The 56,218-nt window shown below is 72.4% G+C and carries 55 protein-coding genes and 1 pseudogene (1 of these 56 cut by a window edge); 15 read left to right on the forward strand and 41 right to left on the reverse strand.

Going from position 1 to position 56,218, the window contains the following annotated elements:
• Positions 1-17: 17 nt before the first annotated feature.
• From G6553_RS08555 to G6553_RS08570, 4 genes are all read right to left on the reverse strand, one after another.
• Positions 18-521, reverse strand: a complete 504-nt coding sequence (locus G6553_RS08555) for a hypothetical protein (protein WP_166191062.1) — start codon at positions 519-521, stop codon at positions 18-20.
• Between the two features lie 194 nt (positions 522-715).
• A complete protein-coding gene (locus G6553_RS08560) occupies positions 716-1,669 on the reverse strand; it encodes an electron transfer flavoprotein subunit alpha/FixB family protein (RefSeq protein WP_166191064.1) in 954 nt (317 codons plus the stop codon).
• Between the two features lie 19 nt (positions 1,670-1,688).
• Positions 1,689-2,483, reverse strand: a complete 795-nt coding sequence (locus G6553_RS08565; protein ID WP_166191066.1) for an electron transfer flavoprotein subunit beta/FixA family protein — start codon at positions 2,481-2,483, stop codon at positions 1,689-1,691.
• Positions 2,484-2,610: 127 nt separating this feature from the next.
• On the reverse strand, positions 2,611-2,937 hold the full coding sequence (locus G6553_RS08570; RefSeq protein ID WP_166191068.1) for a hypothetical protein: 327 nt from the start codon (positions 2,935-2,937) through the stop codon (positions 2,611-2,613).
• Between the two features lie 92 nt (positions 2,938-3,029).
• Here G6553_RS08570 and glgX point away from each other — a divergent pair, with 92 nt between their 5' ends.
• A complete protein-coding gene (gene glgX / locus G6553_RS08575) occupies positions 3,030-5,183 on the forward strand; it encodes a glycogen debranching protein GlgX (RefSeq protein ID WP_166191070.1) in 2,154 nt (717 codons plus the stop codon).
• Between the two features lie 195 nt (positions 5,184-5,378).
• Here the strand turns inward: glgX and glgP are convergent, their stop codons facing one another.
• Positions 5,379-7,955, reverse strand: a complete 2,577-nt coding sequence (gene glgP / locus G6553_RS08580) for an alpha-glucan family phosphorylase (RefSeq protein WP_166191072.1) — start codon at positions 7,953-7,955, stop codon at positions 5,379-5,381.
• A 171-nt stretch (positions 7,956-8,126) separates the two neighbouring features.
• On the opposite strand from glgP, the gene G6553_RS08585 reads away from it, so the two are divergent.
• The 5 genes from G6553_RS08585 (at position 8,127) to G6553_RS20655 (ending at position 16,485) form a co-directional block, all read left to right on the forward strand.
• Positions 8,127-10,115: an alpha-1,4-glucan--maltose-1-phosphate maltosyltransferase gene (locus G6553_RS08585; protein ID WP_166191074.1), complete on the forward strand. Its 1,989-nt coding sequence runs from the start codon at positions 8,127-8,129 to the stop codon at positions 10,113-10,115.
• An 83-nt stretch (positions 10,116-10,198) separates the two neighbouring features.
• Positions 10,199-11,923, forward strand: a complete 1,725-nt coding sequence (gene treS / locus G6553_RS08590) for a maltose alpha-D-glucosyltransferase (protein ID WP_166191182.1) — start codon at positions 10,199-10,201, stop codon at positions 11,921-11,923.
• Complete coding sequence (locus G6553_RS08595) at positions 11,920-13,365, forward strand: phosphotransferase (RefSeq protein WP_347565597.1); 1,446 nt, start codon at positions 11,920-11,922, stop codon at positions 13,363-13,365. The genes treS and G6553_RS08595 overlap by 4 nt, the downstream gene beginning before the upstream one ends.
• The gene (glgB, locus tag G6553_RS08600; RefSeq protein WP_166191076.1) at positions 13,362-15,641 is read left to right on the forward strand and encodes a 1,4-alpha-glucan branching protein GlgB; all 2,280 of its coding nucleotides are present in this window, start codon (positions 13,362-13,364) and stop codon (positions 15,639-15,641) included. Before G6553_RS08595 ends, glgB begins: the two co-directional genes overlap by 4 nt.
• A gap of 289 nt (positions 15,642-15,930) precedes the next feature.
• The gene (locus tag G6553_RS20655) at positions 15,931-16,485 is read left to right on the forward strand and encodes an NUDIX hydrolase (protein WP_242680188.1); all 555 of its coding nucleotides are present in this window, start codon (positions 15,931-15,933) and stop codon (positions 16,483-16,485) included.
• A 21-nt stretch (positions 16,486-16,506) separates the two neighbouring features.
• Here G6553_RS20655 and G6553_RS20660 read toward each other — a convergent pair.
• Positions 16,507-17,454 (reverse strand): annotated as a pseudogene (locus G6553_RS20660) (EamA family transporter); the annotation flags it as partial.
• Between G6553_RS20660 and G6553_RS08610 the strand changes: the two are divergent.
• Positions 17,407-18,294, forward strand: coding sequence for a LysR family transcriptional regulator (locus G6553_RS08610; RefSeq protein WP_166191080.1), 888 nt, complete (start codon positions 17,407-17,409; stop codon positions 18,292-18,294). The pseudogene G6553_RS20660 and the gene G6553_RS08610 overlap by 48 nt on opposite strands.
• Positions 18,295-18,330: 36 nt before the next feature.
• Here G6553_RS08610 and G6553_RS08615 read toward each other — a convergent pair whose 3' ends face one another.
• The 6 genes from G6553_RS08615 to G6553_RS08640 form a co-directional block, all read right to left on the reverse strand.
• Entirely contained in the window at positions 18,331-19,302 is a 972-nt protein-coding gene (locus tag G6553_RS08615; RefSeq protein WP_166191082.1) for a tetratricopeptide repeat protein, read from the reverse strand.
• Between the two features lie 10 nt (positions 19,303-19,312).
• Complete coding sequence (locus G6553_RS08620) at positions 19,313-20,530, reverse strand: acetyl-CoA hydrolase/transferase C-terminal domain-containing protein (protein ID WP_166191084.1); 1,218 nt, start codon at positions 20,528-20,530, stop codon at positions 19,313-19,315.
• Between the two features lie 24 nt (positions 20,531-20,554).
• On the reverse strand, positions 20,555-21,076 hold the full coding sequence (locus tag G6553_RS08625) for a PH domain-containing protein (protein ID WP_166191086.1): 522 nt from the start codon (positions 21,074-21,076) through the stop codon (positions 20,555-20,557).
• Between the two features lie 4 nt (positions 21,077-21,080).
• Positions 21,081-21,242: a hypothetical protein gene (locus tag G6553_RS08630; RefSeq protein WP_166191088.1), complete on the reverse strand. Its 162-nt coding sequence runs from the start codon at positions 21,240-21,242 to the stop codon at positions 21,081-21,083.
• 126 nt (positions 21,243-21,368) lie between these two features.
• A complete protein-coding gene (meaB, locus tag G6553_RS08635) occupies positions 21,369-22,352 on the reverse strand; it encodes a methylmalonyl Co-A mutase-associated GTPase MeaB (RefSeq protein WP_166191090.1) in 984 nt (327 codons plus the stop codon).
• A complete protein-coding gene (locus G6553_RS08640) occupies positions 22,352-23,542 on the reverse strand; it encodes an acetyl-CoA C-acetyltransferase (protein WP_166191092.1) in 1,191 nt (396 codons plus the stop codon). The genes meaB and G6553_RS08640 overlap by 1 nt, the downstream gene beginning before the upstream one ends.
• A 168-nt stretch (positions 23,543-23,710) precedes the next feature.
• Here G6553_RS08640 and mce point away from each other — a divergent pair, with 168 nt between their 5' ends.
• The 3 genes from mce to G6553_RS08655 all read left to right on the forward strand — a co-directional run bounded on the left by mce (position 23,711) and on the right by G6553_RS08655 (position 27,068).
• Positions 23,711-24,184 carry a methylmalonyl-CoA epimerase gene (gene mce, locus G6553_RS08645; protein WP_166191094.1) on the forward strand — a complete coding sequence of 158 codons (474 nt, stop codon included), beginning with the start codon at positions 23,711-23,713 and terminating at the stop codon, positions 24,182-24,184.
• Positions 24,185-24,295: 111 nt separating this feature from the next.
• A complete protein-coding gene (gene ccrA / locus G6553_RS08650) occupies positions 24,296-25,636 on the forward strand; it encodes a crotonyl-CoA carboxylase/reductase (RefSeq protein ID WP_166191096.1) in 1,341 nt (446 codons plus the stop codon).
• Between the two features lie 181 nt (positions 25,637-25,817).
• Complete coding sequence (locus G6553_RS08655; protein ID WP_166191098.1) at positions 25,818-27,068, forward strand: hypothetical protein; 1,251 nt, start codon at positions 25,818-25,820, stop codon at positions 27,066-27,068.
• Between the two features lie 39 nt (positions 27,069-27,107).
• Here the strand turns inward: G6553_RS08655 and G6553_RS08660 are convergent, their stop codons facing one another.
• Positions 27,108-28,076, reverse strand: coding sequence for a DMT family transporter (locus G6553_RS08660; protein ID WP_166191100.1), 969 nt, complete (start codon positions 28,074-28,076; stop codon positions 27,108-27,110).
• 39 nt (positions 28,077-28,115) lie between these two features.
• Here G6553_RS08660 and G6553_RS08665 point away from each other — a divergent pair, with 39 nt between their 5' ends.
• Positions 28,116-28,655 (forward strand): CGNR zinc finger domain-containing protein, encoded by a 540-nt coding sequence (locus G6553_RS08665; protein WP_166191102.1) that lies wholly within the window; start codon positions 28,116-28,118, stop codon positions 28,653-28,655.
• Between the two features lie 4 nt (positions 28,656-28,659).
• On the opposite strand, the gene G6553_RS08670 is transcribed toward G6553_RS08665, so the two are convergent.
• The 4 genes from G6553_RS08670 to G6553_RS08685 all read right to left on the reverse strand — a co-directional run bounded on the left by G6553_RS08670 (position 28,660) and on the right by G6553_RS08685 (position 33,189).
• The gene (locus G6553_RS08670) at positions 28,660-29,439 is read right to left on the reverse strand and encodes an endo alpha-1,4 polygalactosaminidase (RefSeq protein ID WP_166191104.1); all 780 of its coding nucleotides are present in this window, start codon (positions 29,437-29,439) and stop codon (positions 28,660-28,662) included.
• A 10-nt stretch (positions 29,440-29,449) separates the two neighbouring features.
• Complete coding sequence (locus G6553_RS08675; protein ID WP_166191106.1) at positions 29,450-30,208, reverse strand: hypothetical protein; 759 nt, start codon at positions 30,206-30,208, stop codon at positions 29,450-29,452.
• A gap of 158 nt (positions 30,209-30,366) precedes the next feature.
• Positions 30,367-31,539, reverse strand: coding sequence for a 3-hydroxyacyl-CoA dehydrogenase NAD-binding domain-containing protein (locus tag G6553_RS08680; protein ID WP_166191108.1), 1,173 nt, complete (start codon positions 31,537-31,539; stop codon positions 30,367-30,369).
• A 102-nt stretch (positions 31,540-31,641) separates the two neighbouring features.
• A complete protein-coding gene (locus tag G6553_RS08685; RefSeq protein ID WP_166191110.1) occupies positions 31,642-33,189 on the reverse strand; it encodes an alanine/glycine:cation symporter family protein in 1,548 nt (515 codons plus the stop codon).
• Between the two features lie 67 nt (positions 33,190-33,256).
• Between G6553_RS08685 and nucS the strand changes: the two genes are divergently transcribed.
• Complete coding sequence (gene nucS, locus G6553_RS08690) at positions 33,257-33,934, forward strand: endonuclease NucS (protein ID WP_166191112.1); 678 nt, start codon at positions 33,257-33,259, stop codon at positions 33,932-33,934.
• Between the two features lie 14 nt (positions 33,935-33,948).
• Positions 33,949-34,515 (forward strand): DUF952 domain-containing protein, encoded by a 567-nt coding sequence (locus tag G6553_RS08695; protein ID WP_166191114.1) that lies wholly within the window; start codon positions 33,949-33,951, stop codon positions 34,513-34,515.
• Here G6553_RS08695 and G6553_RS08700 read toward each other — a convergent pair.
• From G6553_RS08700 to G6553_RS08715, 4 genes are all read right to left on the reverse strand, one after another.
• Positions 34,490-35,956, reverse strand: coding sequence for a PAS domain S-box protein (locus G6553_RS08700; protein ID WP_166191116.1), 1,467 nt, complete (start codon positions 35,954-35,956; stop codon positions 34,490-34,492). The two genes, G6553_RS08695 and G6553_RS08700, sit on opposite strands and share 26 nt — an antisense overlap.
• Positions 35,957-35,966: 10 nt before the next feature.
• Positions 35,967-36,944, reverse strand: coding sequence for an FAD-dependent oxidoreductase (locus tag G6553_RS08705; RefSeq protein WP_166191118.1), 978 nt, complete (start codon positions 36,942-36,944; stop codon positions 35,967-35,969).
• Positions 36,945-37,011: 67 nt separating this feature from the next.
• Entirely contained in the window at positions 37,012-37,536 is a 525-nt protein-coding gene (locus G6553_RS08710) for a ferritin (RefSeq protein ID WP_166191120.1), read from the reverse strand.
• Positions 37,536-37,796 (reverse strand): hypothetical protein, encoded by a 261-nt coding sequence (locus tag G6553_RS08715; protein ID WP_166191060.1) that lies wholly within the window; start codon positions 37,794-37,796, stop codon positions 37,536-37,538. Before G6553_RS08715 ends, G6553_RS08710 begins: the two co-directional genes overlap by 1 nt.
• A 95-nt stretch (positions 37,797-37,891) precedes the next feature.
• On the opposite strand from G6553_RS08715, the gene G6553_RS08720 reads away from it, so the two are divergent.
• Positions 37,892-38,710 (forward strand): DUF72 domain-containing protein, encoded by an 819-nt coding sequence (locus G6553_RS08720; protein ID WP_166191122.1) that lies wholly within the window; start codon positions 37,892-37,894, stop codon positions 38,708-38,710.
• Between the two features lie 277 nt (positions 38,711-38,987).
• Here G6553_RS08720 and G6553_RS08725 read toward each other — a convergent pair whose 3' ends face one another.
• The 3 genes from G6553_RS08725 to G6553_RS08735 form a co-directional block, all read right to left on the reverse strand.
• Positions 38,988-41,018 carry a protein meaA gene (locus tag G6553_RS08725; protein WP_166191124.1) on the reverse strand — a complete coding sequence of 677 codons (2,031 nt, stop codon included), beginning with the start codon at positions 41,016-41,018 and terminating at the stop codon, positions 38,988-38,990.
• Between the two features lie 94 nt (positions 41,019-41,112).
• Entirely contained in the window at positions 41,113-41,418 is a 306-nt protein-coding gene (locus G6553_RS08730) for an STAS domain-containing protein (protein WP_166191126.1), read from the reverse strand.
• A 141-nt stretch (positions 41,419-41,559) separates the two neighbouring features.
• Entirely contained in the window at positions 41,560-42,165 is a 606-nt protein-coding gene (locus G6553_RS08735) for a hypothetical protein (protein ID WP_166191128.1), read from the reverse strand.
• A 43-nt stretch (positions 42,166-42,208) separates the two neighbouring features.
• Here G6553_RS08735 and G6553_RS08740 point away from each other — a divergent pair, with 43 nt between their 5' ends.
• On the forward strand, positions 42,209-42,793 hold the full coding sequence (locus G6553_RS08740; RefSeq protein WP_166191130.1) for a cob(I)yrinic acid a,c-diamide adenosyltransferase: 585 nt from the start codon (positions 42,209-42,211) through the stop codon (positions 42,791-42,793).
• Here G6553_RS08740 and G6553_RS08745 read toward each other — a convergent pair.
• From G6553_RS08745 to prfA, 17 genes are all read right to left on the reverse strand, one after another.
• Positions 42,790-43,089: a SelT/SelW/SelH family protein gene (locus tag G6553_RS08745; RefSeq protein WP_166191132.1), complete on the reverse strand. Its 300-nt coding sequence runs from the start codon at positions 43,087-43,089 to the stop codon at positions 42,790-42,792. The genes G6553_RS08740 and G6553_RS08745 overlap by 4 nt on opposite strands.
• Positions 43,086-44,288: an MFS transporter gene (locus G6553_RS08750; protein WP_166191134.1), complete on the reverse strand. Its 1,203-nt coding sequence runs from the start codon at positions 44,286-44,288 to the stop codon at positions 43,086-43,088. Before G6553_RS08750 ends, G6553_RS08745 begins: the two co-directional genes overlap by 4 nt.
• Entirely contained in the window at positions 44,281-44,724 is a 444-nt protein-coding gene (locus G6553_RS08755) for a DUF2550 domain-containing protein (RefSeq protein ID WP_166191136.1), read from the reverse strand. Before G6553_RS08755 ends, G6553_RS08750 begins: the two co-directional genes overlap by 8 nt.
• Before the next feature lie 131 nt (positions 44,725-44,855).
• The gene (locus tag G6553_RS08760; RefSeq protein ID WP_166191138.1) at positions 44,856-45,248 is read right to left on the reverse strand and encodes a F0F1 ATP synthase subunit epsilon; all 393 of its coding nucleotides are present in this window, start codon (positions 45,246-45,248) and stop codon (positions 44,856-44,858) included.
• Between the two features lie 10 nt (positions 45,249-45,258).
• Positions 45,259-46,716, reverse strand: a complete 1,458-nt coding sequence (atpD, locus tag G6553_RS08765) for a F0F1 ATP synthase subunit beta (protein ID WP_166191140.1) — start codon at positions 46,714-46,716, stop codon at positions 45,259-45,261.
• A 5-nt stretch (positions 46,717-46,721) separates the two neighbouring features.
• The gene (locus G6553_RS08770; RefSeq protein ID WP_166191142.1) at positions 46,722-47,651 is read right to left on the reverse strand and encodes a F0F1 ATP synthase subunit gamma; all 930 of its coding nucleotides are present in this window, start codon (positions 47,649-47,651) and stop codon (positions 46,722-46,724) included.
• A 3-nt stretch (positions 47,652-47,654) separates the two neighbouring features.
• A complete protein-coding gene (gene atpA / locus G6553_RS08775) occupies positions 47,655-49,292 on the reverse strand; it encodes a F0F1 ATP synthase subunit alpha (protein WP_166191144.1) in 1,638 nt (545 codons plus the stop codon).
• Between the two features lie 48 nt (positions 49,293-49,340).
• A complete protein-coding gene (locus G6553_RS08780; RefSeq protein ID WP_166191146.1) occupies positions 49,341-50,159 on the reverse strand; it encodes a F0F1 ATP synthase subunit delta in 819 nt (272 codons plus the stop codon).
• A gap of 13 nt (positions 50,160-50,172) precedes the next feature.
• Positions 50,173-50,700 (reverse strand): F0F1 ATP synthase subunit B, encoded by a 528-nt coding sequence (locus G6553_RS08785; protein WP_229707170.1) that lies wholly within the window; start codon positions 50,698-50,700, stop codon positions 50,173-50,175.
• Between the two features lie 39 nt (positions 50,701-50,739).
• On the reverse strand, positions 50,740-50,958 hold the full coding sequence (locus tag G6553_RS08790) for an ATP synthase F0 subunit C (protein ID WP_166191150.1): 219 nt from the start codon (positions 50,956-50,958) through the stop codon (positions 50,740-50,742).
• An 84-nt stretch (positions 50,959-51,042) separates the two neighbouring features.
• The gene (gene atpB, locus G6553_RS08795) at positions 51,043-51,849 is read right to left on the reverse strand and encodes a F0F1 ATP synthase subunit A (RefSeq protein WP_347565598.1); all 807 of its coding nucleotides are present in this window, start codon (positions 51,847-51,849) and stop codon (positions 51,043-51,045) included.
• Positions 51,850-51,871: 22 nt separating this feature from the next.
• Positions 51,872-52,108, reverse strand: coding sequence for an AtpZ/AtpI family protein (locus G6553_RS08800; protein ID WP_166191152.1), 237 nt, complete (start codon positions 52,106-52,108; stop codon positions 51,872-51,874).
• Positions 52,109-52,137: 29 nt separating this feature from the next.
• Positions 52,138-52,611, reverse strand: coding sequence for a hypothetical protein (locus G6553_RS08805; RefSeq protein ID WP_166191154.1), 474 nt, complete (start codon positions 52,609-52,611; stop codon positions 52,138-52,140).
• 66 nt (positions 52,612-52,677) lie between these two features.
• The gene (locus tag G6553_RS08810; protein WP_166191156.1) at positions 52,678-53,835 is read right to left on the reverse strand and encodes an MraY family glycosyltransferase; all 1,158 of its coding nucleotides are present in this window, start codon (positions 53,833-53,835) and stop codon (positions 52,678-52,680) included.
• Positions 53,835-54,506, reverse strand: a complete 672-nt coding sequence (locus G6553_RS08815; protein ID WP_166191158.1) for an L-threonylcarbamoyladenylate synthase — start codon at positions 54,504-54,506, stop codon at positions 53,835-53,837. Before G6553_RS08815 ends, G6553_RS08810 begins: the two co-directional genes overlap by 1 nt.
• A 4-nt stretch (positions 54,507-54,510) precedes the next feature.
• The gene (prmC, locus tag G6553_RS08820; RefSeq protein WP_347565599.1) at positions 54,511-55,368 is read right to left on the reverse strand and encodes a peptide chain release factor N(5)-glutamine methyltransferase; all 858 of its coding nucleotides are present in this window, start codon (positions 55,366-55,368) and stop codon (positions 54,511-54,513) included.
• Positions 55,365-56,218 carry the 3' portion of a peptide chain release factor 1 gene (prfA, locus tag G6553_RS08825; protein ID WP_166191160.1) on the reverse strand. The gene runs 220 nt beyond the window's last position, so the window shows 854 of its 1,074 coding nt (coding positions 221-1,074); its start codon lies off the right edge, out of view; the stop codon is at positions 55,365-55,367. Before prfA ends, prmC begins: the two co-directional genes overlap by 4 nt.

Consider the following 56,218-nt stretch of genomic DNA (forward strand, 5'->3'; position numbering starts at 1 on the left):
GTGGGGACGTGCCGGCGTCACGCGAGCTCGTCCCAGACCGGGGCGACGGTCACCGCGGTCGGGGACAGCACGCTCGTGACGTGGACCTGCGTGCCCTGGTCGAGCGGCCGGTCGGCGCGGGCGTTGAACCGCAGCACGTGACCGCCGACGAGGATGTCGACGACGCCGAACCCCTGGTCGGGGATGCCCGTGACGACCCGGCCGTCGCGGCCCAGGGCGTCCTCGGCGCTCGGCGTCGCGTCGGTGCCGCCGCCGCGGACGAGCCGGGTGAGCGACGCCGCGAGCCACGCGAAGAGGGCACCCGCCACGAGGCCGACCGGCAGGGACAGCGCGCCCGGTGCCCCGAGCGCCTGGGCGGCGGCGCCGCCGAAGCCGGTCGCGGCGACGAACGCCCCGACGACGGCGGTCGAGAACGCGTCGCCGGCGAGCGCGTCGAGGGCTCCGTCGAGGACGTCGCCGAGCACCAGCGACAGCAGGAGCACGAGGACCCCGACGACACCGATGACGAGGTAAGCGGTCACGCGAGGACTCCTGCTGGACGAGACGCCCGAGGGACCGGGCTCGACCGCAGCCTCCCCACTCGCCGGCGTTCCAACCACCCGGCTGGACCGGCGACCCCCGCCGCACGTCGCGAGCGCGTACGACGACGAACGGCCCGCCCGAGCGGGTGCTCGGACGGGCCGTCGTACGCCGCGCGGGCGGCGATGGCTGGTGCTCAGCCCTTGCGCTTGTTGATCTCCTCGGTCGCGGCCGGGAGGACCGTGTGCAGGTCGCCCACGACGCCGAAGTCGACGAGCTCGAAGATCGGCGCCTCCTCGTCCTTGTTGACCGCGACGATCGTCTTTGAGGTCTGCATGCCGGCGCGGTGCTGGATCGCACCGGAGATGCCGTTGGCGACGTAGAGCTGCGGGGAGACGACCTTGCCGGTCTGGCCGACCTGGAAGGTGTGCGGCATCCAGCCCGAGTCGACCGCGGCACGCGAGGCGCCGACCGCCGCGCCGAGCGCGTCGGCGAGGCCCTCGACGGGCTCGAAGTTGCCGCCGGTGCCACGACCGCCGGAGACCACGATCGCGGCCTCGGTGAGCTCGGGGCGACCCGACGCCTTGCGCGGCTGCTGGGCCACGATCTGCGCCTTCTTGGCCGAGTCGGAGATCGTCGCGGCGAACTCCTCGACGGTGCCGGCGGCGCCGACCTCCTCCACCGGGGCGGAGTTCGGCTTCACCGTGATGAGCGGGACACCCTTGGTGACCTTGCCCTTGACGGTGTAGTTGCCGGCGAACGCGGCCTGCGTGACGACGCCACCCTCCTCGACGTCGACGGCGTCGGTGATGATCCCCGAGCCGGTCTTGATCGCGAGACGGGCGGCGACCTCCTTGCCCTCGTAGCCGGAGACGAACAGCACCGCGGCCGGGGAGGTCTTCTCCACCAGCTGGGCCAGCGCCTCGGCCTTGGGGGCGACCAGGTAGCCCTTGATCTCGGTGTCGTCGACGACGTACACCTTCTCGGCGCCGAGCTGGCCGAGCTTGGTCGCGGCCTCGGCGCCCTTGTCGGAGGAGCCGAAGAAGACAGCGGAGGCCTCGCCCAGGCGGCGGGCCAGGGTGAGCAGCTCGAAGGTCGGCTTGCGGATCGCGCCGTCGACGTGGTCGACGACGACCAGGACTTCAGACATCTCTACTACTCCTCGGTCCTCAGATGAACTTCTTCGACACGAGGAACTCGGTCAGCGCCGTGGCGCCCGAGCCGTCCTCGTCCTTGACGATCTCGCCGGCGGTGCGCGGCGGGCGGGCCGTGGTCTCGGTGACCTCGGTCCACGCCACGGACAGGCCGACCTCGCCCGCGTCGACGCCGATGTCGGAGAGCGACCAGGTCTCCAGCGGCTTCTTCTTCGCCGCCATGATCCCCTTGAACGACGGGTAGCGAGCCTCACCGGTCTGGTCGGTGACCGACATGACCAGCGGCATCGTCGCGCCGATGACCTCGGTCGCGGTGTCGGAGTCACGCTTGATCCGCACCTGGTCGCCCTGGGTCTCCACCACCGAGGCGAAGGTCACCTGGGGCAGGTCGAGGCGCTCGGCGAGCATCGCCGGCACGACGGAGCCCGAGGCGTCGGTCGAGGCCATGCCGCACATGACCAGGTCCACCTTGTTCTCGGCGCCGGCCTTCTCGATCGCCTTGGCCAGCACCAGCGACGTCGCGACGTAGTCGGAGCCCGCGATCGCCTCGTCGGTGACGAGGATGCCCTGGTCGGCGCCCATCTGCAGCGCCTTCCGGACAGCGTCGACAGCCTTCTCCGGACCCACGCACAGCGCGGTCACGGTCGTGCCCTCGTTCTTCTCCTTCAGCTGCAAGGCCTGCTCAACGGCGTACTCGTCGAGCTCCGACAGGAGCCCGTCGACGCCGACTCGGTCCACGGTGTTGTCCGACTCGAACTGCCGGTCGGCAGTGGAGTCGGGCACGTACTTCACACAGACAACAATGTTCATGGTGTCGGCCGGGACGGCCCCTCCTGTGCACTCGGATGTGCTCGTGAGGCTACCGCCGGGTCAACAAGCAGGAAACAGAGGCCGGCGGTGGACTACCTCACAGGCTCCAGCCCTGGCGCGCAGGCCCTCAGGGGCGTACGACGCGCTCGACGACCCGGCCCACCACGAGCCACGCCACCGCGCCGAGCCCCCAGTTGAACAGCGCGTTCTTCGTCTCGGCGTTGCCGCCGTCGAACTGCTTGATGCCGTTGTCGCGCGAGAAGATGCCGAGGTCGACGGCGTCCGCGACGTCCAGCACGAACGTCACCAGCCCGTTGTCGCGGTTGGCGTCCAGCGCGATGCACAGCGCACCGACCGCGAGGAAGATCGCGGCCAGCGCGAACAGCGTCCACAGCACCGTCGCCACCTGTGCCCGTGCTCGCGCTCCGCCGGTGAGGCCCTTCATCCGTGCCATGCCGCTCGCTCCTGAGGTGTCGGTCGCCGGCCGATGCCGCTTCCGGGGGGCATTGTGCCCCGGCGCGGAAGGCGGTCAGGGACAATGAGCCGGTGAGCCCGAGGATCTGGAGGAACGAAGGCGAGCGTGCCGCCGTCTGGCCGGGCCGTTCGTGGCCGTTGGGCGCCACCTGGTCGGAGGAGTCCACGAACTTCGCCGTGCACGCGCCGCGCGCAACCGCGGCCTGGCTGTGCCTGCTCGACGACGAGGGCGGTGAGACGCGGCACCGGCTGACCGAGCAGACCCTCGGCATCTGGCACGGCGCCATCCCCGGTGTCGCTCCCGGCACCCGCTACGGCTACCGCATCGAGGGCCCCTGGGACCCCGCCGCGGGTCTCCGGTTCAACCCGAACAAGCTGCTGCTCGACCCGTTCGCCCGCGCGGTCTCCGGCTCGCTGACCGTCGACCCGGCGATCTTCGGCTACGCCTTCGGCGACCCGACGGAGATCAGCCAGAGCGACTCCGCGGCGTACGTCCCGACCGGTGTGGTCGTCCACGACGAGTTCGACTGGGGCGACGACCAGCCGATGCGCCGGCGCTGGCGCGACACCGTGATCTACGAGCTGCACGTCAAGGGCATGACCGCCCTGCACGACCGCGTGCCCGAGCACCTGCGTGGGACGTACGCCGGCCTCGCGACGCCCGCGGTCGTCGACTACCTCAAGGACCTGGGCGTGACCGCGGTCGAGCTGCTGCCGGTGCACCAGTTCGTCTCCGAGCCGGCCCTGGCCGAGCGGGGGCTGACGAACTACTGGGGCTACAACACGCTCAACTACTTCTCCCCGCACAACGCCTACGCCGCCTCCGGCGACCGCGGCCAGCAGGTCACCGAGTTCAAGGCCATGGTCAAGGCCTTTCACGAGGCGGGGCTCGAGGTCATCCTCGACGTCGTCTACAACCACACCGCCGAGGCCGGCGCGCTCGGACCGACGCTGTCCTTCCGCGGCTTCGACGACTCGATCTACTACCGCGTCGCGGGCAGCGACGTGCCCGGCGAGCCCGCCCCCGACACCTACTGGGACGTCACCGGCTGCGGCAACACCGTCGACGCCGCGCAGCCGTACGCGCTGCGGATGATCCTCGACTCACTGCGCTACTGGGTCACCGAGATGCACGTCGACGGCTTCCGCTTCGACCTGATGTCCGCGCTGACCCGGGTCGACCGACGCGTCGACATGGGCTCCCACCTGCTCACCGCCATCGGCCAGGACCCGGTCCTGCGGCACGTCAAGCTCATCGCCGAGCCGTGGGACGCCTCGATGGACGGCTACCGGGTCGGGGAGTTCCCGCCGCCGTGGGTGGAGTGGAACGACCAGTACCGCGACGAGATACGCGACTTCTGGCGCAACCACTCCCCCGGCATCCGGCAGGTCGCGACCCGGCTCGCCGGCTCCAGCGACCTCTACGCCGACGACGGCCGGTCGCCGTACAACTCGATCAACTTCATCACCGCCCACGACGGCTTCACGCTGCGCGACCTGGTGACCTACGAGCACAAGCACAACGAGGCCAACGGCGAGCAGAACCGCGACGGCACCGACAACAACCGCTCCTGGAACCACGGCGTCGAGGGGGAGACCGACGACCCGGCCCTGATCGCGGTACGCCGCCGGCAGGCCGCCAACATGATGGCGACGCTCTGCCTGTCCAACGGCGTCCCGATGATCACCGCCGGCGACGAGCGGGGGCGCACCCAGCGGGGCAACAACAACGCCTACTGCCAGGACAACGAGATCTCCTGGATCGACTGGCGCCCCGACGACGCGTGGCTCGACGTCTACGAGGTCACCAAGATGGCGCTCCGGCTGCGCCGGGAGCACCCCGCGCTGCGCCAGCGGCACTGGTTCGAGGGCCGCCCGACGATCCTCGGCGGCCCGAAGGACCTGGCCTGGCTGCACCCCTCCGGCCGCGAGATGGAGCCCGACGACTGGCACGACCCCGACCTGCGCACCATCGGGATGTTCGTCTCCGGCGCGCCCCTGCGCTCCCCCGGCCCGCGCGGGGAGCAGCAGGTCGACAAGTCCTTCATGCTGTGGTTCAACGCCACGTGGCTGCCCCAGTCCATCGAGCTGCCGGAGAACGACTGGGTCCACGAGGGCGTCGTCGTCCTCTCCACCGACGCCAAGCTCCCCGTCGGCACCGAGGTCAAGGCCGGCGACCGCCTCGACCTCGGCCGCCGCACCGTCGTCGTCTTCCGCCAGTCCTGAGCCGCGCCGGCCCCGGCTGGTTCAGGAAGGCGCGCCGGCGCCTGTCTCGAAACCCGCGCCGCGCCAGCCCCGGCTGGTTGAGGAAGGCGCGCTGGCGCCTGTCTCGAAACCCGCCAGGGCGGCCACGGGCAGGAGCAGCCCGGGAGGCCTCGAGACGGTTGCTGCGCAACCTCCTCGACCACCCGGGCCGCGGGCTCAGCTCGGCAGGGCGACGACGCCGAGCTCGGCGGGCGAGACCAGCGCGGGGTGTCGCGGGACGACGCGGACGGTGTAGCCGAAGGCGCCGGACTGGTCGAGGGTGACGTCGCCGTCGAAGCGGTGCCGGCCGCCCTCGTAGGTCTCGACGACCGACAGCTCCGTGATCGAGGTGTCGCGCAGCTCGTCCTCGCTGGTGGTGCGGCCGTGGACCAGCTGCACGGCGACGTCGTCGGCCGACAGGTCGCCGAGCGCGACGAACGCGCGCACCGACATCACGGCGCCGACCTCGGGGACGTCGCCGACGCCCGTGCTCTCGACGTGCTCGACGCGCACGCCCGGCCAGCCGCCGCGGACACGCCGCTTCCAGCCGGCCAGCTCGGCGGCGCCGGCGTAGTCGTCGTTCAGGCGCCGGGCGTTGACCGCGGCCGGGACGTAGAGCTGCTTGGTGTAGTCGCGGACCATGCGGGTGGCGAGCACCTTCGGGCCGAGGGACTTCAGCGTGTGCCGCAGCATCTCCAGCCAGCGGGTCGGCACGCCCTCCTCGTCGACGTCGTAGAAGCGCGGGGCGACCTCGTTCTCGATCAGGTCGTAGAGCGCCGCCGCCTCGAGGTCGTCGCGCTTGTCGGTGTCCTCGACGCCGTCGGCGGACGGGATCGCCCAGCCGTTCTCGCCGTCGTACCACTCGTCCCACCAGCCGTCGAGGATCGAGAGGTTGAGGCCGCCGTTGAGCGCGGCCTTCATGCCCGAGGTGCCGCACGCCTCGTAGGGGCGCAGCGGGTTGTTCAGCCACACGTCGCAGCCGGGGTAGAGCGGCTGCGCCATCGCGATGTCGTAGTTGGGCAGGTAGGCGATGCGGTGGCGCACCTCGGGGTCGTCGGCGAGCTGGACGATCGCCTGGATCAGCTTCTTGCCGCCGTCGTCGGCCGGGTGCGCCTTGCCCGCCATCACCAGCTGGACGGGCCGCTCGGGGTCGGTCAGCAGCCGCTTGAGCCGGGCGGGGTCGCGCAGGAGCAGCGTCAGGCGCTTGTACGACGCGGCGCGGCGCGCGAAGCCGATCGTGAGGACGTCGGGGTCGAGCGCGCCCTCGATCCAGCCGAGCTCGGCGCGGGCGTGCCCGCGCTTGAGGTAGGACCGCTCCATCCGGCGGCGGGCGTCGGCGACGAGCCGCTCGCGCAGCTGGCGCTTGACGTCCCAGATCCGACGACTGGGGATCTTGTCGGCGGCGGACCAGAAGCTGTCGAGGTCGTTCGGGTCGGCACCGACCTCCCCGGCCAGCTCGAAGACCTCGCGGGCGACCCAGGTCGGCGCGTGCACGCCGTTGGTGATCGACCCGATCGGCACCTCGGCCTCGTCGAAGGCCGGCCACAGCCCGTTGAACATCTCCCGGCTGACGTGGCCGTGCAGCTGCGAGACGCCGTTGGCGCGCTGCGCCAGGCGGAAGCCCATGACGGCCATGTTGAAGACCGCCCCGTCGCCACCCTCGTAGTCCTCGGCGCCGAGCGCGAGGACCCGCTCGCCGGGGACGCCGGGGACGGCGCCTGCGTCGGAGAGGTACTGCTCGACGAGCGTGCGCGGGAAGCGGTCGATCCCGGCCGGGACCGGGGTGTGGGTGGTGAAGACCGTGGAGGCCCGCCCGACCTCGAGCGCGGTGTCGAAGTCCAGCCGCGGGCCGGCCTCGTCGACGGTCAGCTCGCGGATCCGCTCCAGGCCGAGGAAGCCGGCGTGGCCCTCGTTGGTGTGGAAGACATCGGGGCTGGGGTGGCCGGTGATCCGGGAGTAGGCCCGCAGCGCGCGCACGCCGCCGATGCCCAGGAGCAGCTCCTGGCGCAGCCGGTGCTCGGAGTTGCCGCCGTACAGCCGGTCGGTGACGCCGACGTAGTGCTCGGGGTTCTCCTCGACGTCGGTGTCCAGCATGAGCAGCGGCACGCGACCGACGCTGGCGACCCAGATCCGGGCGACGAGGTCGGGGCCGTCCGGCATCGAGATCGCGATCGTGGCGCGCGTCCCATCGTCCTCGCGCAGCAGCGAGATCGGCAGCTCGTCGGGGTCGAGCACGGGGTACTTCTCCTGCTGCCAGCCCTCCCGGGAGAACGACTGCTTGAAGTAGCCGTGCTTGTAGAGCAGGCCGACGCCGACGATCGGCACGCCGAGGTCGCTGGCGGCCTTGAGGTGGTCGCCGGCGAGGATGCCCAGGCCGCCGGAGTACTGCGGCAGCACCGCGGTGATGCCGAACTCGGGCGAGAAGTAGGCGATCGAGGACGGGCCGTCGGCGGGGCCGCGCTGCTGGTACCAGCGGTCCTCGGTCAGGTAGGCCTGCAGGTCCGCGCGGGCGGCGGCCAGCGCGGCGAGGAAGCCCTCGTCGCGGGCCAGCTCGTCGAGGCGGGCCCGGCCGACGGAGCCCAGCAACTTGACCGGGTCCCGTCCGGTGGTCTGCCACAGCACCGGGTCGACGCGCTCGAAGACGTCCTGCGTCTCCGGGTGCCAGGACCAGCGCAGGTTGCCGGCGAGCTCGCCCAGGGCGGTCAGCTCGGCAGGAAGGACGGGACGGACGGTGAATCGACGGATGGCGCGCACGTGACCGACGCTAGCGAGATTCTTTGAACGTTCCAACCGTTTCGTCCCGATCCGTTCGGGCCGCGTCGTCGTGGGTACTTGCCCCCTAGCCAGAACCCCCGCGCGGCACCGCCCGCACCCCGCGTCGGCACGACTTGCGTGCCCGTCGCGGACCGCCACTAGGTTGGAGAGATGGTCGGACGCATCCCCGTCATGAACGTCATGCCCGTGGTCGACCTCGGTCGGCAGCCGGCGAAGGCGACCGTCGGCGAGCCGCTGCCGGTCCGCGCCACGGTCTTCCGGGAGGGACACGACCGGCTCGGCGCCGAGGTCGTGCTCACGGACCCCACGGGCGCCCGCCGGCCACCCGTGCGGATGACCAAGCACGCCGAGGTCCCGGACCGGTACGACGCGTGGGTCACGCCCGACGTCGGCGGCGCGTGGACCTTCGAGATCCAGGCCTGGTCCGACCCGGTCGCCACCTGGCAGCACGCCGCGGGGCTGAAGATCCCCGCCGGCGTCGACGTCGACCTGATGTTCCTCGAGGGCCGGCTGCTGCTCGAGCGCGTCCGCGGCGACCTCGACGGCTCCGACACGGCCGCCCGGTCGGTGATGGACGGCGCCATCGAGGCGTGCACCGACACCGAGCGGCCCGCGGCCGCCCGGCTCGCGGTGCTCCAGTCCCCCGGGCTCGAGGCGGTCCTGCTCGCGCACCCGCTGCGCGAGCTGGTCACGATCGAGGGCCCCTACCCCCTCTACGCCGACCGCGAGCGGGCGCTCTACGGCAGCTGGTACGAGTTCTTCCCGCGTTCGGAGGGGGCGACCCAGGACCCGACCACCGGCGCGGTCACCAGCGGGACCTTCCGCACCGCGGCGAAGCGGCTCGACGCCGTGGCCGCGATGGGCTTCGACGTCATCTACCTCCCGCCGATCCACCCGATCGGCGAGGTCAACCGCAAGGGCCCGAACAACACCCTCACCCCCGGCCCGGACGACCCCGGCTCGCCGTGGGCGATCGGCTCGCGCCACGGCGGCCACGACGCGGTCCACCCCGACCTCGGCACGATCGAGGACTTCGACGCGTTCGTGGGCCGCGCCCGCGAGCTCGGCCTCGAGGTCGCGCTCGACCTGGCCCTGCAGGCGGCCCCGGACCACCCGTGGGTCACCGAGCACCCGGAGTTCTTCACCACCCGCGCCGACGGCTCGATCGCGTTCGCCGAGAACCCGCCGAAGAAGTACCAGGACATCTACCCCATCAACTTCGACAACGACCCGACCGGCATCTGCCGCGAGGTGCTCCGCGTCGTCAAGCACTGGATGGCGCACGGGGTGCGGATCTTCCGCGTCGACAACCCCCACACCAAGCCGGTGGCGTTCTGGGAGTGGCTGCTGAAGGAGGTGCGCCGCACCGATCCCGACGTGCTGTTCCTCTCCGAGGCATTCACGCGTCCGGCGATGATGCGCGGCCTCGGCGCGGTCGGCTTCCACCAGAGCTACAGCTACTTCACCTGGCGCACCGCCAAGTGGGAGATCGAGGAGTACCTCCGGGAGCTGGCGACCGAGTCCGACCACGTCATGCGGCCGAACTTCTTCGTCAACACGCCCGACATCCTCCACGCCTACCTGCAGTACGGCGGCCCGGCGGCGTTCAAGGTCCGTGCCGCCCTCGCAGCGACCGGGTCGCCGAGCTGGGGCGTGTACGCCGGCTACGAGCTCTACGAGCACGTGGCGGTCAAGCCCGGGAGCGAGGAGTACCTCGACTCGGAGAAGTACCAGGTCCGGATCCGCGACTGGGACGCCGCCGAGCGCGAGGGCCGGACGCTGGCGCCGTACCTCACCCGGCTCAACGAGGTCCGCCGACAGCACAAGGCGCTCCAGCTGCTGCGCAACGTGGTCATTCACTCCAGCGACGACGAGAACGTGCTCGTCTTCAGCAAGCACCACACTGCTGCGGACGGCACGCACGACGACGTCATCGTGGTGGTCAACCTCGACCCCCACGCCACCCGCGAGACGATGGTCCACCTCGACCTGCCCGCGATGGGGATGGAGCAGGGTGAGTCCTTCGGCGTCCACGACGAGATCACCGGTGCCGACTGGAGCTGGTCGCAGCACAACTACGTCCGGCTCGACCCCTACCACGAGCCCGCGCACGTCCTGACCGTGAGGAGGACCCGGTGACCCAGGCCCCGACGAGCCCGCCGGAGCAGCACGACCCGTCCCAGCCCGAGCCCGGCCGCGAGCCCGGCCAGCACCTGAGCCCGATGGGCCAGGCGCCGGAGGGCGACCCGTTCCCCGACGACACCGCGCGCCAGCCCGACTGGTTCAAGACCGCGGTGTTCTACGAGGTGCTGGTCCGCTCCTTCCGCGACTCCAACGGGGACGGCACCGGCGACTTCCGGGGCCTGATCGAGAAGCTTGACTACCTCGAGTGGCTCGGCGTCGACTGCCTGTGGATCCCGCCGTTCTTCACCTCGCCGCTGCGCGACGGCGGCTACGACGTCGCCGACTACACCAACATCCTCCCGGAGATCGGGACCGTGGAGGACTTCCACGAGTTCCTCGACGAGGCGCACAAGCGCGGCATCCGCGTGATCATCGACTTCGTCATGAACCACACCAGCGACCAGCACCCGTGGTTCCAGGCCAGCCGGGAGGACCCCGACGGCCCGTACGGCGACTTCTACGTCTGGTCCGACACCGACGAGCTCTACCAGGAGGCGAGGATCATCTTCGTCGACACCGAGCCGTCGAACTGGACGTGGGACCCGGTGCGCCAGCAGTACTACTGGCACCGGTTCTTCTCCCACCAGCCGGACCTCAACTTCGACAACCCGAAGGTCCACGACGCGATCCTCGAGGCGATCGCGTTCTGGTTCGAGATGGGCCTCGACGGCTTCCGCCTCGATGCGGTGCCCTACCTCTACGAGCGGCCCGGCACCAACGGCGAGAACCTCCCCGAGACCCACGACTTCCTCAAGAAGGTGCGGCGGTACGTCGACGAGCACTTCCCCGGGAAGGTGCTGCTCGCGGAGGCCAACCAGTGGCCCGCGGACGTCGTCGACTACTTCGGCGACTTCGAGTCCGGTGGCGACGAGTGCCACATGTGCTTCCACTTCCCGGTGATGCCGCGCATCTTCATGGCGGTGCGCCGCGAGTCGCGCTTCCCGATCTCGGAGATCCTCGACCAGACGCCGCCGATCCCCCACGGCTGCCAGTGGGGCATCTTCCTGCGCAACCACGACGAGCTGACGCTCGAGATGGTCACGGACGAGGACCGCGACTACATGTGGAACGAGTACGCCAAGGACCCGCGGATGAAGGCCAACATCGGCATCCGCCGCCGCCTGGCGCCGCTCCTCGACAACGACATCAACCAGATCGAGCTGTTCACCGCGCTCCTCCTCTCGCTCCCCGGCTCGCCGGTCCTCTACTACGGCGACGAGATCGGCATGGGCGACAACATCTGGCTCGGTGACCGCGACGGCGTGCGCACGCCGATGCAGTGGACCCCGGACCGCAACGCGGGCTTCTCCTCGGCGACCCCGGGCAAGCTGCACCTGCCGGCGATCCAGGACCCGGTCTACGGCTACCAGGCGGTCAACGTCGAGGCGCAGATGGAGAACACCTCCTCGCTGCTGCACTGGACCCGCCGGATGATCCACGCCCGCCGCCACCACCCGGCGTTCGGCCTGGGCTCCTTCACCGACCTGGGCGGGTCGAACCCCTCGGTGCTGTCCTACGTCCGCGAGCACGCGCAGGACGGCGAGGACGACATCATCCTGTGCGTCAACAACCTCTCCCGCTTCCCGCAGCCGGTCGAGCTGGACCTGCGCCGGTTCGAGGGGATGGTGCCGGTCGAGCTGCTCGGCGGGGTGCCGTTCCCGGCGATCGGCGAGCTGCCGTACCTGCTGACGATGAGCGGCTACGGCTTCTACTGGTTCCGCCTGACCAGGCCGGACCACGTCGAGGAGGGACAGCTGCTGTGAGCGAGAACCCGCTGGACCGGCTCTCCACCGACCACCTCGATCGGCAGGTCTTCGTCGAGTACCTCGAGAAGACCCGCTGGTTCGGTGGCAAGGGGCGCCCCTTCGAGGTCACCGGTGTGCGCCGGATCGGCCAGGTCCCCGGCTGCGTCGACGCCGGGCCCGCGGTGGTCGACCACCTCGTCGAGTTGACCTACGGCGACGCGGAGGGCGGCACCGAGTCCTACCAGGTGCCCCTGGCGTTCTACGCCGAGGCGGAGGGCCGGCTCGACCACGCCTTCGTCGGCTGGTGGGAGGAGCCGGGCATCGGCTGGGTGCACGCGTACGACGCGTTGCACGACCGCGAGGCGATGGCCTGCTGGCTGCGCTCGTTCGTGGCGGCCGTGGACGACCCCGTCTCCGGACCCACCGGGCTGACCTTCCACCGGCTGCCCGGGCACGAGCTGGACCCCGACGTCACCGCCTCGCTGTTCGCCGGCGAGCAGTCGAACTCCTCGGTCAAGTTCGGCGAGGACTCGATCATGAAGCTCTTCCGCAAGGTCACCCCGGGCGCGAACCCGGACGTGACCGTGCACCGGGCGCTGACGACCGCCGGCTCTACCGACGTCGCCGCGCTCTACGGCTGGATGTCGTGGACCGACGAGACCGGCGAGGAGTACCACCTCGCGATGCTCCAGCAGTTCCTGCGCACCGCCACCGACGGCTGGGACCTCGCGCTGGCCAGCGTCCGCGACCTGTACGCCGAGGGCGACCTGCACGCCCACGAGGTGGGCGGCGACTTCGCCGGCGAGTCCGAGCGCCTCGGGCTGACGCTGCGCGAGGTGCACGCGCTGCTGCGCGAGCACTTCCCCACCGAGCGGCGCGGCCCGGAGGCCGCCCGAGCACTCGCCGACGGCATGCGCGCCCGGCTGGACGCGGCGCTGGAGGTCGTGCCCGAGCTGGCCCAGCACGCCGACGCACTGCGGGCGACGTACGACCGGCTCGCGGCGCTCGACGGCGTCGACGTCCAGCAGGTCCACGGCGACCTGCACCTCGGCCAGACCCTCCGCACCGCGAAGGGCTGGAAGATCGTCGACTTCGAGGGCGAGCCCGCCAAGCCGCTGGTCGAGCGGCTCGAGCCGGACAGCCCGTGGCGCGACGTCGCCGGCATGCTTCGCTCCTTCGACTACGCCCCGCGCGTGGTCGAGAAGCAGAGCGTCGACCTCGCCGACGACGACGCCGAGGCCGCCGCGCAGCTCGCCTACCGGGCCGAGGAGTGGGCCCACCGCAACCGCAACCACTTCCTGGCGGCCTACGCCGGGGGCGAGCCGTCGGAGGACGCGAAGGTCCTCCTGGCGGCGTACGTCGCCGACAAGGCCGTCTACGAGACCGTCTACGAGACCCGCAACCGGCCCGGCTGGGTGTCCATCCCGCTCGAGGCCGTCGCACGGATCGGAGCCGCATGACCACGCCCAGCACTCCCGGCAGCACTGCCGGCAGCACTCCTGCCAGCACGCCCGCCACCGCGACCGTGAAGCCGGTCGACCGCGACGAGCTCGACCTGCTGCTCGCGGGCGGGCACGGCGACCCGCACAGCGTGCTCGGCGCGCACCCGCACGAGGGCGGCGTCACCGTGCGCGTCCTCAAGCCGCTCGCGTCCAGCGTCACCGTCGTCGGTGCGTGGGGCGAGACCCGCCTCGAGCACGAGTACGAGGGTTTCTGGGCCGGCGTGCTGCCGGTCGCCGAGGTGCCCGCCTACCGCCTCCAGGTCGCGTACGGCGGCGAGCCGGTCGACCTCGACGACCCGTACCGCTTCCTGCGGACCCTCGGCGAGGTCGACCTCCACCTCATCAACGAGGGTCGCCACGAGCAGCTGTGGACCGTGCTTGGCGCCCGGGTCCACCACTACGCCGGTGAGATCAGCGGCACGTCGTTCGCGGTCTGGGCGCCGTCCGCCCGCGGCGTGCGGCTCAAGGGCTCGTTCAACTCCTGGGACGGCCGCGAGCACCCGATGCGCCAACTCGGCAGCTCGGGCGTCTGGGAGCTGTTCGTTCCCGGCCTCGGCACCGGCACGGCGTACAAGTACGCGATCCTCGGCCAGGACGGCGAGTGGCGCGACAAGGCCGACCCGCTGGCCGCCTGGGCCGAGCAGCCGCCGGCGACCTCCTCGTTGGTCCACGAGTCGACCCACGAGTGGGGCGACGACGCCTGGATGGCCGAGCGGCCCTCGAAGCAGCCGGTCGCCGAGGCGATGTCGGTCTACGAGATGCACCTCGCGTCGTGGAAGAAGCACCCGGACGGCCGCTTCTGGTCGTGGGCCGAGCTGGCCGAGGAGCTGCCGGCGTACCTCGCCGACCTCGGCTTCACCCACGTCGAGCTGATGCCGGTCATGCAGCACCCGTTCGGCGGCTCGTGGGGCTACCACGTGACGTCGTACTTCGCGCCGGACTCCCGCTTCGGCGACCCCGACGGCTTCAAGCTGCTCGTCGACAAGCTGCACCAGGCCGGCATCGGCGTGATCCTGGACTGGGTGCCCGGCCACTTCGCGACCGACGAGTGGGCACTGGCTCGCTTCGACGGCACGCCGCTCTACGAGGACCCCAACCCCCAGCGCGGCTGGCACAAGGAGTGGGGCTCCCACATCTTCAACTTCGGCCGCCACGAGGTGCGCAACTTTCTTTACGCCAACGCGGTCTACTGGCTCGAGGAGTTCCACGCCGACGGCCTGCGCGTCGACGGCGTCGCCTCGATGCTCTACCTCGACTACTCGCGCGAGGAGGGCGAGTGGACGCCGAACAAGCACGGCGGCCGCGAGAACCTCGAGGCGGTGCAGTTCCTCCAGGAGATGAACGCGACCGTCTACAAGCGCGTCCCCGGCATCGTGACCATCGCCGAGGAGTCCACGTCCTGGCCCGGCGTCACCCGGCCGACCTCCGCCGACGGCCTCGGCTTCGGCTTCAAGTGGAACATGGGCTGGATGCACGACTCGCTGGGGTACGTCGCCCACGAGCCGGTCCACCGCGCCTACCACCACGGCGAGATGACGTTCTCCCTCGTCTACGCGTGGTCGGAGAACTACGTGCTGCCGATCAGCCACGACGAGGTCGTGCACGGCAAGGGCTCGCTGCTGCGCAAGATGCCCGGCGACCGCTGGCAGCAGCTGGCGAACCTGCGCGCCTACCTCGGCTTCATGTGGGCCCACCCGGGCAAGCAGCTGCTGTTCATGGGCGCCGAGCTCGGCCAGGAGTCGGAGTGGGCGGAGTCCCGCGAGCTCGACTGGTGGCTGCTCGACCACCCCGAGCACCGCGGCGTGCACTCGCTGGTGCGCGACCTCAACCGGGTCTACACCGGCTCCCCCGCGCTGTGGGCGGCCGACCACGACCCGGCGGGCTTCCAGTGGATCGACGCCAACGACGCCGGCCGCAACACCTTCTCCTTCGTGCGTCGGGTGCCCGCCGCACCCGAGGTCGCCGGCGGCGCGGCCGGCTCGGTGACCGACGTGCCGGAGCTGGTGTGCGTGGCGAACTTCTCCGCCGTGCCGCACGACGGCTACCGGCTCGCGCTGCCCGCCGAGGGGGTGTGGGAGGAGGTGCTCAACACCGACGCCGAGACCTACACCGGCTCCGGCGTCGGCAACCTCGGCGCGATCACCGCGGTGGCCGGCGAGCACCAGGGGCTGCCGGCGCACGCCGACATCGTGGTGCCGCCGCTCGCCACGGTCTGGTTCCGCCGGAAGGCGTGACCGCCCGGCGACCCGGCCGGGGCGCGGTCGCCGGTGGCCCCGGGCTCGAGCCGGTCGGTCACCGGCGGCCCCCTAGGGTGATCCCGTGACCGACCAGCCACCCAGCGTGACGACCGTCGCCGAGGGCGTCGCGCGGATCTCCTGGTCCGCCGGCGAGCCCGTCGACGTCGTGCGCCGCGAGGTGGCCGAGGCCCTCACCGCCCACGCTCGCGTCGAGGCGCTGGTCGACCCCGCCGACGAGGTCGGCCAACGCACCGCCACCTGGTCCGGGATGCGCCGCGAGGGGATCATGCGCGGCGTGACCGTCGACGGCGCACCGGTCGACCGGATCGTCTACGCCCGGCTCGCCACCGACGTGCCCACCTCCGAGCCGGAGGGGTTCCGCGCGCTGCTGAACTCCTTCCTCCCCCGCAAGCGGGCGATCGGCCAGCTGCTGCTGCGCGACCGCGACGACCGCGTGCTGCTGTGCCAGCTCACCTACAAGCAGGACTGGGACCTCCCCGGCGGCGTCGTCGAGGTCAACGAGTCGCCGCGCGTGGCCGTCGGCCGCGAGGTCGAGGAGGAGCTCGGGCTCAGCATCGAGCCCGGCCGCCTGCTGCTGACCGACTGGCTCCCGCCGTGGTCGGGCTGGGACGACGCGCTGTGCCTGGTCTTCGACGGCGGCGTCCACGACGCCTCGATCACCGACCGGATCGTCAAGCAGGCCCGCGAGATCCGCTCCGCGGAGTTCCACACCCTCGACGAGGCCGACCGGCTCTGCGCCGACTTCACCGCCCGTCGGCTCCGCGCCGCCGTCGCCAACCTCGCCGGCGCGCCGGCGTACACCGAGTCCGGCCGCTGCTGACGGGCGCCGCAGGGCGACCAGCACGCCGGCCACGAGCAGCGCGCCCCCGGCCGCCTCGCCGGGGCTCGGCACCTGGTCCAGCAGCAGCCACGCCGACGCGGTGGCGACGACCGGCGCGAGCAGCACCCACGGCACGACGGCGGCCGAGGGGTTGCGGCCGAGCAGCCCGTTGAACAGGCCGTAGCCGACCAGCGAGGCGAGCCCGGCGGTGTAGAGGCTCGAGACAGCCGCCTCCCACCCGAACGCCGCGAGCCCGTCCGCCACGGCGGCGGGGCCGTCGACCAGCAGCGAGAGAGCGAGCAGCGGCACCGGGACCACGACCGCCGACCAGACGGTCAGGGCGAGGCCGCCCGGCGCGCCCGAGGCGCGCGAGACGACGTTGCCGATGCCCCAGGACAGGGCGCCGAGCAGGCACAGCGCGAGCGCGACGAGGGGTACGTCGCCGCCGCGGCCGACCGCGACGACGACCAGCCCGAGCGTGCCGACCAGCACCCCGGCGACCTGTGCCGTCGTGGGCCGCTCCCGCAGGACCCCGGCCGCGATGACGATCGTGAACACGACCTGCGCCTGGAGCACGAGCGCGGCGAGCCCGGGCGGCAGACCGGCGGCCATCGCGACGTACAGGAAGCCGAACTGGCCCAGCGACATGGTCGCCCCCACCGCGGCCAGCGTGCGCCACGGCACCGCGGGGCGGCGCACGAGCAGGATCGCCGGCACCAGCACGAGCACGAAGCGCACGGCGCAGAACAGCAGCGGCGGCACCTCGCCCATGCCCCAGTCGATGACGACGAAGTTGAAGCCCCAGATCGCAGCCACGAGGGCGGCGAGCAGCGAGTCGCGGCGGTTCACGTGCCCAGCGTGGCGGTGCCGATCGTGAAGCACCAGCGTCGATTGGTGCACGTATCCATGTACCGTCGCTTCATGATCGACCTGACCGCCTTGACGTCCCTGCGCGCGGTCGCGGCCCACGGCTCGGTCGTCGCCGCGGCCGAGGCGCTCGGCTTCACCCCGAGCGCCGTCTCCCAGCAGGTGAAGCGGCTCGAGCGGCAGACGGGGGTGCCGCTGCTCGAGCGCGTCGGTCGCGGCGTGGTGCTGTCCCGCCACGGCCGCCACCTCGTCGACGGCGGCGGCCGCCTGCTCGCCGGTCTCGAGCAGCTCGAGGCCGAGCTGCACCGCGAGGCCGGCGCGGTCGCCGGGCGGCTGCGGATGACGGCGTTCTCCACCGCCGTCCGCGGCCTGGTCGCGCCGCGGTTGCGGCTGCTCATCGACGCCCACCCGGACCTCGTGGTCACGCTCCACGAGTGCGAGCCGTGGGACTCGATCGACCTGGTCGCCTCGGGCCAGGCCGACATCGGCGTGGTGCACCGGTGGGGCGACGTACCGCTGGCGGTGCCGGACCACCTGGCGTCCACCTCGGTCGCGCAGGACGTCGCCGACGTCGTCGTGCACCGCGACCACCCCCTGGCCCGCGGCGAGGTCGTGACGCCGCGCGACCTGCTCGACGAGGAGTGGGTCGCGACGCCGGAGGGCACGATCTGCCGCCAGTGGCTGCACCGGATGTACGACGGCACCGGCCGGCTGCCGCGGATCGCCCACCAGTCGATGGAGTTCGACTCCCACCTCGCGCTGGCCCGCGCCCGGCTGGGTATCGCGCTCGTGCCCCGGCTCGGGCGGCAGCCGCTCGGTCCCGACCTCGTCGCCGTTCCCGTCACCGACCCGGTGCCCACCCGCGACGTCGTCGCGCTGCACCGCCGCAGTATGACCGACTCCCCCGCCGTCACGGCCGTCCTCGCCGCGCTCGGCGACTGAGTCGGGCGGGTCAGGTGTCGCGAGGCCCGCGGCCGGTCAGAACAGCGCGGAGGCGAGCGCCTGACGGCCCCTGATGACCCGGGGGTCGTCGTTGCCGACGGCGGCGAAGAGGCCGAGGAGGTGCTCGCGGGCGGCGTTCCGCTCGTCGCCGGAGGTACGGCGGACCAGCTCGACGAGGCGGGCGAAGGCGTCCTCGACGTGGCCGCCGAGCAGGTCGAGGTCGGCGACCATCGTCTGGGCCTCGACGTCGTCGGGGTTGGCGGCGCCGGCGGCTCGCGCCTCGTTGAGGTCGACGCCCTGGGTCCGCTGCAGCACCTTCGCCATGGCGAGCCCGGCGGCGGCCTCGGCGTCGGCGGGGTTGGCGTCGACGAGCTTCTGGTACTCCGCGACCGCGCGGTCGATGTCACCCTCGCCGAGCGCGTCCTGGGCGGCGGCGTACCGCGGGTCGACCTGCGGCTCGTCGTCCTCACCGGCCGGCGCGGTGGCCTGCAGCGGCTGGTGCCGCCCGGTCATCCCCTGCGCGGTCAGCTGCTGCATGACCTGGTTGAGCGCGGTGCGCAGCTCGTCGATGGGAAGCGCGTCCTGCAGCAGCGGCGCGGGCCGGCCGTCGAGCACGGCCACGACGAGCGGGATCGACGGGATCTGCATCGCCTGCGCGATCTGCGGGGCGGCGTCGATGTCGACGAGGCCGGCGAGGAAGCGGCCCTCGTACTCCCCTGACACGGTCGCCAGGTCGTCGGCCAGCTGGCCGCTCTCCGGCATCCGGGTGCGGCTGTAGAACACCAGCAGCACCGGCGCGGTCATCGAGGCCTCGATGACGGTCTGGAAGTTCTGCTCCGTCACGTCCACGGCGTACGACGACCCGCCGGCCGCGCCCGCTCCGGCGGGCGCGGGGGCACCGCCGGGGCCGGCCGCCCCCGGGCGGGCCGGCGGCGGGGCGGACGGGGCGGGTCGCTTCAACGCCGAGAGGTCGATGGCACCGGGGCGCGAGAACGGCTGCTGCGTCATGGCCGCGATTCTAGAGAGGAGCCGCCAGCCCCAGCTCGACCGCCTCCTCGCGGAGCTCCTCGCGCACGCTCGGGTGCGCGGCGTGCTCGATCAGCCGCCGCGCCTGCTCGCGCTGGTCGTGCCCGAGCACCTCGGCGACGCCCTGCTCGGTGACCACCGCGCTCATCTGGAACGAGGTCACCGGCTCGTCGACGAGCGGCACGATCGTCGAGACGTCGGCCTTCGGGTGCCACGACCGCAGCGCGATCACCGCCTGCCCGCCGGGGCTGTGCAGCGCGCCGACGATGAAGTCGGTCTGCCCGCCGAACCCGGAGTGGATCCGCGCCTTGATCCGCGACGCGTTGGCCTGGCCGAAGAGGTCGACCTGGAGCGCGGTGTTGACGCTGGTCATCGCCGGGTTGCGGGCGATCACACCGGGGTCGTTGGTGGTCTCGGTGCGGGCCATGACGACCCGCTCGTTGCCGTCGACCCAGTCGATGAGCTCCTCGGAACCGAAGAGGAACGACGCGGTGATCGGCACGCTCGTGTCCAGCGCGCCGGCCCGCTCGAGCGCGAGGACGGAGTCGGAGAACATCTCGGTCCAGATCCGCAGCCCGCGCCGGCCGGCCAGGCCGCGCATGGTCGCGTCCGGCACCGCTCCGATGCCGGCCTGCAGGGTGGCGCCGTCGCCGACCCGGTCGGCGACCAGGGCACCGATCCGCGCGGAGTCCTCGTCGATGGGCAGCACCGGCGCGTGCGCGAGCGGCTCGTCGGCCTCCACCATGACGTCGACGACCGACACGTCGAGCTCGGCGTCGCCGGAGGTCCACGGCAGGTGGCGGTTGACCTGCGCGACGACCAGGCCGCCGCGGGCACGTGCCGACTCGATCGCCGCCGGCAGGACGTTCACCTCGGTGCCGAGCGACACCGTGCCCCCGCGCGGCGGCGTCGTGTGCAGCACGACCGCGTCGACGGGCATGACGCCGGCGAACAGGGTCGGCACGAGCGAGAGCCGCGAGGGCACGTAGGACAGCCGGGGGCTGCGCCGCTGCCCGGGTCCCACGAACGACGTCTCGAGGGTGACGCCGTCGCGGTCGGGCAGGCCCGGCTGCCCGTTGAGCGTCCACAGGCGGTACGACGGCAGCACGGCGTCGAGCAGGCGCAGCGTGTGCCACGGGGTGGCGTGGTTGCCGCTGACGACCACGCGAGGGTTCTCGGGCAGGCGGCGGAGGGCGGTGGTGAGGTCCACGCCCCCATCCCAGCAGAGAGCCGGTCAGCCCACGCGCGGGCCGCGCAGCCCGGAGCGCTGGACCACCCGCTGGATGGCGAGGTCGCGCTGCACCGGCCGGCCGACGTACCGGATGTCGCGCAGGCCCTGCTCCTGCGCCGCCGACTCGAAGCAGAAGTGCCCGAAGCCGAAGATCCGCCCGTGCAGCGGCCGCACGACGGTGATGTCGAGGATGCGGTGCAGCGGCATCGTGGCCATCTTGGTCGTCAGCACCCCGTGCAGGCGGAAGACGCGCATGTTGGTGATGACGAACCGGTCGCGGTGCTCGCGCAGCGCGCCCCAGCCGGCGTGCATCGCGAGCCCGATCGCCAGCACCAGCGCGAAGCCGGCCAGGTCGATGTGGATCACCGGCACCCAGGCCAGCACGGCCACGGCGAGCAGCCCCTCGAGGACCGGCACGGTGTAGGCCGCCCAGTGGTGCCGCACCTCGTCGACGATGACCTCGCCCTCCTCGCGCAGGAGGTGGCGGCCGATGTCGGGCCCGCCGAGCGGGCGCGGCTGCTGCACCGGCTCAGAGCTCGCCGACGAAGTCGATCACCGCGTCGAAGAGGTTCCCGGTCCAGGCGACCAGCGTGCTGCCGACCGACCCGCCGGCGTCGGCGAGCCCGCTGGGGTCGGTGAACATCCAGAAGCCGAGGAACACCACGACCAGGACCAGGACCAGCTTCTGCATCTACCCACCTCGGACGACCGGGATCAGGACACGGCTCGACGGGGATCATCCCGGAGCCACGGCTTCCCCGAGGGGAGGCGCGCCGGTCCAGACCTGCCCGGCCGATGCGTCCGCGGCCGGGCGGCCTCAGCCGCCGACCTGCTCCAGCAGCCGGTCCGCCGCGGCCCAGGGGTCGGTGTCGCCGGCCGCGACGGCGGCGGCGAGCTCGTCGAGGCCGGTGTGCCCGGACCCGTCGCCCCCGTCGCTCCAGCCGCCCCAGCTGCGGCGCAACGACGCGAGCGCGATGGCCTCGACCTCCGCCCGCGCCCGACGCGTACGCCGTGCCCGGAGCTCGCCGGTCTGCTGCAGCCAGGCGTGGTGCCGGTCGACCTCGGCGACCAGCTCGGCAAGGCCGTCGCCGGCCTGCGCGACGGTCTTGACGATCGGCGGCTCCCAGCCGTCGTCGGGGCGGTCGGCGAGCGCGATCATCGAGCGGAGGTCGCGCCGCACCTGGTCGGCCCCGTCGCGGTCGGCCTTGTTGACGACGTAGACGTCCCCGACCTCGAGGATGCCGGCCTTGGCGGCCTGGATGCCGTCGCCCATGCCGGGCGCGAGCAGCACCAGCGTGGTGTCGGCCAGGCCGGCCACCTCGACCTCGCTCTGCCCGACACCGACGGTCTCCACGACCACCACGTCGCAGCCGGCGGCGTCGAGCACGCGCACGGCCTGCGGGGTCGACCAGGCGAGGCCGCCGAGGTGGCCGCGGGAGGCCATCGAGCGGATGTAGACGTCCTTGTCGCCGGCGTGGTCCTGCATGCGGATGCGGTCGCCGAGGAGGGCGCCGCCGGAGAAGGGCGACGAGGGGTCGACCGCGAGGACCCCGACCCGCTTGCCGGCGGCGCGCAGCTCGCGCACGAGGGCGTTGGTGGTCGTGGACTTCCCGACGCCGGGGGCGCCGGTCAGGCCGAGGACCTGGGCGCGCCCGGTGTGCGGGGCGAGGGCCGCGGTGACCTCGCGCAGCAGCGGCGACTCGTCCTCGACCAGCGAGATCAGCCGGGCGACGGCCCGGGCCTCGCCGGCGCGTGCGCGCTCGACGAGGCCCGGGACGTCCGCCTGGTGGCGAGGAGGCACTACTTCTTCGGGACCCGCACGATCAGGGCGTCGCCCTGGCCGCCGCCGCCGCACAGGGCGGCCGCGCCGACGCCGCCACCGCGGCGCTGGAGCTCCAGCGCGAGGTGGAGCACGACGCGGGTGCCCGACATGCCGACCGGGTGGCCGAGCGCGATCGCGCCGCCGTTGACGTTGACCTTGGCGTTGTCGATGCCCAGCTCGCGCGCCGAGGAGATGCCGACCGCGGCGAACGCCTCGTTGAACTCCACGAGGTCGAGCTCGGTCGGGTCGATGCCCTCCTTCTCGCAGGCCTTCGCGGTCGCGGCGGCCGGCTGCAGCTGCAGCGTCGAGTCGGGGCCGGCCACCTGGCCGTGCGCGCCGACCTCGGCCAGCCACTCCAGGCCGAGCTCCTCGGCCTTGGTCTTGCTCATCACGACCACCGCGGCGGCGCCGTCGGAGATCTGCGAGGACGAGCCCGCGGTGATGGTGCCGGTCTTCGAGAACGCCGCGCGCAGCTTGCCCAGCGACTCGGCCGTGGTCTCGCCGCGCACGCCCTCGTCGGTGCTGATGACGACCGGGTCGCCCTTGCGCTGCGGGATGGAGACCGGGACGACCTCGGCGTCGAAGACGCCGTTCTTCCACGCGGTGGCCGCCTTGTGGTGCGACTGCGCGGCGTACTCGTCCTGCTCCTCGCGGGTCAGGTTGGCGCTCGCGGCGTTGCACTCCTCGGTGAGCAGGCCCATCGCCTGGGAGGTGAACTGGTCGAAGAGCGCGTCGTAGGCCATCGAGTCGACGAGCTTCACGTCGCCGAACTTGATGCCCTCGCGGGACTTCGGCAGGAAGTGCGGCGCGTTGGTCATCGACTCCATGCCACCGGCCACGATGACCTCGGCCTCGCCGGCGCGGATCATCTGGTCGGCCAGCGCGATGGCGTTGAGGCCCGACAGGCAGACCTTGTTGATCGTGATCGACGGGACGTTCATCGGGATGCCGCCCTTGACCGCCGCGAGGCGGGCGGGGTTCTGGCCCGCACCGGCCAGGATGACCTGGCCCATGACGACGTAGTCGACCTGCTCGCCGGAGACACCGGCCTTCTCCAGCGCGCCCTTGATGGCGTGACCACCGAGGTCGGAGGCCGAGAGGTCCTTGAGGCCCCCGGACAGACGGCCGATCGGGGTGCGCGCCCCCGCGACGATGACGGTTCCGGACATGGTGCTCCTCCAGCGGTGGGAACGGCGGGGCGTCACGTGGCGCGGCGCCCGTTTCGGCGGACCTTACCCACGCGTAGGAGTGCCCGGAAGACCGTCTCGGACGGGGCCCCGTGAGGCACTCGTCACAAGGGGTCGCGGCCCCCGCGGGCCTCCGCGACCATGACGGGCATGACCGACTCCACTCCCTCGACCGGCGCCCCGCTCGAGATCCCCGGGCACCTGTTCACCGCGATTGACCACGTCGGCATCGCCGTCCGCGACCTCGACGAGGCCATCGCCTTCTACGAGACGACCTTCGGCATGCGCCTGGCCCACCAGGAGACCAACGAGGAGCAGGGGGTCCGGGAGGCGATGATGGCCGTCGGCGACTCCGGCTCCCACATCCAGCTGCTCGCCCCGCTGGACGAGAGCTCGACGATCGCGAAGTTCCTCGAGCGCTCGGGCCCCGGCGTCCAGCAGATGGCGTACCGCGTCACCGACGTCGAAGCGGTCAGCGCGGTCCTGCGCGAGCGCGGCGTGCGCCTGCTGTACGACGCCCCGCGACGCGGCACCTCGGACTCGCGGATCAACTTCATCCACCCCAAGGACGCCGGCGGCGTGCTCGTGGAGCTGGTCGAGCCGGCGGCCGACGCCGCGCACTGACCGGCCCGTGGTTGAGACCTCGCTCACCAACCCCTGTTCCAGCGAGGTTACCCGTGGGTATCTTCCCACCACCCGTCCGCACCGCCCGCCTTCCCTGAGGAGACCGCACCCGTGCAGAACATCCTGGACGCCATCCTCGCCGGCGATACCGCCAGCGAGGACTTCGCGAACCTGCCGCTGCCCGAGTCCTACCGCGCCGCCACGGTCCACAAGGACGAGGTGGACATGTTCGAGGGTCTCGCCTCGCGCGACAAGGACCCCCGCACGTCTCTGCACGTCGAGGAGGTCGCGCTCCCCGAGCTCGGCCCCGGCGAGGCGCTCGTCGCCGTGATGGCCTCGGCCATCAACTACAACACCGTGTGGACCTCGATCTTCGAGCCGGTCTCCACCTTCGGCTTCCTCGAGCGCTACGGCCGGCTCTCGGAGCTCACCAAGCGCCACGACCTGCCCTACCACGTCGTCGGCTCCGACCTGGCCGGCGTCGTGCTCAAGACCGGCCCGGGCGTGACCAAGTGGAAGCCCGGCGCCGAGGTCGTGGCCCACTGCCTCTCGGTCGAGCTGGAGGACCCCGCCGGCCACGACGACACGATGATGGACCCCCAGCAGCGCATCTGGGGCTTCGAGACCAACTTCGGCGGCCTGGCCCACATCGCGCTGGTCAAGTCCAACCAGCTGCTGGACAAGCCCGACCACCTCACCTGGGAGGAGGCCGCCTCCCCCGGCCTGGTCAACGCCACCGCCTACCGGCAGCTGGTCTCCAAGAACGCCGGGCAGATGAAGCAGGGCGACAACGTGCTGATCTGGGGCGCCTCCGGCGGCCTGGGCGGCTTCGCGACCCAGTACGCCCTCAACGGCGGCGCCAACCCGATCTGCGTGGTCTCCAACGAGGAGAAGGCGAAGATCGTGCGCTCCATGGGCGCCGAGATGGTCATCAACCGCTCCGAGGAGAACTGGAAGTTCTGGAACGACGAGGGCACCCAGCAGAACCCCAAGGAGTGGCAGCGCCTGGGCAAGCGGATCCGCGAGCTCACCGGCGGTGAGGACATCGACATCGTCTTCGAGCACCCCGGCCGCGAGACCTTCGGCGCCAGCGTCTACGTCACCCGCAAGGGCGGCACCATCACCACCTGCGCCTCGACCACCGGCTACCTGCACGAGTACGACAACCGCTACCTGTGGATGAACCTCAAGCGCATCGTGTCCAGCCACTTCGCCAACTACCGCGAGGCCTACGAGGCCAACCGCCTCATCGCCCAGGGCAAGATCCACCCCACCCTGTCCAAGACCTACACCCTCGACGAGGTCGGCCAGGCCGCCCTCGACGTGCACCACAACAAGCACCAGGGCAAGGTCGGCGTCCTCTGCCTCGCCCCCGAGGAGGGCCTCGGCGTCCGCGACACCGAGAAGCGCGCCAAGCACGAGGCCGCCATCAACCGCTTCCGCGGAGTCTGACCTCCCGCTGGACCCGGACGACGCCCCGCCGACCACCCGGTCGGCGGGGCGTCGTGCGTCTCCGACCGCGGGTTGCGGACGGTGCCGCGACGCGCCCTCAACCCAGGTGAGAACTCTCAGGGAGATCGTGGAAGATGGGGGTCCGGCCGTCACCACCGCGAACGACCAGAGGATGTAGCTGATGAGCGACCAGGGTCTGTCCATCTTCAACAACGACCCGGAGCGCGAGCCCGCAGACGTCGAGCCGACCGACGACGAGGCGACCCAGGTCCTGCCCACCGTGCCCCCGCCGGGCGACGCGGCCCGGCGCACGGCTGCCCAGCCGCCCGCCCAGCCCGCGGCCCAGCGCGCCGAGCCGACGCCCCAGCGCACGCAGCAGCGCCCGGCCGTGGCCCGCCCCGCGGCCGGCCGGCCCGCGGTCCCGCCGCCGGCCACCGCCGCACCCGACTTCCCGGTGGTCCGCCGCGGCGGCTACGACCGCGACGCCGTCGACCAGCGCTTCCGCGGCCTGCTCGCCGACCACGCCGCGCTGACGTCGCGCGTGGCGGAGGCCGAACGGCGTACGACCGACCTCGAGCAGCAGCTCGCCGCGGCCCGCGAGGAGCTGCGCGAGTACGAGCAGCCGTCGTACGCCGGTCTGGGCGGCCGCGCGTCGGCGATGCTGCGGCTGGCCGAGGAGGAGGCCGACGAGATCCGCGCGATCGCGAGCCGCGACGCAGCGGAGATCCTCGAGCAGGCGAACCGCGACGCCAAGGCGATCCGGGCCGACGCGGCCCGCGAGGCCGAGGACATGCGGATGGTGCAGCTCAAGGAGCTCGACGAGATGCGCAGCCGCTCGGTCGCCGACGCCGAGCAGGAGCGCTCGCTGGCCCGGGGCGAGGCCGAGGACCTGCTGGCCTCGGCCCGCCGGGAGGCCGACCAGCTCCGGCTCGCCGCCCAGCAGGAGACCACCGAGATGCGCACCTCGGCCCAGCGCGAGGTCGAGCAGGCCCGCGCCGCCGCCGACCGCGAGGTCCAGGAGGCCCGCCGCGCGCTGGCGGTGGAGAAGGAGCGGCTGGCCCGCGAGGCCACCGACCACCACAACAGCGCCACCGCCGAGACGCGCCGGCTGGTCGAGGAGGCGGAGTCGCGCGCCGCGGCCGCCGAGGAGCGGGCCCGCGCCGCCACCAAGCAGGCCGCCGAGCACCGGGCGACCGCGCAGTCGGAGTCCGAGGCGCTGCTCGCCCGGGTCCGGCGCGAGGCCGAGCAGATCGTGGCCTCCGCGCGCACCCAGGCCGAGTCGATCACCTCGACCGGCCAGGCCGAGGCCGAGCGGGAGGCCGCCGCGGTGCGCGCGGAGCTGGACCGGCTCACCAAGCGCCGCGACGCGATCGTCGCCCAGCTGGCCTCGTTGCGCGACGTGGTCGCCGGGTTCGCCGAGGACCAGGCCTGACCTCGTCCCGGCGGCCCGGGCTGCGGCGGGCGGGCTGACTCAGGCCGGTGTGGGCTCGACCCGGGCCGTCTGCCGCTCGCCCAGCTTCACGCCGACGACGCCGGCCAGCACGAGCAGCCCGCCGACCAGCTGGATCGTGCGCGGCAGCTCGTCGAGCAGCAGCCAGGCGAAGACGACCCCGGCGACCACCTCGAGCAGCGCCACGAACGACGCCAGCCGGGAGCCGAGGCGCCGGCCGGCCGCGATCCCGGTGCAGTAGGCGACGGCCGCGGTGACGAGGCCAAGCACGACCAGCGGCACCCACCAGGTGACCTCGCGGTCGGCGTACGACACGACCGCCGTGCTGGCCCGCATCGGCAGCACGCCGACCAACCCGAGCACGCCGAGCGCCGTCGAGCCGACGACGAGCCCGCCCGCGGCGAGCGCCAGCGGCGGCAGTCCGGTCGAGGTGTCGGCCGAGATGATGAAGTACGACGCCGCGCCGACCATCGCGGCCAGCGACCACGCGACGCCCACCGGACTCAGGTCGGCGCCCGAGAGCAGGTCGAGGACGAGCACCAGGCCAAGGGCGGCGAGCCCGGCGCCGGCCAGGGTGATCGGGCCGGGGCGCTGCCCGTGCCGGAGCCAGAGCCACACGACCACGGCGGCCGGCGCGGTGTACTCGATCAGCAGGGCAGGGCCGACCTGCATGTGCTGGACCGCGGAGAAGTAGCAGAACTGCGCGCCGGCGACCGCGAGCAGGCCGTAGAGGACGACCAGGCCGGCGTTGCGCCGCAGCACGTCCCACCGCCCGTCGAGCGCCCACAGGCCCAGCGGCAGCACGACGACCGCGGCCAGACCGACCCGCACGAGCACGGTCGCGCCGGCCGACCAGCCCGCGTCGAGCAGCCCGCTCGCCAGTGCCCCGGAGAGACCGAAGCTGAGCGCCGAGGCCAGTGCGAACGCGAGCCCGGTCGCCGTCCGCGGACCCGCGACGACCACCGGGGCGTCATCAGCCATCGTGCTCATGGATCATGACACTAAGCAGCTGGCTGGTAATCTGTCAACGTGGTCTTCGCCCATGACACCGAGCAGTCGCTGGTGGCCGCCGTGACGCTGGCCAACACCGCCGAGCCGCCCGACACCCTGGAGACGGTGGCGGACCTCGACGCCTTCTACGAGCGGTTCGAGTTCACCGGCCGGCGCGACCGCACGCGCGCCGAGCTCGACGAGGTGCGGGCGCTGCGGCCGGTGCTGCGCAGCCTGCTCACCGCCGACCGCGACACCGCCGCCGACCTGGTCAACACGATGCTGGCCGAGGCGCGCGCGCTCCCCCAGCTGGTGCGCCACGACCGCTTCGACTGGCACCTCCACGCCGTCGTCTCCGACGCGCCCCTGCCCACCCGCATCTCCGTCGAGGCCGCGATGGCGATGATCGACGTCATCCGCGCGGACGAGCTCTCGCGGCTGGGCGTCTGCGCCGACGACGACTGCGAGGCGGTCGTGCTCGACCTGTCGCGCAACCGCTCGCGCCGGTTCTGCTCGACCGCCTGCGGCAACCGCAACGCCGTCGCGGCCTACCGCGCCCGCCGGGCCGCCGACGCCTGAGGCATCAGCAGAAGCGGCGCACGCCGGTCGGGCTCACCGCGAGGTCGCGCAGCACGACCGGCAGCCGCTCGCCCCAGTGCCGGCAGGCGCGGCGGAAGTCCCGCTCGCGGTACTCCACCGCGACGACCCGACGGCCGTACGCCGCGGCGTACGCCCCGCACTCGCGGTAGCGCTCGCACTCCTCGGCCACCGCGAAGTCGAAGCCGACCTTCGTGCCGTCGAGGCCCGCGAGGTTCTTCTGACCGGCGGCGAGCCCGGCCTCGTGCGCCTCGGCCACGACGAGCCGCGCGTAGGCGAGCGCCTGGCGTCGCCGGAGCAGGCCGCGGCTGCGGGTGAACGAGTCGAGGTTGTCGTACTCCACCGCCTCGTAGCCGTCCTTCGCGCAGCGGTCGACCCAGCGGCCCACGATGCGCGCGAGCGCCCGGCGCTTGGCCGGGGTGCGCAGGTCGAGCAGCCACTCGCCCCACGCGGCGTCGGTGACCGGCCTGCCGTCCTCGCGGAGCACCAGGTGCCTGCGCTCGCGCCAGAAGCGCCGCTCGTCGGGCTGGGTCTGGAACGCGTTGACGTAGCAGACGTCGTAGCGACCCGCCGGCTCTGCTCGGCGGTCGCGCACGACGATCCCGACGCTCGCGGGCACCGGGCGCACGCCCCCGAGCTGGTAGTCCGCGTGCGTGCCGACCGGCAGCGGCCGGACCTCCGGCGCCGCACCCGTCGCCGGAGCCGCCGGGAGGAGCAGGGCCGCCCCGAGCAGCAGCGCGAGCACCCGCCGGAGCGACCCGGTCACCGAAGCGGTCTCAGAAGTCGAAGCCGTCGAACATGTCGCCGATGCCCTCGCCGATCGAACCGAGGCCCTCCCCCAGGCCCTCGCCGATCTCCCCGAGGGCGTCGAAGCCGCCGAACGCGCCGAACATGAGGCCCATGAACATGAAGTCCATCGCGGCGTAGCTGCCGAAGTAGCCCGCGGCGTAGGGCTGGTAGGCCCGACCGCCCTGCCAGTACGGCACCCGCTGCGAGCCGACCATCACCTGGCGGATGTCGGGCGCCGCACCGACCTTGACCCGCTCGGCGTCGAGCTCGCAGGCCGGTACGTCGCGTCGGGTGCCGCCGGGCGGGGTGTACGGCACGTCCTCGACCGACAGCCCGTGCCGCGGGTCGAAGAAGCACAGCGGGCGGCGCGCCGGGGGCGGCTCGCCGGCCACCCGCGCGCGCACGCACGCCATGGCGTACCGCCCGTCCTCGAGGATCTCGGTGACGTGCTTGATCTCCTCGGGCCGGCTCAGCCGGTCGCCCGCGGTCTTGGCGGCCTCGTAGGAGTCGAGCGCGCGCTGGTAGTCGGCGTTCGCGCCGGCGTCCAGCGGCTGGCCCGCCAGGTCGGCGTCGAGGGACTGCAGCTCGACGCCGAGGGCGGTGATGTCCTCGAACGCCAGCTTCTTGACCGGCTCGAGCTCGGCCTGCTGCCGCTCGAGCTCACGCGCCTGCTTGCGCCGGCTCGAGACCCCGACGGCGACGAGCACCAGCGCGATGAGTGCGAGGATGACCAGCAGCTCTCCCATGGGTCCAGCGTACGGACCCGCGCGAGCGCAGGCGCCGCTCACCGCGGCCCCGCGCCGCCTCCGGACCGGAACTCCTGGGCCTCCGCACCCGCTTCCGGGGCGATGCATCGGCCCAGAAGGGTGCGCGTACCACCTGGAGGTGGTACGCGCACCCCACCTCAGCCGGCGTAGTCGTGGAAGCCCCGCCCGGTCTTGCGACCGAGGTGGCCGTCCGCGACGACCTTCTCCAGCATCGTGGCGGGGGCGAAGCCGTCGTGGCCGAACTCCGCGTGCAGCTCCTTCTCGATCGCCAGCGACACGTCGTTGCCGACGACGTCGAGGAGCTGGAAGGGCCCCATGGGGAAACCGGCCTCCTCCTTGATCGCGGTGTCGATCTCCTCGAGCGAGGCGGCGCCCGACTCGTGCAGCTTGACCGCGTCGTTGAGGTAGGGGAACAGCAGGCAGTTGACGATGAAGCCGGCCCGGTCGCCGCAGGAGACCGCGACCTTGCCGACACGTGCGCAGAGCGCCCGGACGGTCTCGTCCACGTCGGCGCCGGTCTGCTCGGTGGTGACGACCTCGACGAGCTTCATGACGGGCGCGGGGTTGAAGAAGTGCATGCCGATGACCGACTCGGGGCGCGACGTGGCCGCGGCGCACGCGGCGATCGGGAGGCTCGAGGTGGTGGTGGCCAGGATCGCGCCGGGCTTGCAGATGCGGTCGAGGTCGGCGAAGAGCTCCTTCTTGACCGACAGCTCCTCGGCGATCGCCTCGACGACGAGGTCGGCGGTGGCCAGCGACGCGCGCGAGGTGGCGCCGGTCAGGCGGCCGAGGACGGCCTCCTTCTCCGACTCCTCGAGCTTGCCCTTGCTCACGAGGCGGTCCAGCGACTTCGCGATGGCGGCCTGGACACCGGCGACCTTCTCCTCCGAGCGGCCGACGTAGACGACGTCGTACCCCTTCGCCGCGAAGACCTGGGCGATGCCGGAGGCCATGGTGCCGGTGCCGACGACGCCGACCGTGGCGATCTCGTGGCGCAGCTGGGGCTCGGCCTGCTCGCCGCCCCGGGCCGCCTCGGCGAGGGTCGTGCCGTTCGCGGCCAGCTTCTCGAGGAGGTCGGCGGGCTGGTGCAGCGGGTCGCCGGTCTCGGCGTACCGCGCGGCGAGCTGGTCGCGCACCGTGGCGGCGCCCAGCTCGTCGACGGTCGCCAGCGGGCCCTGCGGGTAGCCGCAGCCGAAGCGCATGCCGGCGTCGATGTCGGCGGCCGAGGCGTAGCCGGACTCGAACATCCGGACCGCGTGGTTGAGGTACGGGAGGACCAGCGTCCGGGCGATCTGCTCGTTCGTCGTCATGGCGGGACTATGGCACGAGTGCTACCGGCTGGTAACCCCTGGAACGGAGGCCGGACGAGGCGCTCGTCACACCGCCCGGAGCCGGTCGACCGGGCCGACCGGTCAGCCCGCCCGCTCGTCGGCCGGCACCTCGGCGATGGCGCCGGACCGGAGCCCCTGGCGGAAGTCGCGCAGCTCCTCACGCACGCGCGGCAGCAGCAGGTAGCACGCGAGCAGGTTGACCACCGCGCAGACGAAGAGCATCGCATCGGCGAAGTCGACCACCGAGCCGAACGAGATCACCGTGCCGATGACGGTGAAGACGCAGAAGAGCGCCTTGAAGACCAGCTCGCTGGTCGGCGTACGACCGAACAGCGTCGTCCACGCCTTCATCGAGTAGTAGCTCCACGTGATCAGCGTCGAGAAGGCGAAGAGCGCGACCGCGATCGCGAGGACGACCGGGAACGACGGCAGGAACGTCTCGAACGCGTCGGACGTCACCAGTACGCCGTCGGGCACGGCGCCGCCTCCGGCGACCACGTCGCGCTGCTCGGAGTAGTAGGCGGTGTCGGCGATGACGATCGTCAGCGCGGTCATCGTGCAGATCACGACCGTGTCGATGAAGGGCTCGAGCAGGGCGACGAAGCCCTCGCTGACCGGGTGCCGGGTCTTGACCGCGGAGTGGGCGATCGGCGCCGAGCCGACGCCCGCCTCGTTGGAGAAGGCGGCGCGCTGGAAGCCGACGATCAGCACGCCGATCGCCCCGCCCGCGACCCCCTCCGGCGCGAACGCCCCGGAGACGATCTCGCCCGCCGCCGCGCCGAGGCGGTCGGCGTTGCTGCCGATGACGAGCAGGCAGGCGCCGACGTAGATGAGGGCCATCATCGGCACCAGCCGCGAGGTGACGACGCCGATGCTGGTGATGCCGCCGAGGATCACCGCACCGACCAGCAGCGCGAGCACGATCCCGAAGACCAGGGCCGACCCGGCGGAGCCGAGGAAGCCGTCCTCGCCGCCGGTCACCTCCTGCGCCTGCGCGAAGGTCTGGTTGGCCTGGAACATGTTGCCGCCCACCGCGCCGAAGAAGAACAGCGCCACGGCGAAGACCAGGGTGAGGGCTCGCGAGACGCCCGCGCCGAAGCGCTCGAAGGCGACCGGCAGGTACCGGAACGGCCCGCCGGTGACGGTGCCGTCCTCGTGCACCTCGCGGTACTTCACGCCGAGCGTGCACTCGACGAACTTCGTGCACATGCCGAGCAGGCCCGCCAGGATCATCCAGAACGTCGCGCCGGGTCCGCCGATCGTCACGGCCGCACCGACGCCGGCGATGTTGCCGAGCCCCACCGTGCCGGAGACCGCCGAGGTGAGCGCCTGGAAGTGCGTGACCTCGCCCGGGTCGCTCGCGCGGGAGAACTTGCCGCGGACCAGGGCGATCGAGGTGCCGACCCCGCGGAACTGGATGCCGCGGAAGTAGACGGTGAACACCGCCGCCGCCGCGACGAGCCACAGCACGATCAGCGGGAAGGAGTAGTCGCCCAGCGGCACCTCCCAGAAGACGACGCTGGTGACCGCGCTCGCGACCGGGTCGAAGGCGGCGTTGATCGACTCCTCGACCTCGCCCAGCCAGCCTCCGTGGGTCGTCTCGGCCATCGGCAGCGGCGCGGTCGTCATGGTCCAGCACTCAACCCCAGGGACGGGCGGGCCGCAAGCGTCTCGGCGACGGGTAGATTGCCCGCCCGTGAGACTCGTCGTTGCGCGCTGCCAGGTCGACTACGCGGGACGGCTCACGGCCCACCTCCCGATGGCCACCCGGGTGCTGATGATCAAGGCCGACGGCTCGGTGCTCGTGCACTCCGACGGCGGCTCCTACAAGCCGCTGAACTGGATGTCCCCGCCGTGCGCGCTGCGCGAGGGCACCACCGAGGACGGCCGGGTCGAGTGGACGGTCACCAACCCCAAGTCCGACGACACCCTGCGGATCCTCATCGACGAGGTGCTCCACGAGTCCGTCCACGAGCTCGGCGTCGACCCCGGCCTGCAGAAGGACGGCGTCGAGAAGCACCTCCAGGAGCTGCTCGCCGAGCACCCGGCGACGCTCCAGCCCGGCCTGACACTCGTCCGGCGGGAGTTCCCGACCGCGATCGGTCCGGTCGACCTCATGTGCCGCGACGCCGAGGGCGCCAGCGTCGCGGTCGAGATCAAGCGGCGCGGCGAGATCGACGGCGTCGAGCAGCTCACCCGCTACCTCGAGCTGCTCAACCGCGACCCGCTGCTCTCCCCCGTCCGCGGCATCTTCGCCGCGCAGGAGATCAAGCCCCAGGCCCGCGTGCTCGCCACCGACCGCGGCATCGCCTGCGCGGTGGTCGACTACGACGCCCTGCGTGGGCTCGACGACCCCAGCCACCGGCTCTTCTGAGGCCGGGTCCGCGGATGCGCATCTTCCACGTCGCGACGCTCGCGGACTGGCAGGAGGCGACCCGCACCGGCCGCTACACCACCTCGACGTACGGCGTCACGCTGGCCGAGGAGGGCTTCATCCACGCCAGCCGGGCCGACCAGTGGCAGGCCGTCCGCGAGCGGTGGTACGCCGACGCGTCGGAGCCGCTGGTGCTGCTGGTCGTCGAGACCGACCGGCTCTCGGCACCGGTCGTCGAGGAGCCCGCGCCGGGGACGACCGAGACCTTCCCGCACGTCTACGGGGCGATCGAGACCTCCGCGGTCGTGCAGGTCCTGCCGCTGGACGGGCCCGGCGCGCGGGCCGCGGACGCGTCGTTCAGCCGCCTGTTCCTCGGCGAGGTGGTGCACCGGGTCCTGCTGGCGTCGATCGTGCTCGTCGTGGTCGCGGTGCTCGCCGTGCTCGGCGAGGCGGTGGTGCCTGCCGACGGCTGGGGCGTGGTGGTCGGCACGGCGGTCGGCCTGCTCGTCGGCATCCCCGTCGCGGCGGCGATCGCCCGCCGCAAGGAGCGGGCCCTCAGCGGGCTGCTGCCGCCATCCTGACGACCACGGTGGTCCCCACGCCGGGCTCCGAGCGGACCTCGATGGTGCCGCCGTGCGCCTCGACGACGGCGCGGGCGATCGGCAGGCCGAGGCCGGCGCCGGGGACCTGGTCGCGGACGGCCGACGGCGCGCGGTAGAGCCGGTCGAAGACCTGCTCGACCTCCTCGCGGCTCATGCCGGCCCCGGTGTCGTCGACGCGCAGCTCGACCTCGCCGGTGGCGGCCCGCTCGACGGTGAGCACCACGCGGCCGCCGGGCGCGGTGAACTTCACCGCGTTGCCCAGCAGGTTGCCGACCACCTGCCCCAGGCGGCCGGCGTCGCCGAGCACGACGAGCTCCTCGTCCGGCCGCGCCTCGACGACCACGCGCACGCCACGGCTGCGGGCGGCGAGCCGGGAGTCCTCCACCGCGGCACGGACGACCTCCTCGAGGTCGACCGGCGCGCGGACGACCTCGATCTCCTCCGTCTGCATCTGCGCGAGCGTCAGCAGGTCGTTGACCAGGCGCAGCTCGCGCCGGGCGTTGCGGTCGATCACCCCGAGCATCCGCCGGGCCTGCGGGCCGAGCTCCTCGTCGGCGAGGTCGCCCAGCAGCTCGGCGTAGCCGACGATCGAGGTGAGCGGGGTCCGCAGCTCGTGGGAGACGGTCGCGAGGAACTCCTCGCGGATCCGGTCGGCCGTCTCCTGGATCCGCCGCCGCTCGCTGACGTCGCGGACGGCCGCCGCGACGAGCATGCCGTCGTCGGTGTCGATCGGAGACAGCGAGATCTCGACGGGGAACTCGGTGCCGTCGCGGCGCACGGCGTACAGCTCGCGGCCCTGCCCCATCCCGCGCACCACCGGCGCGGCGACGTACCCCGCGCGCTGGGCGACGTGCCCGTGCCGGAACCGCTCGGGCACCAGCCGCTCGACCGGGCAGCCGACCAGCTCACCGGGCTCGTAGCCGAAGACCCGGTCGACCTGCCGGTTGCTCATCACCACCACGCCGTCGGCGTCGACGATGACCGTCGGGTCCGGCGCGGCCTCGATCAGCTCGCGGAACTGCCGCTCCTGGCGGCGGCGCTCGGTGACGTCGCGGACGGTGGCGCAGACGTACGCCGTGCCGTCGACGTCGATGCGCGCCAGCGAGATCTCGGCGGGGAACTCCGAGCCGTCCGCACGCACCGCGGCCAGCTGGAGCAGGCCCATCGGCCGTTGGCCGTGGACGCGGGTGAACCGGTCCCGCCGGCCGGGGTGGGCCGCTCGCGCGGCGGCGGGGACCAGGGTCTCCACCGGACTGCCGACCAGGTCGTCGGGCGCGAGCCCGAACACCGCCTCGCAACGGGAGTTGGCGGCCACGACGGTGCCGCGGTCGTCGGTGACGACGATGGCGTCCGGGGAGGCCTCGAAGACGCCCGCGAACAGCCGGGGGTCGCCGACAGCACCCTCTCCCCCGGATCCCATGCCCGGAACTCTAGGGCTTCGCGGCCCCATCGGCGGACGAGGTACCGACAAGACGCGCCACCTCGTCCGCGCAGCCCCAGCTCAACGTCACGCCCGCTCCGCCGTGGCCGTAGCAGTGCACGACCCTGCCGACGCGCTCGACCCGCACCGCGGGCCGCGCCGGACGCAGGCCGACCCGGTGTCGCAGCACCCGGGCGCCGGCGAGCGCCGGCACCAGCCGGGTCGCGCGCTCGAGGATCTCGGCCGCCGCCTCGGGAGACGGGGTCCGGCTCCAGTCGCCCTCCTCCTCGGTGCCGCCGACGACGATGTCCGCGGTGCGCGGGACGACGTACGTCGGCGGGCGGGCGGCGCCGTCCCCGCGGTCATCACCGCCGCCGTCGAGCCACCACCGGTCCAGGCCGACCTGCTCGAGGTGGAGCACCTGCCCGCGCACCGGCACCACCGACAGGTCGGCCGCCAGCAGCCGGGCTCCGATGCCCGCGCAGTCGACGACGACGTCGCCACCGGGCGGCAGGTCGCGCAGGTTCAGCCGGGTGAGCGTGCCGCCGAGCGACTCCACCCGGTCGGTCAGCCAGCGCAGGTACGTCGGCATCTCGACCACCGGCGCCGTGAACGTCCAGCCGGCGGCCCAGCCGGCCGGGACCCGGTCGGTCCGCTCCAGGCCGGTCCGCTCCAGGCCGGGCACCGCGGGCAGCCACCACGGGTCCGCCTGTGCCGTCGCGTGCACCTCGGTGCCGGGCAGCATCCGCACCCCGGTCCCGTCCTGCTCGGCGAGCCGGGCGAGGGCGTCGTACGTGGTGCGCGACCAGGCGGTGACGCGGTCCTGCGGGAGGGCCCGGTAGGGGTACCAGATCGCGGCCGCCACCGCGGAGGTCGTCTCCAGCGGCAGGTCCCGCGCCACCACGTCGACCCGGTGGCCCGCCTCGAGCAGGCGAACCGCGCAGCTCAGCCCGCTGACGCCCGCCCCGACCACGATGACCCGTGCCACGGGGACAGTGTGGCAGGGCGCCGACCGGACGGCCGGCGATCAGGCTCCCGCGGTCACGCTGCGCGGATCAGGCCCCGGCGATGCGCGGGGCGGTCGGGTCGGTCTGGCCGCCGCCCTGCTCGCGGGCGACGTAGTCCTCGATGTCGTCGATGTCGTCGGCGTTGCGCTTCACCACGGCGAGCAGGTCGCTCATCGTGGCGACCTCCTCCACCTGCTCCTTGATGAACCACTGCAGGAACTGCTCGGAGGCGAAGTCGTGCTCCTCGCGCGCCGTGCGCAGCAGCGACCCGATCTGCTCGGTGACCCGCTTCTCCTGCTCCAGCGCGAGCGCGACCGGGGCGACCACGCCGTCGAAGCCGGAGACCGGCGCGTCGACACCGGGGACGACCGCGTCGGCGTCGGTGTCGAGGAGGTACTGCACCATCATCATCGCGTGGTCGCGCTCCTCGAGCGCCTGGGCGTAGAAGAACGCGGCCATCTGCGGCATCGTCAGCGCGTCGTAGTGCACTGCGATCGCGAGGTACTGGTTGTGGGCGGCCAGCTCGTGGCCGATCTGGGCGTTGAGCTGCTCGACGAAGCGGGGGGCGACCATCAGGCGACCCTACTCAGGTCCTTCTTGGTGACCTTGCCCCCGTCGACGCGGACCAGCTTGCGCTTCTTGACGGTGTAGCCCTCGGGCAGCGTGCCCTCCTTGAGCATGCGCAGCGGGCAGCGGCCGCACTTGGTCCTGGACTCGCAGCACTCGCGCTTCGGGAGCTTGCGCGGCTTCTCGGCGAGCGCGGCGGCGGCGGCGGCCTTGGCCTTCTTGGCCTTGACCTTCGCCCTGTCCTTCTTGCTCTCGGACTTGCCCACGCACGGGACTGTAGCAGCAGCTTAGGTGAGCCTTCCCTGTCTTCCCGGTCACGTCCCGCGGTGTGGTCATCGGCCGTCGCGGGCACCGCACCCGCATGGGACGGATCCGGGTCGGCATCTCGGGATGGACCTACCGTGGCTGGCGCGGCGACTTCTACCCGACCGGGCTGGTGCAGCGCCGCGAGCTCGCGTACGCCGCCGAGCGGATGACCTCGATCGAGATCAACGGCTCCTTCTACTCGCTCCAGCGCCCCACGTCGTACGCCGCCTGGCGGGACCAGACGCCGGACGGCTTCGTCTTCGCGGTCAAGGGCGGCCGCTACATCACCCACCTGAAACGCCTGCGCGACGTGGACGCCGCGCTGGCCAACTTCTTCGCCTCCGGCGTCCTCGCGCTGGGCCCGAAGCTCGGCCCGTTCCTCTGGCAGCTGCCCGAGCGGCTCACCTTCGACGCGGGCCTCGTCGACGACTTCTTCTCCCGCCTCCCGCGCACCACGACCGAGGCCGCGGCGCTGGCGGCCGGGCACGACGAGAAGGTGCCCGAGGACCGCGCGCTGACCGTCGCCGACGCCGACCGGCCGCTGCGGCACGCGCTGGAGTTCCGCAGCGAGACCTGGTGCACCGACGAGGCGTTCGACCTGATGCGCCGGCACGGCGTCGCGTGCGTCGTCGCCGACACCGCCCGCCGCTTCCCGATGCCCGAGCAGGTCACCGCCGACCACGTCTACGTCCGGTTGCACGGCGACACCGAGCTGTACGCCAGCGGCTACTCCCCCGAGGCCCTCGACCGCTGGGCCGAGAAGTGCCGGGCCTGGGCCGAGCACGGCGACGTCTTCGTCTACTTCGACAACGACGCCAAGGGCTACGCCCCCCACGACGCCGTCGCCCTCCTCGAGCGCCTACGCGCTGGTTGAGCAGGGAGGCGCCCCAGCGCCGACCCCCGCTGGTTGAGCAGGGAGGCGCCCCAGCGCCGACCGTGTCGAAACCCCGCGAGCGACGCAGGGCAGCAACCACGGTCACCGGGTTTCGACACGGCTCGCAGGCGCTCGCCTGCTCAACCAGCGGCCACGGTCACCGGGTTTCGACACGGCTCGCAGGCGCTCGCCTGCTCAACCAGCGGCCACGGTCACCGGGTTTCGACACGGCTCGCAGGCGCTCGCCTGCTCAACCAGACGGGTGTCGCCAGAGCCTTCAGTCGAGGCCGTTGGCCCGACGGATGACGTCGACGATGCCGCCCATGATCTCGGTGAGGCCGAAGTCCTTGGGGGTGTAGACGGCGGCGACGCCGGCCTCGACGAGCCGGCGGCCGTCGGAGTCGGGGATGATGCCGCCGACGATGACCGGGACGTCGGACATGCCGGCCTCGCGGAGCCCGTCGAGCACCGCGGGGACGAGCTCCATGTGCGACCCGGACAGGATCGAGAGACCCACGCAGTGGACGTCCTCGGCGACGGCGGCCGACACGATCTGCTCGGGCGTGAGGCGGATGCCCTGGTAGATCACCTCGAAGCCGGCGTCGCGGGCCCGGACGGCGACCTGCTCGGCGCCGTTGCTGTGGCCGTCGAGGCCGGGCTTGCCGACGAGCAGGCGCAGCCGGCCGCCCGTGTTGCCCGACAGCTCCTCACCGGTGGCCCGGACGCGCTCGCGCACGGCCGACAGCTCGGCGCCGGCCTGGCCGGCGGAGGCCGCGACGACCGCACCGGAGACGCCGGTCGGCGCGCGGAACTCGCCGAACACCTCGCGCAGCGTGCCGGCCCACTCCCCGGTCGTCGCCCCGGCGCGGGCCGCGGCCAGCGTCGGCAGCATGAGGTTCGCGTCGGTCTTGGCGGCCTCGGCGAGGTCGGCGAGCGCGCGGGCGACCTCGTCCTCGTCGCGCTCGGCCTTCCAGGCCTCGACCGACGCGACGGCGGAGGCCTCGGCCTGCGGGTCGGCGGTCATGATCGCGCCGTCGAGGTCGGCGGTCAGCGGGGACGGCTCGGTGGTCTCGAACTTGTTGACCCCGACGATGATCTCGTCGCCAGCCTCGATGCGTGCCCGGCGGGCGGCGTGGGCGGAGACCAGCTCCTGCTTCATGTAGCCCGACTCCACCGCGGCGATCGCACCGCCCATGGCCTGGACCCGGTCGATCTCGGCCTTGGCGCCCGCGACCAGCTCGGCGACCTTGGCCTCGACCACCGTCGAGCCGGTGAAGATGTCGTCGTACTCCAGCAGGTCGGACTCGAAGGCCAGCACCTGCTGCAGCCGCAGCGACCACTGCTGGTCCCACGGGCGGGGCAGGCCGAGCGCCTCGTTCCACGCCGGCAGCTGGATGGCGCGGGCGCGGGCGTCCTTGGACAGCGTCACGCCGAGCATCTCCAGCACGATCCGCTGGACGTTGTTCTCCGGCTGCGCCTCGGTCAGGCCCAGGGAGTTGACCTGCACGCCGTAGCGGAACCGGCGCATCTTCGGGTCCTGGACGCCGTAGCGCTCGCGGGTGATCTCGTCCCACAGCTCGACGAAGGCGCGCATCTTGCACATCTCCTCGACGAACCGCACGCCGGCGTTGACGAAGAACGAGATCCGGCCGACGACCTTCTCGAAGTCGTCCTCGGAGACCTGGCCCGACGCCTTGACCTGGTCCAGCACCGCGATCGCGGTGCACAGCGCGTACGCCAGCTCCTGCGTCGGCGTCGCGCCGGCCTCCTGCAGGTGGTAGCTGCAGATGTTGATCGGGTTCCACTTCGGGATCTGGTGGACCGTGTAGGCGATCATGTCGGCGATCAGCCGCAGGGAGTGCTCGGGCGGGAACACGTAGGTCCCCCGCGAGAGGTACTCCTTGATGATGTCGTTCTGGGTCGTGCCGGCCAGCAGCGCGGCGACCTCCTCCGGCGTCGCCCTCCCCTCCGGCACGCCCGCCTGCTCCTCGGCGACGACCTGGTACATCGCCAGCAGCCACATGGCCGTGGCGTTGATGGTCATCGAGGTGTTCATCTCCGTCAGCGGGATGGAGTCGAACAGCTTGCGCATCTCACCCAGGTGCGGCACCGGCACGCCGACCTTGCCGACCTCGCCGCGGGCCATCACGGAATCGGGGTCGTAGCCGGTCTGCGTCGGCAGGTCGAAGGCGACCGAGAGCCCGGTCTGCCCCTTCGCGAGGTTCGAGCGGTAGAGCGCGTTGGACGCCTCGGCGGTCGAGTGGCCGGCGTACGTCCGCATCACCCAGGGGCGATCCTTCTCGGTCATGGACCGAAGGGTAGGCCGCGCGATACCGGTTGGTAACCGGCCGGACGTGTGGGATGGCCGACACGCCGTGCGCCGCGCGGTCGGGGCACCGGGCTCAGGCTCCGACGACCTCGCGCTCGAGCTCCACCACGGCGCGCAGCCGGGACAGGTGCAGCATCCGCCGCACGGACGGCCCGCACCCGCGGAGCATGAGGTGGTGGCCGTCGCGGGTCGCGACCAGCGTCGCCACCGCGAGCAGCCGCAGGGCGGTGAGGTCGACGGCGCCGACCTCGGTGAGGTCGAGCACCACCTCGTCGTGCCCCGCGAGGTGGTGGTAGATCGCGTCGCGCGCCTCCGGCGTGCTGCGCACGTCGAAGTCACCGCTCAGCACGAGCGTGGGTCCGTCGGCCACGATGTCCATTCCGCCTCTTCTCCCGACCCCCGGACCCCTGAGAAAGCCCGGGAAGCGTGCGCTGCGTCACCCTTCTACCCATAGTGACGCCGCGGCAGGCGTTCCGGTTGCCTCCCCAGGGGTGGAATCCGCGTGTCGGTCGTGGCTTCTTCAACCAGTCGCGGCGGGAGCCGGCGCCTCGGTGAGGCGCCCCCGCGGGCGGGCGAGCACCAGCGCGGCGGTCCCGAGCCCGAGGAGCACGGTCCCCGCGACGCCGCCCGGGGCGAAGATGTGGTCGGTGTGCACCAGCCAGGCGCCGGGCAGGAGCAGCACTCCCCCGGCCGCCCGGACGCCGTAGCGATGCAGCTGGTCGGCGAGCAGCACGACCACGGTCGCCAGCAGCGCCCACGAGCCGACCTCGCCGAGCGGGGTGCCGAGGCGGAACAGCAGCCGGACCTCGTCGGGCCGCGGCACCCCCGGCCCGAGCTCCCGCGTCACCCACCCGGCGGCGATGCCGCTCACCACGTCGAGCGCGGTGTAGCAGGTCGCATAGGTGTACGCCGCCAGCCGCACCACCCACGCGACCGGGTCGGTCCGCCGCCCCACGACGGCGGCCAGCGCCACGCCGACCAGCGGGAAGACCAGCAGGCCGGGCAGGTGCAGGGTGAACCACCGGTCCGCGGTCGCGTAGGACAGCGAGTGCGGGTGGAAGAGGCCGACCACGCCGAGCGCGAGCCCCGGCAGCGCCAGCACGGCGGCGTACGCCCGTCGGTCCATGCGCCCGACGGTAGCCGCGGACCTGATCGCTAGCCTCGCGGTCATGGTCAACCTGACGCGGATCTACACCCGGACCGGCGACGGCGGCGAGACCCGTCTCGGCGACATGAGCCTCACGACGAAGAACGACCCGCGGCTGCACGCCTACGCCGACGTCGACGAGGCCAACGCCCACCTCGGGCTCGCCGTCGTCCGAGGCGGCCTGGACGAGGACGTCGTCGCGGTGCTCACCCACGTCCAGAACGACCTCTTCGACGTGGGCGCCGACTTCTGCACGCCGGTCGTGCCGGACCCGGAGTACCCGCCGCTGCGCATCGAGCAGGACTACGTCGACCGGCTCGAGGGCTGGTGCGACCACTACAACGAGGAGCTGCCGGCCCTGCGGTCCTTCATCCTCAACGGCGGCACCGAGGGCGCGGCCCACCTCCACGTCGCGCGCACCGTCGTGCGCCGTGCCGAGCGGTCGGCCTGGGCCGCCTTCGAGCAGCACGCCGAGTCGATGAACAAGCTGGCGATCACCTACCTCAACCGCCTCTCCGACCTGCTCTTCATCCTCGCCCGCCACGCGAACCGCCACCAGGGCGACGTGCTGTGGGTGCCGGGCGGCGAGCGGGGTAGCGCGGACTAGTCCCCGTCGGGGACGGCCGGCCGGTCGGCGTGCCCCAGCGACCGGCCGGGGGCGACCAGGTCGCGCACGCGCCGCTTGAGCTCGGTGACCTCGGGGAAGCCGCCGTCGCGCTTGCGGTTCCAGACCGGCTCGCCGTCGACGTCGATCCGGAAGACCCCGCCGGTGGCCGGCGCGAGGGCGACCTCGGCGAGCTCGTCGGCGAAGGTGGTGAGCAGCTCGCCCTGGTACCACTGCGCCCGCAGCAGCCAGCGGCACTGCGTGCAGTAGGTGATGACCACCCGGTGCCGGGATGTCACGCCGGCTCCCGCACGGACGGCCCGCCCGGCACCGGCGGCCGCGCGGCGAGGACGGCGGCGGCAGCCGGGACCATGAGCGCGGCGACGACCAGCAGGGCGTCGAGCGTGCCGACGTGGTCGCCCAGCAGGCCGAGCAGCGGCGGGCCGGCGAGGAACGCGCCGTACCCGATCGTCGAGACCACGCTCACCCGGGCCGCCGCACGCCCCGGGTCGTCGGCCGCGGCGCTCATGCCGACCGGGAAGCCCAGCGAGGAGCCGAGGCCCCACACCAGGATGCCGAGAGCGACCAGCACGACGTGGCCGCCGAGGACGGTCAGCAGGATGCCGGCGCAGGCCGCGGCACAGCTGGCCCACAGGGTCGGCGCGCGACCGAAGCGGTCGAGCACGACCGGGCCGAGCAGCCGGCCGCCGGTCATCGCGGTGACGAACAGCGCGAACCCGGCGACGCCCACCCAGTGCTCGGCGGCGTACCCGTCGATGAGCGCGAGCGTGAGCCAGTCGTTCGCGGCGCCCTCGGCGACGGCGAACGCCAGCACCATCAGGCCGATCGCCAGCAGTCGCGGCTCGGTCCAGGCCGACCGCGGCCGCTCGGCGTGCTCGACGGCGGGCTCGGGCGGCAGGAACGTCGCGGCCGCCCGCCAGACGACCAGCAGCGCGACGGCGCAGCCCGCGGCGAGGTGGACGGGCATCGGCAGCGACACGGCGGTCAACGGGATGCCGATGGCGGCGCCGCCGATCGAGCCGAGCGACCAGCCGGCGTGGAAGCGCGGCATCACCGTGCGGGCCAGGCGCCGCTCGACCTCGGCGCCCTCGACATTCATCGCCACGTCCCACACACCGATGCCGATGCCGTAGACGAAGAACGCCGTCGCCGTGGCCGGCACCGACTCGAGCACGCCTGCGGCGACGCCGGCACCCGAGAGACCGACCGCGCAGGCGACGACGCCGGCGCGCACGACCCTGGACGCGCCGTACCGCCCGATCAGCCGCCCGGTGGCCGGCAGCGCGAGGATCGAGCCGACGGAGATCGCCAGCAGCAGCAGGCCGAGCGCGCCGTTGTCGAGGTCGAGGTGCTCGCGGATGTCCGGCAGTCGCGAGACCAGGCTCGCGAAGAGGAGACCGTTGAGGCCGAAGGTGAGGCCGACGGCGTTGCGGGTGCGCAGCAGCGCGGGGGCGGGGAGGGCGGAGGTGTCAGCCACGGGTCCAGTCGGTGCCAGGAGGGCGGGCCTCGAGCCAGGCCTGGAAGCCGGTCAGCGAGGCGGGGCTCATCGCCAGCTCCACCTCGCCCTCACGGGTCTGGCAGGAGATGACGAGGTGGTCGGGGTAGAGCGACATCTGCTCGGGAGCCTCGGGCTCGCGGCGGCCGTCGTAGGCGAGCCGTTCGCGCTGCCAGGTCCGCTTCGGGCGCGGGGAGAGCGAGAAGATCCGGAACCACTCGAGCGTCTCGCCGGAGTAGCGCCCGAGGCCGAGAACCCAACCGCGTCCGGCCCTCTCGGACCGGACGCGGTGGCTGAGCTCGAAGGTGCCCCCGTGGCGGGACAGCACCCGGCGGCGCACGATGAGTGCGGCGCCGTAGAGCAGGACGAGCAGGAGCAGCAGACCGGCTGCGTCGAGCAGCCACTGCCACACCGGCATCGGGTCCCCTCTCCCTCGGAAGTGTCGTCACCCTAGCGGGCGGCGACGGGGAGCCCGGTGCCGGGTCGTGCAGGGTTCCCGCAGGTGTGGTGCGGGGGTGGAACGGGGTCGTGCAGGAGCGGTGCGCCGGGTCAGCGCACGCGCTCGACGGCGCGGATCCGGGCCTCGGCGCGGCGCACGCGGCGCTCGGCCTCGCCCCCGGAGCCGATGAGGCCGCGGGCCTCGTCGAGCTCGGCGCGAGCCTGGTCGACGTCGACCTCCGAGGCGAGCATGGCCCGCTCGGAGAGGATCGAGACCCGGTCGCCGGCGACCGAGAGGAACCCACCGTCGACCACGGCGATGACGACGTCGCCGCCGACCTCCGCGATCTCGACGACCGCGTCAGTGAGCAGGGAGAGCATCGGCGCGTGACCGCGCAGCACGCCGACGTCCCCCTCCACCGTGCGGGCGATGACCATGGTGGCCTCGCCGGACCAGACCGTGCGGTCGGCCGCGACGAGGGACACCGTGAGGTTCTCAGCCATCGTCAGGTCCTCAGAGGTTCTTCTGGATGTCGGCCCACTTGGCCTCGACGTCGTCGAGACCGCCGCACATGAAGAACGCCTGCTCGGCCACGTGGTCGTACTCACCGTCGGCGATCTTGTTGAACGCCTCGATGGTGTCGGCCACGGGGACCGTCGAGCCCTCGATGCCGGTGAACTGCTTTGCCACGTAGGTGTTCTGCGACAGGAACCGCTGGATGCGACGGGCCCGGGAGACGATGATCTTGTCCTCCTCGGAGAGCTCGTCGACACCGAGGATCGCGATGATGTCCTGCAGCTCCTTGTTGCGCTGGAGGATCTGCTTGATCCGGATCGCGCAGTCGTAGTGCGCCTGCCCGATGTACTGGGCGTCGAGGATCCGCGAGGTCGAGGTCAGCGGGTCCACGGCCGGGTAGATGCCCAGCGACGCGATCTCGCGGGACAGCTCGGTCGTGGCGTCCAGGTGGGCGAACGTCGTCGCCGGCGCCGGGTCGGTGTAGTCGTCCGCGGGCACGTAGATCGCCTGCATCGAGGTGATCGAGTGACCGCGGGTCGAGGTGATCCGCTCCTGCAGCTGGCCCATCTCGTCGGCGAGGTTGGGCTGGTAGCCCACCGCGGACGGCATGCGGCCGAGCAGGGTGGAGACCTCCGAGCCCGCCTGGGTGAACCGGAAGATGTTGTCGATGAAGAGCAGCACGTCCTGGTTCTGCACGTCGCGGAAGTACTCCGCCATCGTCAGCGCGGACAGCGCGACCCGCAGGCGGGTGCCCGGCGGCTCGTCCATCTGGCCGAAGACGAGGGCGGTCTGCCCGAGGACGCCGGCCTCCTCCATCTCGACGATGAGGTCGTTGCCCTCACGGGTGCGCTCACCGACACCGGCGAACACCGACACGCCGCCGTGGTCCTTGGCGACGCGGGCGATCATCTCCTGGATGAGGACGGTCTTGCCGACGCCCGCACCACCGAAGAGGCCGATCTTGCCGCCCTGGACGTAGGGGGTCAGCAGGTCGATGACCTTGATGCCCGTCTCGAACATCTGGGTCTTCGACTCCAGCTGGTCGAACGCCGGCGCCTTGCGGTGGATGCCCCACCGCTCGTTGACCTCGAAGCGCTCGCCCTCCTCGAGGTTGAGCACGTCGCCGGTGGCGTTGAAGACCTTGCCGAGGGTGTCGTTGCCGACCGGCACGGTGATCGGGCCGCCGGTGTCGCGCACCGTCGTGCCGCGGACCAGGCCGTCGGTCGACTTCATCGAGATGGCGCGCACGACGCCGTCACCGATGTGCAGCGCGACCTCGAGGATCAGCGTGCGCGTCTCGCCCTCGAGCTCGATGTCGACCTCGAGCTTGTTGTACATCTCCGGCATCGCGTCCGCCGGGAACTCGACGTCGACGACGGGGCCGGTCACCCGGGCGACGCGGCCGGTGTTGCCGGCCGTCGAGCCCTGCTGGGTCTCTTCGAAGATGGCAGTCATGTCTTTCACTCACTCCCGGAGTTCGCGTCGGCCAGTGCGTTGACGCCACCGACGATCTCGCTGATTTCTTGGGTGATACCGGCCTGGCGGGCCTGGTTGGCGATGCGCGTGTACTTCTTGATCAGCTCGTCGGCGTTGTCCGTGGCCGACTTCATCGCCTTCTGGCGCGCGGCCAGCTCGGAGGCGGCGGCCTGGAGCAGCGCGAAGAAGACCCGGCTCTGGACGTACTGCGGCAGCAGCCCGTCCAGCACCTCCTCGGCCGACGGCTCGAACTCGTAGAGCGGGAGCACGTCGGAGGGGTCCGGTCGTCCGACCGACTCACCCTCCTCGGCCTCGACGACCTCGAGCGGCAGCAGCCGGACCGCGGTCGGCTCCTGCGTGAGCATCGAGCGGAAGCGGGTGTAGACGAGGTGGACCTCGTCCACGTCGCCCTCCTCGCCCTGCTCCTTGAGGAAGGACTCGATCAGCGCCGCACCGATCTCCGCGGCCACGTCGTACGACGGCTGGTCGGAGAAGCCGGTCCACGCCTGCACGATCGGGCGCTGGCGGAACTTGTAGTACGCCTCGCCCTTGCGCCCGGCGATGTAGGTGTCGATCTCCTTGCCCTCGGAGCGGAGCTTCTCGGCGAGCCGCTCCGCCTCCTTGAGCACGCTCGAGGAGTACGCGCCGGCGAGCCCTCGGTCGCTGGTCACGATCAGCACGGCTGCCCGCTTGGGGTTCTCCTCCTCGCGGGTCAGCGGGTGGTCGACGTTCGAGAACGTCGCCACCGCCGACACCGCGCGGGTCAGCTCACGGGCGTACGGCGCTGCCGCCTGCGCCCGCTGCTGCGCCTTGATGATCCGGGACGCAGCGATGAGCTCCATGGCGCGCGTGATCTTCTTCATCGACTCCGTCGACTTGATCCGCGCGCGGTACTCACGCAGCGATACGGCCATGCGTCAGCCCCGCTTCTGCTTGACGATCTGCTCCTGGTCCTCGTCCTCGAGCGCCTCGGCCGGAGCCTCGTGGCCGACCTTGATCGACCCGCCCTCGGAGGTCTCGAACTGGTCGAGGAAGGAGGTGTAGGCGTCCTCGACCGCGGTGGCCGTGTCGTCCTCGAACTTCAGGGACTCACGGATCGCGTTGAGGATGCCCTCGTGGGAGCGGCGGAGGTAGTCGAGGAACTCGCGCTCGAAGCGGAGGACGTCCTCGACCGGCACGCGGTCGAGGCGACCGGTGGTGCCGAGCCACAGCGAGACCGTCATCTCCTCGACCGGGTAGGGCGAGTAGGCGGGCTGCTTGAGCAGGGCCATCAGGCGCTGGCCGCGGTCGAGCTGCTGGCGCGAGGCCGCGTCGAGGTCGGAGGCGAACATCGCGAACGCCTCCATCGCGCGGAACTGCGCCAGGTCGACCTTGAGCGAGCCGGTGACGGCCTTGAGCGCCTTGGTCATCGCCGCGCCACCGACGCGGGAGACCGACACGCCGACGTCGATCGCCGGGCGCTGGTTGGCCGCGAACAGGTCCGACTGCAGGAAGATCTGGCCGTCGGTGATCGAGATGACGTTGGTCGGGATGAACGCCGAGACGTCGTTGGCCTTGGTCTCGACCATCGGCAGACCGGTCATCGAGCCCGCACCGAGGTCGTCGGAGAGCTTCGCGCACCGCTCGAGCAGGCGGCTGTGCAGGTAGAACACGTCACCCGGGTAGGCCTCGCGGCCCGGCGGGCGGCGCAGCAGCAGCGACACGGCGCGGTAGGCCTCGGCCTGCTTGGTCAGGTCGTCGAAGACGATGAGGACGTGCTTGCCGTCGTACATCCAGTGCTGGCCGATGGCCGAGCCGGTGTACGGCGCGAGGTACTTGAAGCCCGCGGAGTCCGACGCCGGTGCGGCGACGATGGTGGTGTACTCCAGCGCGCCGGCCTCCTCGAGGGCGCCACGCACGGAGGCGATGGTCGAGCCCTTCTGGCCGACGGCGACGTAGATGCAGCGGACCTGCTTGCTCGGGTCGCCGGTCTCCCAGTACTGCTTCTGGTTGATGATCGTGTCGATCGCGACCGTGGTCTTGCCGGTCGCGCGGTCGCCGATGATCAGCTGGCGCTGGCCGCGGCCGATCGGCGTCAGGGCGTCGATCGCCTTGATGCCGGTGGCGAGGGGCTCGTGCACCGACTTGCGCTGCATCACCGACGGCGCCTGGAGCTCCAGGGCGCGGCGGCCCGAGGTCTCGATGTCGCCGAGGCCGTCGATCGGCTTGCCCAGCGGGTCCACGACGCGGCCGAGGTAGCCCTCGCCGACGGGGACCGAGAGGACCTCGCCGGTGCGGCGGACCTTCTGGCCCTCCTCGATCTTGTCGAAGTCACCGAGGATGACGACGCCGATCTCGCGGGTGTCGAGGTTCAGGGCCAGGCCCAGGGTGCCGTCCTCGAACTCGAGCAGCTCGTTGGCCATGGCCGACGGCAGGCCGGACACGCGGGCGATGCCGTCGCCGGCCTCCGCCACGACGCCGACCTCTTCGCGGCTGGCGGCCTCGGGCTGGTAGTCGGCGACGTACTTCTGCAGCGCGTCGCGGATCTCCTCCGGACGGATGGAGAGCTCCGTCATCTCGGTTCCTTCTCTCTTGTCTCTACAGCTGTGAAGTGAGGGGGTGGGTCAGCCGGCGAGACGACGCCGGGCGTCGTCGAGGCGGCTGGACACGGTGCCGTCGATGACGTCGTCACCGATCTCGACGCGGATCCCGCCGAGGACCGTGGGGTCCACGACCAGGTTGAGGTGCACCGGTCGTCCGTACTGCCGCGACAGCACGTCGGCCAGCCGGTCCCGCTCGGCGCCGGACAGGTCGCGCGCCACCCGGACGGTGGCCACGCCCCGGTCCTGCACGTCGGCCGCGACCTTCTGGTACTCGGCCAGCGCGACCGCCACCGTCCGGTGGGTGCCGGCCAGCGACTGCACCGCGAGGGTGGTCGTCGCCGGCAGCGCCTTCCCGTCGAGCAGGGACCGCACGAGCCGGGCCTTGTCCTCGAGCGTACGAGCCGGGTCCGAGAGGGCGTCGCGGAGCTCGGGAGCGTCCTTGACCGCCTGGGCGAAGGCGAACAGCTCGTCGGAGAGCCGCCCGGCCTGGTCGCCGGCCGACGCGACGGCGGCGACGACGCCGAGGTGCTCCAGGGCGTTCGGCAGGTCGCCGGCCGAGACCCACCGGCGGGAGACCGCGGAGCGGACCACCGTGAGGGTCGCCTCGGCCACCTTGCCGCCGAAGACCTGCCCGACGAGGCCGCTCTTGGCCTCGTCCGGCACGGACACGTCGGAGACGAAGCGCCGCATCGACCCCTCGGCGCGCAGGGTCTGCGCGACCGAGAACAGCTCACCGGCGACGGCGGCCGCGGTCTCGGGCGAGCCCGCCACCGCGCCCCGGAGGTCGTCGACGAGGACGGCCACGGAGTCGGCGGAGGCGCCGCGGAACGACGAGGTCATCAGCGCGCCTCCATCAGTTCCGGCCCGGCGTGCCGGCCTCGAGGTCGGTGAGGAACCGGTCGACGACGCGGCGCTGGCGCGCCTCGTCCTCCAGCGACTCCCCCACGATCCGTCCGGCCAGGGACGTCGCCAGCGTGCCCACCTCGGCACGGAGCGAGGTGACCGCCTGCTGGCGCTCGGCCTCGATCTGGGCCTTGCCGTGGTCGACGATGCGGGTGGCCTCGGCCTGCGCCTGCTCCCGCATCTCGGCGATGATCCGCGCCCCCTGCTCGCGCGCCTCCTCACGGATGCGCGCGGCCTCGTGCCGGGCGTCGCCGAGCTGCTTCTCCAGCTCAGCGAGGCGGGCGTCGGCCTCGGCCTGCTTGGTCTCGGCCGCCGAGATGCCGCCCTCGATCGCCTTCGTGCGCTCGGCGAACGCGCGCTCGAAGTTGGGGACGACGAACTTCCGGATGGCCAGGAGCAGCACCAGGAAGACTGCCGCTCCCAGGATGATCTCCGAGACGTGCGGGATGAGCGGGTTCAGCTCCTCCGCCGCCTGGATCGATTCACGCATGGGTCACTCCGGTCTGGGGGTCGCGCGTCAGGAAAGGACGAAGGCGAGCGCGATGCCGATGATCGCGAGCGCCTCAGCGAGCGCGAAGCCGAGGATCGCGATGGACTGCAGGCGTCCCTGGGCCTCGGGCTGGCGAGCGACACCGTTGATGTAGGCAGCGAAGATCAGGCCCACGGCGAGGGCGGGGCCGATCGTGGCGATGCCGTAGCCGAGCATGTTGAGCGAGCCGTTGATGTCACCATTCATGACGGTGAGGGTTCCTTTCGGGTTGGTACTGCTTCAGTTTCTCTTCTCGGGTGCTCACGGTGCCCGACGGGCACGGTGTGCTGCTCAGTGCTCGTCGGCGACAGCACCTGAGACGTACATGGCGGTCAGCAGGGTGAAGACGTAGGCCTGGAGGAACATCACCAGCAGCTCGAGGAGCGAGACGCCGAAGAACATCACCCAGGCGAGCACGCCGCCCACCGCGTTGATCGGGGAGAACGCCTCCAGCAGGAGGTACTCACCACCGAGCGCGAACAGGATCAGCAGCAGGTGGCCCGCGAACATGTTCGCGAACAGACGCAGGGCCAGCGTGACCGGTCGGACCAGGATGTTGGAGAGGAACTCCAGCGGCGCGATCAGCAGCAGCACGGGGCCGTGGACGCCGGCGGGGACACAGGTGTGCTTGAGGTAGCCCAGGAACCCGTGCTTGCCGATGCCGACGCCGTTGTAGAGCAGCCAGCTCAGCGCCGCGAGGCCGTAGGCGTAGCCCGAGTGCGAGAACGTCGGGAACTGGATGAGCGGGATCAGCCCGAAGTAGTTGTTCACCAGCACGAAGGCGAACAACGTGAAGAGGTAGGGGACGAACCGCAGATAGTGCTCGGTGCCGATGATCTCGCGGGCGATGCCGTTGCGGACGCCGCCGTAGGCCCACTCGCCGGCGTACTGGAGGCGGCCCGGGACGAGCTCGGCCTTGCGCGACATCGCGTAGGTCACCGCGAAGATGAGGACGGCGGAGAGGACGATCATCACCATGGGCTTGGTGATGCCGCCGACGATCGGCGGCAGGTCGAAGTCCGCGGGGCCCGGCGGGGTGAAGCCCCCACCGCTGCTGGCCATCGGGACGAGCGCGGCTGCGAGGTTGCCAGCGATCAACGCCGTGTCTCCTTCATGTACGTCACTTCTCCGGGCTTGACGGCGGCACGTGGCCGAACTGCTTCACGACCGCGTAGAGGCTCAGGCCGGCACCGATCACGATCCCGATGGCCACGAGGTACGACGTTCCCAGCCAGCGGTCCGCCAGCCAACCGGCGCCGCCGTAGAGGAGCACGCCCGCGACGATCTGGCTGAACGCCTGCCAGGGGTCGCCGTGAGGGGTGTCCTCGGGAGCAGCTGGCGGCTCCTGCTGACTCATTGCGGTCCGGACCCTAGCATTCGGCGCGATCACGACCCACCACCGGTCCGGACGGTCTCGCGGGGCTCGTCGTAGACCGGGATCCGGGCCCGCGCGGCCAGCACGACCTGGACCCCGAGCCAGACCAGGACGGTCCCGATGAGGGCACCGGCGAGCCACCCGCGAGAGAGGGCCTCCCCCGGGCCGGCGACGCCGTCGAGGGCGGTGAGCGCGACCAGGACCAGCAGCAGCTGGAGCGCGTAGGTCAGCAGCGCGAACATCAGCGACGCCCCGGGCATCAGGCCCGCGACGACGTTCACCGTGACCAGGCCGAACGCCATCACGCCGGCGGCCAGCACGGCCCCGACGAGGGCGCCGTACGCCGCCGGGGCGCCGTCGACCAGTGCGCCGACCAGCGCCACGAGCACGCCCGCGGCGACCGTCCCGAGAGCCGCCCCCGCCAGGACCGCCGACCCGCCGTCACGGCGGGTCCTCGCGGTGTCGCGGGGCGTCTCGGTCGTCATGCGGCGGCCGTCCTGGAGTGGTCTGTCGCGGTCGTCAGCGGCCCCGTGGGCCGCTCGTGAAAACTATCACAAGGTCTCCGGGGAGGGCTCATCGAGCACCTCCAGGACCTTCGGCTTGTGCAGCACCGGCAGCACGAAGGTCAGCGCCACGGTCACCGCGGCGAGCACGCCGACCGACAGCCAGACCCACACGCCGGTGTAGAGGCTCGCGCACACGGTCGCGAAGGCGATCAGCCCGGCCCACAGCCACATGATGAGCACCGCCCGCCGCTGCGAGTGCCCGATCTCGAGCAGGCGGTGGTGCAGGTGCTGCTTGTCGGGCGCGAAGGGCGAGCGCCCGGCCCGGGTGCGGCGCACCACCGCCATCACCAGGTCGAGCAGGGGCACCACGAGGATCGAGACCGGCAGGAGCACCGGCAGCAGCGTGGGCAGCAGGCTGGCCTGCCCGCCGGAGCCGCCCTGGGCGATCTCGGTGCCGGAGAACTGACCGGTCAGCGTGACCGCGCTCGCCGACAGCACCAGCCCGATCAGCATCGAGCCCGAGTCGCCCATGAACAGCCGGGCCGGATGGAAGTTGTGGACCAGGAAGCCGACGCAGACCCCGGCCAGCGCGACGCTGAGCAGCGCCGCCGTGGTCGCGCGGGGAGCGTCGTTGATGCGGGTGAGCTGGTAGCAGAAGACGAAGAACGCGATGGCGCCGATGCCGACCACGCCGGCGGCCAGGCCGTCGAGGCCGTCGACGAAGTTCACCGCGTTGACGGTCGCGATCACCACGAAGCCGGTCAGCAGCGCCGCCTGGGCGTCGTCCATGGCGAACTGCTCGCCGTTGGTGAGCGGGAAGTAGACGTACTGGATGCCGAAGGCGACGAGGAAGCCGGCGGCGAGCACCTGGCCACCGAGCTTGGTGAGCGCGTCGAGCTCGAGGATGTCGTCGAGCACCCCCACCGCGCAGATCAGCGCGCCGGCGATGAGCACGATGCCGGCGTCGCGGAAGACGAAGGGCCCGCTGAGGGAGAGGAACGGCAGCTCCCGGGCCACGAGGTACGCCGCCACCAGCCCGCCCAGCATCGCCAGGCCGCCGAGGTACGGGATCGGCTCGTCGTGCACGTCCCGGTCCCGCACCGCCGCCACCGCGCCCGTGCGGATCGCGATCTCCCGAGCCACGACGGTGAGCAGGTAGGTGACCGTCGCGGCCACGAGGAAGACGAGGAGGTACTCCCGCACTAGGCGCTCGCCTGGCCCTCGTCGGTCAGCGTCGCCCCGAGCGGCTCGAGGACCTCGTTGAGCTGCTCGAGCGAGAGCGCACCGCGGCGCAGCACCCGGCCCTGGTCGCCGGTGCAGTCGACGATCGTCGAGGCCTCGCCGCCGGGCGACTCACCGGCGTCGACCAGCACGGCGACCTCGTCGCCGAGCATCTCCTCGGCCTGCTCGGCGTCGGTGGCGGCCGGCATGCCCGAGAGGTTCGCCGAGGAGACCGCGAGCGGGCCGGTGCGCTCGAGCACCTCGAGCGCGACGGGGTGGTCGGGCATCCGCACCGCGACGGTGCCGCGGGTGTCGCCGAGGTCCCACTGCAGCGAGGTCTGCTGGTGGCAGACCACGGTCAGCGGGCCGGGCCAGAACCGCTCGACCAGCGCGCGGGCGTAGCCCGGCACGCGGACGGCCAGCGCGTCGAGCGTGGTCGGCGAGCTGACGAGCACCGGCGGCGGCATGTCGCGGCCGCGGCCCTTGGCGTCGAGCAGGTCACGGACGGCGGCGGGGTCGAAGGCGTCGGCCGCGATGCCGTAGACCGTGTCGGTCGGCAGCACGACCAGCTCGCCGCGCTGGACGGCCAGGGTCGCCGCCTCGACGGCCGCCTCGCGGGCGTCCTCGGTGTCGGTCGGGTAGCGCTCGCTCACCGGGTCATCGTGCCAGCCGGGCCGTCACGAAGCGCGCCCGACCTGCCAGGTCGGGGTGGTCGCGCACCTCGGTCCACCGCCCGGTCGCCGCGAAGACGGCCGGCGCGGACTCGCCCTGGACGTCGGCGTGCTCGGCGCCCACCACTCCCCCGGGCCGGAGCAGCAGCGCGGCCCGCCGCTCCAGCACGCGCATCGCGTCCAACCCGTCGTCGCCGGAGAAGAGCGCGAGGTGCGGGTCGTGGTCGCGCGCCTCGGGGGCGACCGACTCCCACGCGTCGAGCGGGATGTAGGGCGGGTTGCAGGTCACGACGTCCACCTCACCGGCCAGGTCGTCGAACGCCGTGGCCAGGTCGCCCTGGCGCAGGTCGACCCCGGTGCCGGCGAGGTTGCGGACCGCCCAGCGGTGCGCGGCCTCGTCCAGCTCGACGGCGTGCACCACCGCCTGCGGGACCTCGTCGGCGACCGCCTTCGCGATCGCCCCGGACCCGGTGCACAGGTCGACGACCACCGGCGCGCTGCCCCCGTCCACCAGCTCGGTGGCCCGCTCGACGGCCCACCCGGCGAGCAGCTCGGTCTCCGGCCGCGGCACGAACACCCCCGGGCCGACGGCCAGCTCGACGTGGCGGAACCACGCCGACCCGGTCAGGTGCTGGAGCGGCTCGCGCCCCGCGCGGCGCGTGACCAGCACGGCGTACTCGTCCAGGGCGGGCTGGTCGACCGCGTCGACGAGGACCAGCCGGCCGCGGGTCGTGCCGAGCACGTGCGCGAGCAGCTCGGCGGCGTCGTGCTCGGGGCTGGCGACGCCCGCCTCGCGCAGCCGGGCCGTGGCCTCGGCCAGCACGTCGCGGCGGGACCGGCTCACTGCTCGAGCGCCTCGAGGCGCTCGGCGAGGTCGGCGTCGACGCACGAGGCGAGCACCGGCTGGAGGTCGCCGTCGAGGACCTGGTCGAGGTTGTAGGCCTTGTAGCCGGTGCGGTGGTCGGAGATCCGGTTCTCGGGGTAGTTGTAGGTGCGAATCCGCTCCGAGCGGTCGACGGTGCGGACCTGGCTGCGCCGGGCGTCGCTGGCCTCGGCGTCGGCGGCTTCCTGGGCGGCGGCGAGGAGCCGCGCGCGGAGGATGCGCATGGCCTGCTCCTTGTTCTGCAGCTGGCTCTTCTCGTTCTGGCAGGAGACGACGATGCCGGTCGGGACGTGGGTGATCCGCACGGCCGAGTCGGTCGTGTTCACGCTCTGGCCGCCGGGACCGCTGGAGCGGAAGACGTCGATGCGCAGGTCGTTCTCGTCGATCGTGACGTCGACCTGCTCGGCCTCCGGCAGCACGAGGACGCCGGCGGCACTGGTGTGCACGCGGCCCTGCGACTCGGTCACCGGCACCCGCTGGACGCGGTGGACGCCGCCCTCGAACTTCAGCAGGCCGTACGGCGCCTCACCGGGCTCGGGCGTGCCCTTGGCCTTCACCGCGACGGTGACCGACTTGTAGCCGCCGAGGTCGGACTCGGTGGCATCCAGCACCTCGACCTTCCAGCCGCGCCCCTCGGCGTACCGGGTGTACATGCGCAGCAGGTCGCCGGCGAACAGCGCCGACTCCTCCCCGCCCTCGCCGGACTTCACCTCGAGGATGGCGTCCTTGTCGTCGGCCGGGTCGCGCGGGACCAGCAGGCGGCGCAGCCGCTCCTCGGCCCCGGCGAGCCGCGGGACCAGCGACTCGGCCT

The sequence above is a fragment of the Nocardioides sp. IC4_145 genome (assembly GCF_011250565.1).
Classification (GTDB): domain Bacteria; phylum Actinomycetota; class Actinomycetes; order Propionibacteriales; family Nocardioidaceae; genus Nocardioides.

Excerpts from the sequence above, each read along its gene's own strand:
- G6553_RS08560 (WP_166191064.1), bottom strand. The coding sequence starts at position 1,669 with ATGTCTGAAGTCCTGGTCGTCGTCGACCACGTCGACGGCGCGATCCGC.
- G6553_RS08565 (WP_166191066.1), bottom strand. The coding sequence starts at position 2,483 with ATGAACATTGTTGTCTGTGTGAAGTACGTGCCCGACTCCACTGCCGAC.
- G6553_RS08570 (WP_166191068.1), bottom strand. The coding sequence starts at position 2,937 with ATGGCACGGATGAAGGGCCTCACCGGCGGAGCGCGAGCACGGGCACAG.
- G6553_RS08585 (WP_166191074.1), top strand. The coding sequence starts at position 8,127 with ATGGTCGGACGCATCCCCGTCATGAACGTCATGCCCGTGGTCGACCTC.
- treS (WP_166191182.1), top strand. The coding sequence starts at position 10,199 with ATGGGCCAGGCGCCGGAGGGCGACCCGTTCCCCGACGACACCGCGCGC.
- glgB (WP_166191076.1), top strand. The coding sequence starts at position 13,362 with ATGACCACGCCCAGCACTCCCGGCAGCACTGCCGGCAGCACTCCTGCC.
- G6553_RS20655 (WP_242680188.1), top strand. The coding sequence starts at position 15,931 with ATGCGCGGCGTGACCGTCGACGGCGCACCGGTCGACCGGATCGTCTAC.
- G6553_RS08610 (WP_166191080.1), top strand. The coding sequence starts at position 17,407 with ATGATCGACCTGACCGCCTTGACGTCCCTGCGCGCGGTCGCGGCCCAC.
- G6553_RS08615 (WP_166191082.1), bottom strand. The coding sequence starts at position 19,302 with ATGACGCAGCAGCCGTTCTCGCGCCCCGGTGCCATCGACCTCTCGGCG.
- G6553_RS08630 (WP_166191088.1), bottom strand. The coding sequence starts at position 21,242 with ATGCAGAAGCTGGTCCTGGTCCTGGTCGTGGTGTTCCTCGGCTTCTGG.
- G6553_RS08640 (WP_166191092.1), bottom strand. The coding sequence starts at position 23,542 with ATGTCCGGAACCGTCATCGTCGCGGGGGCGCGCACCCCGATCGGCCGT.
- mce (WP_166191094.1), top strand. The coding sequence starts at position 23,711 with ATGACCGACTCCACTCCCTCGACCGGCGCCCCGCTCGAGATCCCCGGG.
- G6553_RS08655 (WP_166191098.1), top strand. The coding sequence starts at position 25,818 with ATGAGCGACCAGGGTCTGTCCATCTTCAACAACGACCCGGAGCGCGAG.
- G6553_RS08660 (WP_166191100.1), bottom strand. The coding sequence starts at position 28,076 with ATGAGCACGATGGCTGATGACGCCCCGGTGGTCGTCGCGGGTCCGCGG.
- G6553_RS08675 (WP_166191106.1), bottom strand. The coding sequence starts at position 30,208 with ATGGGAGAGCTGCTGGTCATCCTCGCACTCATCGCGCTGGTGCTCGTC.
- G6553_RS08680 (WP_166191108.1), bottom strand. The coding sequence starts at position 31,539 with ATGACGACGAACGAGCAGATCGCCCGGACGCTGGTCCTCCCGTACCTC.
- G6553_RS08685 (WP_166191110.1), bottom strand. The coding sequence starts at position 33,189 with ATGACGACCGCGCCGCTGCCGATGGCCGAGACGACCCACGGAGGCTGG.
- G6553_RS08695 (WP_166191114.1), top strand. The coding sequence starts at position 33,949 with ATGCGCATCTTCCACGTCGCGACGCTCGCGGACTGGCAGGAGGCGACC.
- G6553_RS08700 (WP_166191116.1), bottom strand. The coding sequence starts at position 35,956 with ATGGGATCCGGGGGAGAGGGTGCTGTCGGCGACCCCCGGCTGTTCGCG.
- G6553_RS08710 (WP_166191120.1), bottom strand. The coding sequence starts at position 37,536 with ATGGTCGCCCCCCGCTTCGTCGAGCAGCTCAACGCCCAGATCGGCCAC.
- G6553_RS08720 (WP_166191122.1), top strand. The coding sequence starts at position 37,892 with ATGGGACGGATCCGGGTCGGCATCTCGGGATGGACCTACCGTGGCTGG.
- G6553_RS08725 (WP_166191124.1), bottom strand. The coding sequence starts at position 41,018 with ATGACCGAGAAGGATCGCCCCTGGGTGATGCGGACGTACGCCGGCCAC.
- G6553_RS08730 (WP_166191126.1), bottom strand. The coding sequence starts at position 41,418 with ATGGACATCGTGGCCGACGGACCCACGCTCGTGCTGAGCGGTGACTTC.
- G6553_RS08735 (WP_166191128.1), bottom strand. The coding sequence starts at position 42,165 with ATGGACCGACGGGCGTACGCCGCCGTGCTGGCGCTGCCGGGGCTCGCG.
- G6553_RS08740 (WP_166191130.1), top strand. The coding sequence starts at position 42,209 with ATGGTCAACCTGACGCGGATCTACACCCGGACCGGCGACGGCGGCGAG.
- G6553_RS08755 (WP_166191136.1), bottom strand. The coding sequence starts at position 44,724 with ATGCCGGTGTGGCAGTGGCTGCTCGACGCAGCCGGTCTGCTGCTCCTG.
- G6553_RS08760 (WP_166191138.1), bottom strand. The coding sequence starts at position 45,248 with ATGGCTGAGAACCTCACGGTGTCCCTCGTCGCGGCCGACCGCACGGTC.
- atpD (WP_166191140.1), bottom strand. The coding sequence starts at position 46,716 with ATGACTGCCATCTTCGAAGAGACCCAGCAGGGCTCGACGGCCGGCAAC.
- G6553_RS08770 (WP_166191142.1), bottom strand. The coding sequence starts at position 47,651 with ATGGCCGTATCGCTGCGTGAGTACCGCGCGCGGATCAAGTCGACGGAG.
- atpA (WP_166191144.1), bottom strand. The coding sequence starts at position 49,292 with ATGACGGAGCTCTCCATCCGTCCGGAGGAGATCCGCGACGCGCTGCAG.
- G6553_RS08780 (WP_166191146.1), bottom strand. The coding sequence starts at position 50,159 with ATGACCTCGTCGTTCCGCGGCGCCTCCGCCGACTCCGTGGCCGTCCTC.
- G6553_RS08790 (WP_166191150.1), bottom strand. The coding sequence starts at position 50,958 with ATGAATGGTGACATCAACGGCTCGCTCAACATGCTCGGCTACGGCATC.
- G6553_RS08800 (WP_166191152.1), bottom strand. The coding sequence starts at position 52,108 with ATGAGTCAGCAGGAGCCGCCAGCTGCTCCCGAGGACACCCCTCACGGC.
- G6553_RS08805 (WP_166191154.1), bottom strand. The coding sequence starts at position 52,611 with ATGACGACCGAGACGCCCCGCGACACCGCGAGGACCCGCCGTGACGGC.